Origin of the sequence: Mycobacterium sp., from assembly GCF_044223235.1 — a bacterium.
GTDB lineage: Bacteria > Actinomycetota > Actinomycetes > Mycobacteriales > Mycobacteriaceae > Mycobacterium.
The window spans coordinates 1-57476 of the sequence record NZ_JBGAME010000004.1 but is presented as its reverse complement, the minus strand read 5'-3'; the positions used below and the strand labels follow the sequence as shown (position 1 = coordinate 57476).

47 protein-coding genes, 1 tRNA gene and 9 pseudogenes (1 of these 57 running past the window's edge) are annotated in these 57476 nt (G+C 67.6%); 22 read left to right on the top strand and 35 right to left on the bottom strand.

What is annotated here, in order from left to right:
• A protein-coding gene (locus tag ADBZ6K_RS07960; RefSeq protein WP_526345339.1) for a DUF1254 domain-containing protein crosses the window boundary here: on the top strand, positions 1–545 show its end. The gene continues 874 nt to the left of window position 1, outside the view; only the last 545 of its 1419 coding nucleotides appear in the window; its start codon lies beyond the left edge, outside the window; its stop codon occupies positions 543–545.
• 82 nt (positions 546–627) lie between these two features.
• On the opposite strand, the gene ADBZ6K_RS07955 is transcribed toward ADBZ6K_RS07960, so the two are convergent.
• The 6 genes from ADBZ6K_RS07955 to ADBZ6K_RS07930 all read right to left on the bottom strand — a co-directional run bounded on the left by ADBZ6K_RS07955 (position 628) and on the right by ADBZ6K_RS07930 (position 8506).
• Entirely contained in the window at positions 628–1782 is a 1155-nt protein-coding gene (locus ADBZ6K_RS07955) for an MFS transporter (protein WP_526345338.1), read from the bottom strand.
• A gap of 363 nt (positions 1783–2145) precedes the next feature.
• Positions 2146–2865 carry an FAD/NAD(P)-binding protein gene (locus tag ADBZ6K_RS07950; RefSeq protein ID WP_526345337.1) on the bottom strand — a complete coding sequence of 240 codons (720 nt, stop codon included), beginning with the start codon at positions 2863–2865 and terminating at the stop codon, positions 2146–2148.
• 243 nt (positions 2866–3108) lie between these two features.
• Positions 3109–4944 (bottom strand): serine/threonine-protein kinase, encoded by a 1836-nt coding sequence (locus ADBZ6K_RS07945; RefSeq protein WP_526345336.1) that lies wholly within the window; start codon positions 4942–4944, stop codon positions 3109–3111.
• A 61-nt stretch (positions 4945–5005) separates the two neighbouring features.
• On the bottom strand, positions 5006–5320 hold the full coding sequence (locus tag ADBZ6K_RS07940; RefSeq protein ID WP_526345335.1) for an antibiotic biosynthesis monooxygenase family protein: 315 nt from the start codon (positions 5318–5320) through the stop codon (positions 5006–5008).
• Positions 5321–5377: 57 nt separating this feature from the next.
• Complete coding sequence (locus tag ADBZ6K_RS07935) at positions 5378–6853, bottom strand: glutamate-cysteine ligase family protein (RefSeq protein ID WP_526345334.1); 1476 nt, start codon at positions 6851–6853, stop codon at positions 5378–5380.
• 306 nt (positions 6854–7159) lie between these two features.
• Complete coding sequence (locus ADBZ6K_RS07930; RefSeq protein ID WP_526345333.1) at positions 7160–8506, bottom strand: amino acid permease; 1347 nt, start codon at positions 8504–8506, stop codon at positions 7160–7162.
• Between the two features lie 35 nt (positions 8507–8541).
• Here ADBZ6K_RS07930 and ADBZ6K_RS07925 point away from each other — a divergent pair, with 35 nt between their 5' ends.
• Positions 8542–8949 (top strand): hypothetical protein, encoded by a 408-nt coding sequence (locus ADBZ6K_RS07925; RefSeq protein WP_526345332.1) that lies wholly within the window; start codon positions 8542–8544, stop codon positions 8947–8949.
• Between the two features lie 626 nt (positions 8950–9575).
• On the opposite strand, the gene ADBZ6K_RS07920 is transcribed toward ADBZ6K_RS07925, so the two are convergent.
• Positions 9576–11231 carry an FAD-dependent oxidoreductase gene (locus ADBZ6K_RS07920; RefSeq protein WP_526345331.1) on the bottom strand — a complete coding sequence of 552 codons (1656 nt, stop codon included), beginning with the start codon at positions 11229–11231 and terminating at the stop codon, positions 9576–9578.
• A 216-nt stretch (positions 11232–11447) separates the two neighbouring features.
• Here ADBZ6K_RS07920 and ADBZ6K_RS07915 point away from each other — a divergent pair, with 216 nt between their 5' ends.
• Together ADBZ6K_RS07915 and ADBZ6K_RS07910 are read left to right on the top strand one after the other, a co-directional pair.
• The gene (locus ADBZ6K_RS07915) at positions 11448–13496 is read left to right on the top strand and encodes a TRAP transporter permease (protein WP_526345330.1); all 2049 of its coding nucleotides are present in this window, start codon (positions 11448–11450) and stop codon (positions 13494–13496) included.
• The gene (locus tag ADBZ6K_RS07910) at positions 13493–14512 is read left to right on the top strand and encodes a TAXI family TRAP transporter solute-binding subunit (RefSeq protein WP_526345329.1); all 1020 of its coding nucleotides are present in this window, start codon (positions 13493–13495) and stop codon (positions 14510–14512) included. The genes ADBZ6K_RS07915 and ADBZ6K_RS07910 overlap by 4 nt, the downstream gene beginning before the upstream one ends.
• Here the strand turns inward: ADBZ6K_RS07910 and ADBZ6K_RS07905 are convergent.
• Positions 14496–15425, bottom strand: coding sequence for a methyltransferase domain-containing protein (locus ADBZ6K_RS07905; RefSeq protein ID WP_526345328.1), 930 nt, complete (start codon positions 15423–15425; stop codon positions 14496–14498). The two genes, ADBZ6K_RS07910 and ADBZ6K_RS07905, sit on opposite strands and share 17 nt — an antisense overlap.
• 119 nt (positions 15426–15544) lie before the next feature.
• Positions 15545–18172, bottom strand: a complete 2628-nt coding sequence (locus ADBZ6K_RS07900; RefSeq protein WP_526345327.1) for an ATP-binding protein — start codon at positions 18170–18172, stop codon at positions 15545–15547.
• Between the two features lie 198 nt (positions 18173–18370).
• Between ADBZ6K_RS07900 and ADBZ6K_RS07895 the strand changes: the two genes are divergently transcribed.
• Complete coding sequence (locus ADBZ6K_RS07895) at positions 18371–18688, top strand: nickel-binding protein (RefSeq protein ID WP_526345326.1); 318 nt, start codon at positions 18371–18373, stop codon at positions 18686–18688.
• A gap of 167 nt (positions 18689–18855) precedes the next feature.
• On the opposite strand, the gene ADBZ6K_RS07890 is transcribed toward ADBZ6K_RS07895, so the two are convergent.
• From ADBZ6K_RS07890 to ADBZ6K_RS07875, 4 genes are read right to left on the bottom strand one after another with little or no spacing between them, the layout of a single operon-like run.
• Positions 18856–20157 carry an acyltransferase family protein gene (locus ADBZ6K_RS07890; protein WP_526345325.1) on the bottom strand — a complete coding sequence of 434 codons (1302 nt, stop codon included), beginning with the start codon at positions 20155–20157 and terminating at the stop codon, positions 18856–18858.
• 56 nt (positions 20158–20213) lie between these two features.
• Positions 20214–21068, bottom strand: a complete 855-nt coding sequence (locus ADBZ6K_RS07885; RefSeq protein ID WP_526345324.1) for an ATP-binding cassette domain-containing protein — start codon at positions 21066–21068, stop codon at positions 20214–20216.
• Positions 21065–22105, bottom strand: a complete 1041-nt coding sequence (locus ADBZ6K_RS07880; protein WP_526345323.1) for an ABC transporter permease — start codon at positions 22103–22105, stop codon at positions 21065–21067. Before ADBZ6K_RS07880 ends, ADBZ6K_RS07885 begins: the two co-directional genes overlap by 4 nt.
• Positions 22102–23190, bottom strand: coding sequence for a substrate-binding domain-containing protein (locus ADBZ6K_RS07875; RefSeq protein ID WP_526345322.1), 1089 nt, complete (start codon positions 23188–23190; stop codon positions 22102–22104). The genes ADBZ6K_RS07880 and ADBZ6K_RS07875 overlap by 4 nt, the downstream gene beginning before the upstream one ends.
• 190 nt (positions 23191–23380) lie before the next feature.
• Between ADBZ6K_RS07875 and ADBZ6K_RS07870 the strand changes: the two genes are divergently transcribed.
• Positions 23381–24418, top strand: coding sequence for a LacI family DNA-binding transcriptional regulator (locus tag ADBZ6K_RS07870; protein ID WP_526345321.1), 1038 nt, complete (start codon positions 23381–23383; stop codon positions 24416–24418).
• Here the strand turns inward: ADBZ6K_RS07870 and ADBZ6K_RS07865 are convergent.
• From ADBZ6K_RS07865 to ADBZ6K_RS07845, 5 genes and pseudogenes are all read right to left on the bottom strand, one after another.
• Positions 24417–24590 (bottom strand): annotated as a pseudogene (locus ADBZ6K_RS07865) (aromatic amino acid lyase); the annotation flags it as partial. The gene ADBZ6K_RS07870 and the pseudogene ADBZ6K_RS07865 sit on opposite strands and share 2 nt — an antisense overlap.
• A 213-nt stretch (positions 24591–24803) precedes the next feature.
• Positions 24804–27263 (bottom strand): phosphoenolpyruvate--protein phosphotransferase, encoded by a 2460-nt coding sequence (gene ptsP / locus ADBZ6K_RS07860; protein WP_526345320.1) that lies wholly within the window; start codon positions 27261–27263, stop codon positions 24804–24806.
• On the bottom strand, positions 27256–27948 hold the full coding sequence (gene dhaL / locus ADBZ6K_RS07855) for a dihydroxyacetone kinase subunit DhaL (RefSeq protein WP_526345831.1): 693 nt from the start codon (positions 27946–27948) through the stop codon (positions 27256–27258). The genes ptsP and dhaL overlap by 8 nt, the downstream gene beginning before the upstream one ends.
• 2 nt (positions 27949–27950) lie before the next feature.
• Positions 27951–28949, bottom strand: a complete 999-nt coding sequence (gene dhaK, locus ADBZ6K_RS07850) for a dihydroxyacetone kinase subunit DhaK (RefSeq protein WP_526345319.1) — start codon at positions 28947–28949, stop codon at positions 27951–27953.
• Between the two features lie 12 nt (positions 28950–28961).
• Positions 28962–29729, bottom strand: a complete 768-nt coding sequence (locus ADBZ6K_RS07845) for an MIP/aquaporin family protein (protein ID WP_526345318.1) — start codon at positions 29727–29729, stop codon at positions 28962–28964.
• A gap of 170 nt (positions 29730–29899) precedes the next feature.
• Here ADBZ6K_RS07845 and ADBZ6K_RS07840 point away from each other — a divergent pair, with 170 nt between their 5' ends.
• On the top strand, positions 29900–30661 hold the full coding sequence (locus ADBZ6K_RS07840; RefSeq protein WP_526345317.1) for an IclR family transcriptional regulator: 762 nt from the start codon (positions 29900–29902) through the stop codon (positions 30659–30661).
• A gap of 67 nt (positions 30662–30728) precedes the next feature.
• Here ADBZ6K_RS07840 and ADBZ6K_RS07835 read toward each other — a convergent pair whose 3' ends face one another.
• The gene (locus ADBZ6K_RS07835; RefSeq protein ID WP_526345316.1) at positions 30729–30923 is read right to left on the bottom strand and encodes a hypothetical protein; all 195 of its coding nucleotides are present in this window, start codon (positions 30921–30923) and stop codon (positions 30729–30731) included.
• Positions 30924–30946: 23 nt separating this feature from the next.
• Between ADBZ6K_RS07835 and ADBZ6K_RS07830 the strand changes: the two genes are divergently transcribed.
• From ADBZ6K_RS07830 to ADBZ6K_RS07820, 3 genes and pseudogenes are all read left to right on the top strand, one after another.
• Positions 30947–31288, top strand: a complete 342-nt coding sequence (locus tag ADBZ6K_RS07830) for a DUF488 domain-containing protein (RefSeq protein ID WP_526345829.1) — start codon at positions 30947–30949, stop codon at positions 31286–31288.
• 40 nt (positions 31289–31328) lie between these two features.
• A complete protein-coding gene (locus ADBZ6K_RS07825) occupies positions 31329–32204 on the top strand; it encodes an LLM class F420-dependent oxidoreductase (protein WP_526345315.1) in 876 nt (291 codons plus the stop codon).
• A 36-nt stretch (positions 32205–32240) separates the two neighbouring features.
• A pseudogene (locus ADBZ6K_RS07820) lies at positions 32241–32847 on the top strand (GNAT family N-acetyltransferase).
• Here ADBZ6K_RS07820 and ADBZ6K_RS07815 read toward each other — a convergent pair.
• From ADBZ6K_RS07815 to crcB (ADBZ6K_RS07790), 6 genes and pseudogenes are all read right to left on the bottom strand, one after another.
• Positions 32816–33163, bottom strand: a pseudogene (locus ADBZ6K_RS07815) (acyl-CoA dehydrogenase family protein); the annotation flags it as partial. The pseudogenes ADBZ6K_RS07820 and ADBZ6K_RS07815 overlap by 32 nt on opposite strands.
• Positions 33160–34608: pseudogene (gene mbtM / locus ADBZ6K_RS07810) on the bottom strand (long-chain-fatty acid--ACP ligase MbtM); the annotation flags it as partial. The pseudogenes mbtM and ADBZ6K_RS07815, both read right to left, overlap by 4 nt.
• 45 nt (positions 34609–34653) lie before the next feature.
• A pseudogene (locus ADBZ6K_RS07805) lies at positions 34654–34824 on the bottom strand (acyl carrier protein); the annotation flags it as partial.
• On the bottom strand, positions 34821–35885 hold the full coding sequence (locus ADBZ6K_RS07800; protein WP_526345314.1) for a DUF190 domain-containing protein: 1065 nt from the start codon (positions 35883–35885) through the stop codon (positions 34821–34823). The gene ADBZ6K_RS07800 and the pseudogene ADBZ6K_RS07805, both read right to left, overlap by 4 nt.
• A complete protein-coding gene (gene crcB / locus ADBZ6K_RS07795) occupies positions 35882–36247 on the bottom strand; it encodes a fluoride efflux transporter CrcB (protein ID WP_526345313.1) in 366 nt (121 codons plus the stop codon). Before crcB (ADBZ6K_RS07795) ends, ADBZ6K_RS07800 begins: the two co-directional genes overlap by 4 nt.
• Positions 36244–36642 carry a fluoride efflux transporter CrcB gene (gene crcB / locus ADBZ6K_RS07790; protein ID WP_526345312.1) on the bottom strand — a complete coding sequence of 133 codons (399 nt, stop codon included), beginning with the start codon at positions 36640–36642 and terminating at the stop codon, positions 36244–36246. Before crcB (ADBZ6K_RS07790) ends, crcB (ADBZ6K_RS07795) begins: the two co-directional genes overlap by 4 nt.
• Before the next feature lie 72 nt (positions 36643–36714).
• On the opposite strand from crcB (ADBZ6K_RS07790), the gene pgm reads away from it, so the two are divergent.
• The 3 genes from pgm (at position 36715) to ADBZ6K_RS07775 (ending at position 39753) form a co-directional block, all read left to right on the top strand.
• Positions 36715–38349: a phosphoglucomutase (alpha-D-glucose-1,6-bisphosphate-dependent) gene (pgm, locus tag ADBZ6K_RS07785; RefSeq protein ID WP_526345311.1), complete on the top strand. Its 1635-nt coding sequence runs from the start codon at positions 36715–36717 to the stop codon at positions 38347–38349.
• Positions 38346–39626, top strand: coding sequence for an MFS transporter (locus tag ADBZ6K_RS07780; protein WP_526345310.1), 1281 nt, complete (start codon positions 38346–38348; stop codon positions 39624–39626). The genes pgm and ADBZ6K_RS07780 overlap by 4 nt, the downstream gene beginning before the upstream one ends.
• Positions 39627–39680: 54 nt before the next feature.
• Positions 39681–39753, top strand: a tRNA-Ala gene (locus ADBZ6K_RS07775).
• Between the two features lie 97 nt (positions 39754–39850).
• Here ADBZ6K_RS07775 and ADBZ6K_RS07770 read toward each other — a convergent pair.
• Positions 39851–40147: a type II toxin-antitoxin system RelE/ParE family toxin gene (locus ADBZ6K_RS07770; RefSeq protein ID WP_526345309.1), complete on the bottom strand. Its 297-nt coding sequence runs from the start codon at positions 40145–40147 to the stop codon at positions 39851–39853.
• On the bottom strand, positions 40144–40395 hold the full coding sequence (locus ADBZ6K_RS07765; RefSeq protein ID WP_526345308.1) for a type II toxin-antitoxin system ParD family antitoxin: 252 nt from the start codon (positions 40393–40395) through the stop codon (positions 40144–40146). Before ADBZ6K_RS07765 ends, ADBZ6K_RS07770 begins: the two co-directional genes overlap by 4 nt.
• A 487-nt stretch (positions 40396–40882) precedes the next feature.
• Between ADBZ6K_RS07765 and ADBZ6K_RS07760 the strand changes: the two genes are divergently transcribed.
• Positions 40883–42748, top strand: coding sequence for a PE-PPE domain-containing protein (locus ADBZ6K_RS07760; protein WP_526345307.1), 1866 nt, complete (start codon positions 40883–40885; stop codon positions 42746–42748).
• Between the two features lie 146 nt (positions 42749–42894).
• Here the strand turns inward: ADBZ6K_RS07760 and ADBZ6K_RS07755 are convergent.
• Positions 42895–43834 (bottom strand): annotated as a pseudogene (locus ADBZ6K_RS07755) (NAD(P)H-quinone oxidoreductase).
• A gap of 323 nt (positions 43835–44157) precedes the next feature.
• On the opposite strand from ADBZ6K_RS07755, the gene ADBZ6K_RS07750 reads away from it, so the two are divergent.
• Positions 44158–44958, top strand: a complete 801-nt coding sequence (locus ADBZ6K_RS07750) for a lipase family protein (protein ID WP_526345306.1) — start codon at positions 44158–44160, stop codon at positions 44956–44958.
• 220 nt (positions 44959–45178) lie between these two features.
• On the opposite strand, the pseudogene ADBZ6K_RS07745 reads toward ADBZ6K_RS07750, so the two are convergent.
• Positions 45179–45397, bottom strand: a pseudogene (locus tag ADBZ6K_RS07745) (hypothetical protein); the annotation flags it as partial.
• Between the two features lie 131 nt (positions 45398–45528).
• Between ADBZ6K_RS07745 and ADBZ6K_RS07740 the strand changes: the two are divergent.
• From ADBZ6K_RS07740 to ADBZ6K_RS07720, 5 genes are all read left to right on the top strand, one after another.
• Complete coding sequence (locus ADBZ6K_RS07740; RefSeq protein ID WP_526345305.1) at positions 45529–46281, top strand: phosphatase PAP2 family protein; 753 nt, start codon at positions 45529–45531, stop codon at positions 46279–46281.
• A gap of 140 nt (positions 46282–46421) precedes the next feature.
• A complete protein-coding gene (locus tag ADBZ6K_RS07735; RefSeq protein WP_526345304.1) occupies positions 46422–47060 on the top strand; it encodes a phosphatase PAP2 family protein in 639 nt (212 codons plus the stop codon).
• 91 nt (positions 47061–47151) lie between these two features.
• The gene (locus ADBZ6K_RS07730) at positions 47152–48201 is read left to right on the top strand and encodes a YhjD/YihY/BrkB family envelope integrity protein (RefSeq protein ID WP_526345303.1); all 1050 of its coding nucleotides are present in this window, start codon (positions 47152–47154) and stop codon (positions 48199–48201) included.
• Between the two features lie 476 nt (positions 48202–48677).
• Positions 48678–48962: a hypothetical protein gene (locus ADBZ6K_RS07725; protein WP_526345302.1), complete on the top strand. Its 285-nt coding sequence runs from the start codon at positions 48678–48680 to the stop codon at positions 48960–48962.
• Positions 48963–49071: 109 nt separating this feature from the next.
• A complete protein-coding gene (locus ADBZ6K_RS07720; RefSeq protein WP_526345301.1) occupies positions 49072–50265 on the top strand; it encodes an NAD(P)/FAD-dependent oxidoreductase in 1194 nt (397 codons plus the stop codon).
• Between the two features lie 330 nt (positions 50266–50595).
• On the opposite strand, the pseudogene ADBZ6K_RS07715 reads toward ADBZ6K_RS07720, so the two are convergent.
• From ADBZ6K_RS07715 to ADBZ6K_RS07700, 4 genes and pseudogenes are all read right to left on the bottom strand, one after another.
• Positions 50596–51222 (bottom strand): annotated as a pseudogene (locus ADBZ6K_RS07715) (alpha/beta fold hydrolase); the annotation flags it as partial.
• A 212-nt stretch (positions 51223–51434) separates the two neighbouring features.
• A complete protein-coding gene (locus ADBZ6K_RS07710; RefSeq protein WP_526345300.1) occupies positions 51435–51668 on the bottom strand; it encodes a DUF6480 family protein in 234 nt (77 codons plus the stop codon).
• Positions 51669–51738: 70 nt separating this feature from the next.
• Entirely contained in the window at positions 51739–53172 is a 1434-nt protein-coding gene (locus tag ADBZ6K_RS07705) for an amidase (RefSeq protein ID WP_526345299.1), read from the bottom strand.
• A 24-nt stretch (positions 53173–53196) separates the two neighbouring features.
• Positions 53197–54378 carry a zinc-dependent alcohol dehydrogenase gene (locus tag ADBZ6K_RS07700; protein WP_526345298.1) on the bottom strand — a complete coding sequence of 394 codons (1182 nt, stop codon included), beginning with the start codon at positions 54376–54378 and terminating at the stop codon, positions 53197–53199.
• 101 nt (positions 54379–54479) lie between these two features.
• Here ADBZ6K_RS07700 and ADBZ6K_RS07695 point away from each other — a divergent pair, with 101 nt between their 5' ends.
• Entirely contained in the window at positions 54480–54713 is a 234-nt protein-coding gene (locus tag ADBZ6K_RS07695) for a hypothetical protein (protein ID WP_526345297.1), read from the top strand.
• A 4-nt stretch (positions 54714–54717) separates the two neighbouring features.
• Here ADBZ6K_RS07695 and ADBZ6K_RS07690 read toward each other — a convergent pair whose 3' ends face one another.
• Positions 54718–55515 (bottom strand): SDR family oxidoreductase, encoded by a 798-nt coding sequence (locus ADBZ6K_RS07690; RefSeq protein WP_526345296.1) that lies wholly within the window; start codon positions 55513–55515, stop codon positions 54718–54720.
• Between the two features lie 232 nt (positions 55516–55747).
• Here ADBZ6K_RS07690 and ADBZ6K_RS07685 point away from each other — a divergent pair, with 232 nt between their 5' ends.
• Positions 55748–56851, top strand: a complete 1104-nt coding sequence (locus ADBZ6K_RS07685) for an Rv2629 family ribosome hibernation factor (RefSeq protein WP_526345295.1) — start codon at positions 55748–55750, stop codon at positions 56849–56851.
• A gap of 76 nt (positions 56852–56927) precedes the next feature.
• Here the strand turns inward: ADBZ6K_RS07685 and ADBZ6K_RS07680 are convergent.
• Positions 56928–57130: pseudogene (locus ADBZ6K_RS07680) on the bottom strand (DJ-1/PfpI family protein); the annotation flags it as partial.
• Between the last annotated feature and the right edge of the window lie 346 nt (positions 57131–57476).

Genomic DNA, 57476 nt, shown 5'->3' with positions numbered 1-57476 from the left:
TGGCCGACGCGTGGGCGGAGCTGCACACGTTCCAGACGGAGCAGTTGCAGACCGGGAAGGTGACGTCCGGTCAGCTGTTCGGGTCGGCCGAGCAGCTCAAGGGCAACTACCTCTACCGCATGGCCGGTGCCGTCATGGGCATCCTGGGCCTGCCGGGTGCGGAGGCCATGTACATCCCGTTCACGAACGATTCGTCGGGTGCCAAGCTCAGCGGCACGAACAACTACACGCTGACCTTCCCGGCCGGGCAGCTGCCGCCGGTGAAGGCGTTCTGGTCGGTGACCATGTACAAGTTGCCGGAGATCCTGCTGGTGGAGAACCCGATCAACCGATACCTGATCAACTCGCCGATGCTGCCGAACCTGGTGCGCAACCCCGACGGCGGGATCACGCTGTACCTGCAGCACACCTCGCCGGGACCCGAGAAGGAGGCCAACTGGCTCCCGACCCCCGCCGGTGACTTCCAGATGATACTACGAACGTACTGGCCCGAGCCGGCGATCACCGATGGCAGCTGGACGCCGCCGACAGTGACGAAAGGCTGACCACCGGCCTCGCGTAACCCCAACGGACACTGGGGCGGTCACCGATCGGGCGGCCGCCCCAGCTCACCCCGCTCCGACCCCGTCAGGCCGCGGCGGCCGTCTCGCGACCGGCGGTTTCCCGTTGGGCCACAACGATGTTCACTACCGCCGCCAGCGCGAGCACGACGACGACGCCGCCACAGGCCGCTACGAGATCCTTGTCGACCAGGTACCCTACGATCGGCAGGGTCGTCGCGGTCGTGAGACCGATCACCGCCTGCCGCAAGGCACCGATTCTGCCCAAGGTGGACGCCCTCGCCCCGGACTGCAGGATGCTGACCTGCTGGCTCGACGACACTGCCACGCCGAGTCCGAGCACGGCGGCGCCGAGCGGCACAGCTGATTGTCCCGGCGCGCCAGCCCATTCCAGCCCGAACCCAATCGTCGCGAACCCCACGATCTGGATCGCGAAACCGGATGTGACGGCCCCTCTGCTCGACACGCGTGACGAGTACCGCGCCCACAACGCGGGCGCCGCGATCGCGCCGACCGCGAAGCACACGTCCAAAATGCCCAGCCAGCTTTCACTTCCGTAGAGCTGGTGGACGAGCGGTGTCAGCGCCACGTTGAATGCGGCGATCGTCAGGAAGTCGACGCCGAGAAGGAGCAACGACAGGACCGACCAGCGACTCTCGAGAGCGTCCCGACGTACCGAAATCCACCCGTCTCTCGTGGTGCGGTCCCCGTCGCGCGTCGTCGACGACACCTTCGAACGTGCGGCGGCGAAGAACGCCCACTTCGAACCCGCGGCCCATAGGAAAGCCCCGGCAATCGCACCTCCGAGGATCTGACCCGCCTGAACGGAGACGGTCCACCGCATGTTGTACCGCGGCAGGTCGGCCGGAGGCAGTGATCGCGGCCCAACCGCGAAGATCCCGGCTCGATAGAACGGACGGATGAGGTTGACGATCAGACCGATTGCTATTCCCACGACGACAAGGCCCGCCGGCGCCACCAGGTACCCCATCAACGCCCGGGCTGGGTCGATCGACGCGACGGTACATACCACCGCAGGGTTGACTCGGTCCGCCAGGCTTCCCGCGACCGCCCCCAGAAGGATCGGCACCAGATACTCGATCACCACAACGCCGGTGAAAGCCGACACCGATCCCGATCTCTCAAAGAGCGCCTGCCCGAGCGTGATGGTGAAGCAACCGGACGCCACGTTGAACAGCATGGAGCCGACCAGCGGACGCAAGCCGGGCCACCGAGGAGCCAGAGAAACCATTGCGCAGGCGCCAGAATGGGCATCGGCGTGAGTGCGGCAACGCGTGCCCGGTTGCACGCCTCGTGCGGGTCGGCGGCGTCGGCCATCGCGCCCACCGACCTCCCGTAGCTGTAGTCGACCGCAGGCAGCAGTCGCTCTCCCGCGTTCAGGAGGGTGGTCACGACATCCACACCGGGCATCGATCGCGCCTCTTCGACACCGACCCATCCGGAAAGGACACCGAATTCGACCGGGAACACGAATTGGCCACTGGCGAAACCATTCTCGGTCGCCGCCGCCCCGCAGGTGGGTCTCGACGATGTGCGCAGCTCCGGTGTCCTCGAGGTCTGACGACTAGCCGATGGCGGGGATCAGACGGTCAGCTCCCAGGTCGGCGACGATGTCGCCGAGGTCTCCGTCGTGGGCGTCCACACCGCCGTGTACGACAAGTCGTCCGTCGGCTTGCATGGCGCGCCGCTGACGCCAGCGGCTCAGCGGGACCCGGACCCGGTAGCGGAACCACTTCGGGCCGAGGGCGGCGCGAAGCGCGGTCCGTTCGTGGTCCGACAGCAGGGTGAACGCGGTGTTGAGCGCATGGTTGGCTCCGCTCAGCGAGTGGTGGCAGGCCAGATCGGCATGGTCGGCCAGCGGGTCCGACCAGTGCTCGGCGTGTGCGGCGTCGCAGAGCACATCCGATCGGGTGAAACCGAACCGCGCGAGTTCACGGTCGATCGGAGCCAGCATCGACTCGGCGGTGGGCTCGGTCCACACCGCGAGTCGGATGACGGCATCCTCCGTGAGGTGTTGTGGCGCCTCGCCGTTCGCGGCCGAGACCTGAACGCGCGGCAGGGTGCCGTTCCGGGACAGCAAGTGAACACGCTTCTCGCCGTCGTCGAGTGCACACGCCACATCGATGGAGCTCAGCCCGCTGCCGAGAACCGCCACGTTGCGCCAAACGCCGACACGGGCCTGCAGACCGCCCAGCGGGTAGGCGTCGACGACGGCGGGCGCGATCGCGGGCAGACGCGGCGACCACACGCCGGGAGCGACGACCGCGATATCGCTTGGCGGCACGTCGGCGGTGTCTCCGAATACCGCTATGCCGTCGAGTCGCTCCAGGAGCTGTCGGCCTGCTCTGCGAGTCGGCTCAGCGTGAGCGTGCCGCGGACGCCGATTCCGACGAGCGCGATGCGTGCGCCGCGCGCTGTCGTGGTCGGCTGCCGACACGGTTCATACCCATGCGAGAAATACTCGCGCAGCCAGATCTCCCTCCTGAAAGGAAGGGTTTGCTGTCCGTTTGGTAAGGAACCGCGCCGGCTACGCGGCCGCCTGCAGCGTGATTTCGGAGATTTCCGTCCGGTTCTGACCGTCGGTCGTCCCCAACGTGGAGATCCACACCAGCACATTGGAGGTCTTGGTCCGGTCGTTCACGGCGATGCGGTTGCGCCCCGGCTGCAGTGTCGTGATTGGGGTCAGCTCGACGGTGTCGGCCAACCTGGCCGGGGTTTCCGTTGGCGACGAACGGATCTGCACCTGGGTTCCCGTGCTGGGCACGTCGATTGTGACCGCGCTCAGCGCGGTCGGCTCGGACAGATGCAGCAACAGACCCATGCCTTCGATGAACTTCGGGAACGGGACGGCGTCCCGGTAGGTAACCGTGGGCCACGCCGTGGCCGGGTTGCCGTCGATCGCCAAGTCGGCCTTCTGCGGATTGTCGGGGGCGCCGTCGGGTGAAAACACCACTGCGCTCGCTGGCTTGACGATCGGTCCGGGGCGAGTCCACATGCCGAATCCATCGGTGAAGTACCCAACCGCAGCCGCGGTCAACGCGATAACACCGACGATGGCGACAAGCGCAAGGATCGGGATCCTTCGGCGTTGCGGTGCCCTGTCTCGCGGCGGTTTGCCCTCGGCCGGCGATCGGTGTCGTTTCGGATAGGCCCTGGCTGAAAGGTTGACGACTTTGTCGGCGTCGAGGATGCCGCCGTCCCAGACGCCACTGACCTCGACCTCGTCGCCTTCGGCGAGCTGGCCTGCCACGAGATCGGTTTGTATCTCGACGGGGACGGGAGAACGGAAGTTGCCCGTTGGGTCAAACGGGACCACTTGGAACGACAGGATCCCGACCTGATTTTGAGCACCGACCGCGCTTTGCCGCACGCCACGTGCCGATCCGTGGACGACGACACGCTGCAGACGCTGCGTGGCGGGGCGTTCGCCTGAGCGAAAGTCCTGGGTCGGCTCCGACCGTTCCGACCCGTCCGACCGGGATGCATGCGCACCGGAATTCGCCTGCGGTGCACCGGCGTCGCGGTGTGCATCATGCTGTGCGAGGGAGCGGGCAAAGTCGAGGCAGGTCGGATATCGATCGTTGGGTTCCTTGGCCAGCGCCCTGGACAGGACGGCGTCGAGATGCGCGAGTTCGGGTCGGCGCTCCGAGAGCCGCGGTGGTGGCGTGGCCAGGTGGTGGCTGATGACGACACCGGGATTCGAGTCTTGGAACGGTGGGGCGCCGGACAGGAGGTGAAAGGTCGTGGCAGCCAGCGCATATTGATCGGCTCTGCCGTCGAGCGGCTTGCCCAGGAGTTGCTCGGGGGCCACGTAATTCACCGTTCCGATGGCGACATTGGCGTCGGTGAGGTTGCTGACGTCGTCGATTCTGCGAGCGATGCCGAAGTCGGTCAGCAGCACCCTGCGCCGGTGGTCATCCGACATGGTCACGAGGATGTTCTCAGGCTTGACGTCGCGATGGAGCAGACGGCGATCATGGCCGAAGTCGAGCGCATCAGCCACCGCTGTCACGATTTCGGAGACGTCGTGTTCTGGCATGCCGCCCGGGTAGTGCTCCCGAACCAGTCGACCTGCGTCGGTTCCGTCCACGTAGTCCATCGAGATCCAGAGCTGGCCGTTGAACTCGCCACGATCGAGTACGCGGACGATATGTGGGTGCCACAGCGTCGCTGCCAATTCGGCTTCGCGACTGAACCTGGCCCGGAACTCCTCGTCCGCTGTTGGGCCCAAGGACAAGATCTTCAGCGCATCGTGACGAGGCAGACGAGGATGCTGGACGAGGTAAACCTCACCCATACCACCAGTACCGAGCAGGCGCTCAATGACATAGCCTGCGAAGACGGCACCGTTGTTCAACGGCATGTCCCAAAGCGTACAAACCGGCTCGGTCGACGCGTGGCGGAGGTCCACGCTCCGGCGGGCATCAACCCGCCTGGTACGCGGCAACCTCGAAGTGGGAAACCGTGGTCTCGCGGTCGATGAGGTACTCGTCATCCTCCGGGTAGAACACCGCCGCGTCGATGTCGCGTCCCGCAAACCCGGTGATGGCGGTCAGCGACTCCCACCAACTGACCGTGACAACTTCGGTTCGGCCATCGCCCAGGTCTTTCGTCCACATCTGACAGCCACGGTTGCCCGGCGTCGCCGCATACTCACGCAAGCCGGTAGCGGTGATGTACGCGACGTAGGCGGTCGCCTGATCGGTCCGAACCCAGCCCCGCCACATCCGAGCGATCATGTTTGTCTCCTCGGCGACGCCGGTGCATGCCCTCGATCAACCCGGAACCGGGGTGTCTCATGGTAGAGGCCACTCATGGACCGGGGTGTCGGTGCGTGCGCACTCGACGTAGCGCCGAGTCATCTCGCGCAGCGCCGCAATGCGTCCGAGTCCACTCTCTTCGAGGCGAAATACCGTTCGGGTTTGCCACGACGCGCCGGTGCGGCCGCTTTGCACTCGATGTTCGATGACACTGAGGTACCGGTCACGGTCCGTCCCATCCACGCCCCAGGCGTCGAGACCGGTCGCGGCGGCCGGCAGCAGCGTGTCAAGGGTGAGCTGCTCGACCGAGTGGTCCCCGCCCTGCCAGTGCAGCCGTGCCGCCAGCCCGTCGCGCGCCCCGCAATGCAGATCCCGCTCGGCGACCGCAAACGGCACATCCCGCCATGGGGCACGGTCGCTGTCGACGATGGCGCGAACCAGTCCGTAGTAGAACGCGGCGTTGGCGACCATGTCGATCGCTGTCGGTCCGCTCGGCAGCACGCGGTTCTCGATGCGCAGGTGCGGGCGGCCCGCCTGGACGTCGTATACCGGTCGATTCCACCGCCACACCGTGCCGTTGTGCAGCCTGAGCTCGCGCAGCGTTGGAGCGCGCCCCGCCGCCAGGGCGGCATCGGGATCCTCCTCTTCCAGCGTCGGAAGCAGTGGCGGGTACAGCCGAACCAGGTCGTCGAAGAGTTCCAGCGGGCTGTCGATCCAGCGGTCCCCGAGCCGCACACGCGCCGGTGCGCTAGCTCTGACTTCTTTGGGGCGACGCGTGTCGAGCAGCTGTTCCAGCAACGTGATTCGGGTTTCTTCCCAAGCCCGGCGAGCAAGCAGGAACGGCGCATTGGCGGCCACCGCGACTTGCGCACCCGCGATCATCTGCGCCGCGTTGTAGTAGTCGGCGAACCGGTCCGGCGGTACTTGCATGTGTAGCTGCAGGCTGGTGGCGGCGGCCTCGGGGGCGACCGAGTCCGTCGTGAACTGCAACGGCTCGAACGAGTCGACAATGCGCACCAGAAAAGGCCTGTGCCGAGCGGCGCGCATGCGGCCGTTCATGAGCGCGTAGCGCGGGTTGGTGGAGATCCGCTCGACGGTCAGGTGCTCGGCGCCTAGGGTCGGCAGCATGCCGACGGCGACGATCCGGGCGCCCAGACTTTCGATCCGGGCCCTACCCGTGTCGAGCACGTCGATGAGATCGCTTTCGGTGTCCCGCAGAGCAGAGCCGCTCAGCCGGCGTGGGGCGACGTTCAGCTCGACATTGAACTGGCCGAGCTCCTGCTGCATGTCCGCCCGCTCCAGCCGTGCCAGCACAGCATCGTTGACCAGCCGCGGTCTGCCCAACGGGTCAACGAGATCGAGTTCCACCTCCATGCCCATGGTGTGCTCGTCGCAGACGAACCAACCCGCCTCGAGCATGCGCTTGAGCGCGGCAACGCACCGCTCGAGCCTGTGCTGCACTGCGTCGCCCTGCCCGAGAGCCAGTGCGGACGCCTCGATACGATCACCCACGGCGCACCTCCTCTCATCGCGAGGGACTTCCCGGCATAAGGGTGTTTGCGCCCTGTATTGGGCTGGACTTTAGACCTCGTTTCCGAGAAGGATTTCCCGGGGCTGCTGTGCGGGTTCAGCGGGTCGAACTCTGGTTCTGGGGTGGGCCTTCACGATCCGATCGCGCCGCAAATCGGGGATGCGGGGCAATGTCGGGTTGCCCGGCGCGCTCGAACGGACGTTTTTCTCGTCTGCCTCTGCGATTGAGCATTGTTTGGCTGCAAGTCTTCTCGTGCATGGTCGACGAAGCGTCGAGTCTGCGCCCCCCTATTGGGCGCCCGCCGCCGCGACCCCCCGAGGTCGGCCGCGCAGCACCCACATCCTCCACAGATAGGTGGCCACGGCGGCAGCGGCGAGCAATGCGATCAACCCGTCGACGCGAGTCGCGTTGACGACGAGGATTATTGCCACCAGGACCGCACCGATGATGTTGAGTATCAGGGCTGCAGGCCGGCGGTCGCGATAAGAAAGACGCGCGCAGGCGATGGTCGCGGCCAGAAAGCTCGCGAAGACGGCCACCGCGTAGAACCCGACGAGGCGCTGCTCGCGCCCGCCGGCGGCGACGAGCATCGCCGCGGCAATCAGCACCAGTGCCACGCCCCACTCTGGTATCAGAAAGCGATTGATGCGCCCGAAACGGCTTGGCACCAAACCTTCTCCGTCCCTGCCGATCGTCGCCAAGGCCTTCAGGACGCCCGAACCCGCCAGATAGGACGAGGCCGCGGCAGACAGCAGAAGCAGGGCACTGCTGGCCTGGAAGGCGACGAACAACGGTCCACCCCCGGTGGCGGACCGAGCCACTTCGGCGATCAGAGTGGAGGTTTCGGATGGGAGATCCATGCCGAGGTAAACGGCGAGCACCGCGAAGGCAATCGTCAACGTGCCGACGATCCCGACCATCAACCAGAGCGTCAGGCGCCCGAGCCGTCGCCTCCCGTGGTCGCTCAGTTGCGGCAGTTGGGCAATCGCATTCGACGGGGCCTCGACGCCAGTGGCCAACGCCATGCCAAGGGGGACAGCAAGCAGTGCCGGGCCCAGTCCGGCACCGTCCAGCAGCGGTGTCCCGGCACGGGTTGCATGGCTCCCGGCCACGGTCGCACCGGGCCAATGGATGAGCCCGGCGACGATCACGCAGACCGACAACACAATGAACGCGACAGTGGCGACGGCAAAGACAACCCGGCCGGCCTGGCCGAGCAGAACACCGGCCGCGACCAGCACAACAAGGGCCAGTCCAAGCGGAGTCCGCCACGGCTCCAACTGCGGCCTGTACGCGATCAACGCCGATGCCCCGGCCGCGCAGCTGACCGCCACCGTGAGCGTGAAGTCAACCAGCAGCGCGCCCAGGGGGATGAACGCCCACCCCTCGCCAAAGGCATGGGCAATCCCCTCCGGTCCGCCGCCCCCACTCGGGAATCGTCCGATCAGCTCGTGATAGGTCGCCGAGATGACGGCGATGATCGCGATGACCGCCACCATGGCAGGGGCGAGGCTGCTGAGGTGGCCGTGAAGCGACCGCAAAGCGGCTTCGATCGCGTAAGCGACCGAAGAGACCGGATCGGCCATGACGGTGAAAGCGAAGGCGAAGGTCACCGTCGTGCGACTCAGCCCCACGGGCACGATCCTAGGTCAGGGCCACGATCCAGGGCGTGAATCTGCACGGCCCTTCCCGCGCCTCGACAGCAACGGTCCGGGAGGGCACTGCCCTCAAGATCGTCATGGGCGTCATGCAGATGGAGGAGTCGAACGCTGCGACGTCTGCATCGTCGGAGCGGGCATCGCCGGAACTCAACGCCCCGTTCGCGGCCAGCCAATACCTATGGCGCGATCAGAAGTTCATCCTGGTCGACCGTCGGGAGTGCGTCGGCGGCACGTGGGTCGACACGTACGACTACGTCCGATTGCACCTGCCGAATGGCCTTTTCACCGTGGGGAACATCGGGTGGACTCTCGGCCAGGATCCGTCGTACTCGGCAACCCAAAGGCGAAGTGCTCGAGCACACCGACCACTGCCCATGGTGGTCGAGACGAAGCGACTGACAATGCAGACGGCCTGAGACGTGCACCCAACGACCCGCTCGAGATTTCCAGCACGCGGGTGCTGTCGGTGTCTCCGGACCACTGCGAAATTCGAAGTGGTGACATGCCGGAGAGCGACACGCCGATGGGGATCATCGGCAGCGGCACGACCGCGATGGATACCGCGCACGCACTCATCACGCAATGCCCGGCCGCGAAGTGAACCTGGTGGCTGGATAGTGAACGGCCTGGATACCTCGCTGGCGGCGACCACCTGTGCGTGCCCTACGTCCCGACGGTGGTTCGGTCACTTCCGTCCAGACGCGTTTTGCCACAATGTATTTGACGTCATTCTCGGCATCTTTCCTGACGCATCTGCTGTTCCTGGGCGCGATAAGGGACGTTCTGCTGTGCGAACTGGACATGCCAGCTCGACTTGGATCGCTGGTACCCGCTTCCACGCCGCATGGCGGCTACGGCCCCTGTACTCGGTTCTCTTGGCGCGGGCGGGTTCATCGGCCGGCAGTGACGACGGTCGGCGCGCAAGAACGCGCCGCATGATCGCCGAAGTCCGCGTGTCGGTCGAGTGTGCATCCCGGCCGTGTTGCGCTGAGCCCGCTGGCGGACAGTGCTTCGGCGAGGTTGGTTGCGAGCGGCGGATCGATCATGGCCGGGCGGCGAGCTGGAAGTAGCGATGTATGAGGGCGATCGCCACACCGCCCTCACCGACGGATGCCGCGACACGCTTCACCGAGCCGGAGCGGATATCCCCGACGGCGAAGACGCCGGGGGCGCTCGTTTCCAGAGCCAACGGCTCGCGGTCCGCCTCCCATCCGCCCGTCTTCATCGCGTCGGGTCCGGTCAGCACGAATCCGTGTCTGTCGCGCGCGATCTCCGGCGGAAGCCAGTCCGTCGTCGCTTCGGCCCCGATGAGGACGAACAACGCACGAGCATCCCGTCGGGATGTCGTGCCGGTCGTTTGATCGATGACCTCGATCGACTCGAGGTGGTCGGCTCCGTACACGCCGACCACCTCGGATCGCGTCTCCACCCGGATGTTCGCCTTCGTCGCGATCCGCTCGATGAGATACGCCGACATGCTCTCGGCCAGTGACTCGCCCCGCGCGAGAACGGTGACCGATCGGGCGTGGTTGGAGAAGAACAGGGCGGCCTGTCCGGCGGAGTTGCCTGCCCCGACGAGAAACACATCGTTTCCCTGCGCCAGGCCGGCGTCGCTGCGGGCCGCTCCGTAGTAGACGCCGGAGCCGACGAACCGATCGATCGAATCGATGTCGAGACGCCGCCACTGGACTCCCATCGCGAGAACGATCGACCTCGTCCGCAGAACGTCGCCGCCGTCCAGCGTGACGGTCATTTCGCCGGGGTCGACGTGTTCGACCCTGCGCGTCACGACGATCTCAGCGCCCAGCCGCCGCGCCTGTTGGAGGGCCCGGCTCGCCAGCTCGTCCCCGGACACGCCGTATGGGAAGCCGGTGTAGTTCTCGATCCGGGTCGAAGTGCCTGCCTGGCCGCCGGGCGCGAAGGACTCGATGAGAGCGGTCCTCAGGCCCTCGGACGCAGCATTGACCGCCGCCGTCAGGCCTGCCGGCCCGCCGCCCACGATCACCACGTCATAGTGTGCGCGGCCCGGCGTGACCGTCAGTCCGGCAACGGTGGCGACGACGCGCATCGACGGATTGGTCAGCGCAGTGCCGTCGGGCAGCCGCACCATCGGGTAGTGGCCGGCCGTCACCGGTTCGCCCCCGGTGTGCGCAAGGGCGCGGGGGTCGTCGGGGTCAAGGCGTTCGTAGGGGATCTGGTTGCGGTAGAGGAAGTTGCCGCACCGATGAACGCCCGGGTCGATGCGCGGGCCGATGACGGCCATCGCTGGCTCGAGCGGCCGCGCGGTTGCGGTTCTGAGCATGTCGATGCGCTCCAACGTGGCTGCGCCGACCGCCGCGGAGACCTCGGGGGCCATGGCGGCGAGCGTGTGGAACACCTCGGCGCTCAGCTTCAGCACCCGGGACGGCTCGACCGCCCGCATGCTGGCGGGCAGGGGCGTACCCAGCGTCATCGGGACCTCCCCTCCGATTTCCCCGGGAAGCCGGACGCCGATCACGCGTTCCACGCCGTTCACGAGTTTCGTCAGCTCGGTCTTGCCCTCGACCACCACGGCCAACGCCCGCACATCGCTCTCGTGGGCCACGTACTCCCCGGGTGTGAGGCGGATGTCCTCCACCTCGCCGGCGAGGTACTCCAGCGCTTTGTCCTCGAGCTCAGCGAAGAGCGGAATCCTTACCAGTTCGTCGACCGTGATCATGGCTGTCTCCCAACGTTTTCCATCACCGAATCGCCGGAGCTGCCCGGCGTGCGGTGCCGACAATGCGTATAGGGAATGGTGGACCGGACGACCGTCCCGCGCATGAGGCATCCGCCTCACGTTGCGCCCGCAACACGTCGACGGGCACCGCCGACCTCGGTGGAAGTCCGCAATCCGCCGCGAGCGATTCCGCTGCGGCTTAACGTGGGAACACCTATGACTCGCACCTCGTCGACGGATCCCGGCGACTCGCCGACCGAGGTCGTCACGCGCGCGACCGGCGGTGAGCCTTCGGCGGCCGCGCCGGTACCGCAGGTCGACGATCAAGAGCGACCTGGTCGTGAGCTGCGCGGTTGGCCCGGACGTCTGGTCGCCGTCGTCGCCTTCGCCGTCGGGGTGCTGGCGATCTGGCAGGTCTTCCGCCCGCTGTCGCAGGGCAGCCAGTACTACCTCATCGTGTTCCTGGCCGGCTCGCTGCCGCTGGTGTTCCTGGTCTACCGGTCCGGACTGAGCCGCCTCGATCCCGTCGACCGGCCGGGAATCCTCGACTGGCCGTTGGCGGCGATCACCCTGCTGGTCTGCCTCTACCCGATTCTGCCGGTGCACATCGGGTCCGGCGGCGGCGGGTACAACGCCTTCCTCGACCGGCAGGGCCTGCTCGACCCCGTCGACGTGGCGATGGGGGCGCTGCTGCTGTTGCTCATCCTCGAGGCGTGCCGGCGCACGACGGGGTGGGCCCTGCCCATCGTGTGCGGATTCTTCCTCGCCTACGGCTACTATGGCGGGCTGCTGCCCCAGAGTTGGGCCATCGCGCATTCCGGGCTGGACTTCGGTCAGATCGTCGATGCGCTGTACAACTCGGGCAGTGGCTTCTTCGGGACCCCGCTCGACGTCGCGGCCACCTACATCGTGCTGTTCACCATCTACGGTGCCGTCCTCGAATTATCGGGCGGCGCACGTTTCTTCGTCGACTTGTCGGTGTCGGCCTTCCGCCGCTCGCGCAGCGCCGCAGGCCGGACGGCGGTCGCATCGGGATTCCTGCTCGGCACGGTGTCGGGCTCGGGGACGGCCACCGCCGTCAGCGTCGGCGCGGTCACCTGGCCGATCATGCGGCAGGCCGGCTACACGCCCGAGCGTGCCGGCGGCGTCCTCGCGGCGGCCGGTGTCGGAGCGCTGCTGTCGCCGCCCACCCTCGGCGCGGCCGCGTTCATCGTCGCCGAATACCTCGAGGTCTCCTACCTCACCGTGCTCGGCTGGGCGATGATCCCGACCGTCCTGTACTACCTCGGGATCCTGCTCGCCGTCGAGATCGACGCCCGCAAGCACGGGATGAGACCGGCGGCCCTCGACACGGGTTCACCCTGGAAGCTGCTGGGCCGCTTCGGCTATCACTTCTCGTCGCTGATCGCGATTGTCGTGCTGCTGGCCATCGGAATGTCCGCGACACGCGCCGTCGTCTACGCCACCGCGCTGGCGTTTGTGTTGTCGTTCCTGGACAGCCGGTACCGGCTGACGCCGCGGCGGGTGTTCGATGCGCTCAGTGCCGGCGTCCGTGGTGTGCTGCCCGTGGTGGCGGTCTGCGCGGCGGCGGGGGTGATCACCGCCATGACCACCAAGACCGGTCTGGGCGCGCAGTTCTCGTCGGTCCTCGTCGGCGGGGTCGACGCACTCACCGACAACCGCACGGCCATGCTCGCGTTGACCGCGGTGTTCGCCGCGGTGGCGCTGGCCCTGCTGGGACTCGCGATCCCGGTGACAGCATCATTCGTCATCGGCTGGGTCATCATCGGTCCCGCGCTGCTGGCGTTGGGTGTGCCCGCACCTGCCGCCGCCATGTTCGTCTTCTACTACTCGGTGCTCTCGGAGGTGACGCCGCCCACCGCGTTGGCCGCCGTCGGTGCGTCGGCAGTCACCGGGGGACGGGCGATCTCGACGATGTGGCAGGCGCTGCGGTACGCCGCACCGGCGTTTCTGGTGCCCATCGCGTTCGTGCTGACCACCCCCGGCGAGTACCTGCTCGCGCGGGGACCCGCCGTCGGCGTGCTCTGGGCCGCCGCGGCCGCCTGCGCAGGCATCGCGGCACTGTCCTTCGCGCTGGGCGGCTGGGTGCTGGGTGCCGGTGCGGCCCCGGTCATTCCGCGGCTGCTCGCCGCTGCTGCCGCCCTGCTGCTGTTGTTCCTGGACCCCGCCACCATCGTGGCGGGATCCGCGTGCCTGCTCATCGCGGTCGCGCTGACCATCATCGACAAGAGGAGACAAGCATGAGGACTGTGGCCACGGCTCTCGCGGGGCTTGCCGCGGTTGTCCTCACCGGGGCGACCGCCACCGGTTGCGGCGGCAGGCAGGACGCGCCGACGGCGGATTCAGGCGGCGAGGTCACCTGTGAGGTGGGCGCAGACACCCGGGTGAGTATTGCGACAGGCAACGCCACCGGGGTGTACTTCTCGCTCGGAAACGCGTTCGCGGAACAGATCTCGACAGCGACCGACGGAAGGGTCAAGGCCACGGCCGCCGAGACCGGGGCATCGGTGCAGAACATCCAGCAACTCGTGGCGGGCACGTATCAGGTCGCCTTCTCCCTGGCCGACAGCGCGGCCGACGCTGTCGAGGGCAAGGCGAGTTTCGACGGGAACAAGCAACCCGTGCAGGCCCTTTCGCGGATCTACCCCAACTACACCCAGGTGATCGCCCGAACCGGCAGTGGTATCACCTCGATCGAGGATATGCGCGGCAAGCGAATCTCCACAGGGTCACCCGGCTCCGGCACCGAGGTCATCGCCAACCGCCTTCTGGAGTCCGCCGGCCTGGACCCAAACTCCGACGTCGCCGCGCAGCGGCTCGACCTCACCAAGACCGTGGACGGAATGAAGGACGGAGGCATCGACGCACTGTTCTGGTCCGGCGGCCTGCCGACGCCGGGGATCACCGATCTGATCACCACCGCGCGTGACGATGTCGTGTTCATCGACATCACGCCGCAACTGGCAAAGATGCAGGAGGTCAGCCCGGCGTATGAGGAGGGTGTCATCCCAGCCGCCACCTACGGGTTGCCTGCCGACGTGAAGACCATCGTGGTGCCGAATGTGTTGTTGGTCCGCGACGATCTCGACGCCAACCTCGCGTGCGTGCTCACCAAGACGCTTTTCGAGCGCAAGGCCGAGCTCGAACAGGTGGTGGGAGCGGCGAAGGGGATCAGCCTCGACAACGCGCGTGACACCGACCCCGTCCCGCTGAACCGCGGCGCCGAGCACGCACTCGACGGCCTCAACGCCGCGAAGTAGTCGCGAAGGAGTAGAGCCTCGTCCCGACGTTGGTCAGATCTGCGACGCTCGGCCGCAGGAGCTTGGTGGCAGTGACCAGAAGGTATTCGGCGGGGTATGCGGTGCGGCCCGGTTCGGTCGCCCGATTCCAGCTTTCCAGCAGTTCCAAGAAGTCGCGGTCCAGCGCCGCCAGCCGCTCGGGTCGGTCCGCGTTGAACCGGTATGTGGCGATGACGGGACCGTAGGTGCGCTTCCAGTACTCGCGGAATTCGAGCGGACTTGCGCAATGGTCGATCAGCACGGTCTCGCGCCGGGTCCGAAGTCCGGCGACCGTGTCTCCGAACAGGTTCCGCACATGGTTCTCGTCGCCCCACAGCGGGGGAGGGCTCGCGCCGACCGGGGGTGTGGGTGCGTAGGGCTTCAGTGTGGCGAAGAGCCGGCCGATGAATCCGCCTGGCGTCCAGTTGATCATCCCGATCGTTCCGCCGGGACGAGTCACCCGGATGAGCTCGTCGGCGGCCGCCTGATGGTGCGGGGCGAACATCGCTCCCACGCATGAGACAACCACGTCGAAGCTGCCGTCGCCGAAGGGCAGTGCTTCCGCATCGCCTTCGACCCACTCCAGGTCCACGCCGCGTTGCGCCGCAATCGCGCGTCCGGGCTCGAACAACTCGGGGGTGAGGTCACTGGCGGTGACGGTGGCGCCGGCGGCGGCGGCCGGGATGGCCGCGTTACCCGAGCCGGCCGCGACGTCGAGGACCCGTTGTCCGGGGCCGATGTCACAGGCCTGAACGAGGCGCGGGCCGAGCGCGGGGATCAGCTCCGCGGCCACGGCAGGGTAGTCCCCCGACGCCCACAGGGCCCGGTGTTTGGCCTTGAGCTGTCGGTCGGCATCCTGCCCGATCGAAGACGGCGCGGGGGCGGTCACGGTCATGGTGATGTGCTCCTCGATTCGACTGATGCGTACTGAGGCAACGATCCGCGATCGGGGGATCGTCAACATCGGGAAGTGATCCCCATATTGCCGACGCACACGTCACCCATGGGGAACCGTCAGGCGAGCAGGCCGACTTCCCTGGCGCGACGGACCGCGTCACGACGCCTTGTCACGTCGAGTTTGGTCAGGATCGCCGAAACGTGGTGGTCCACGGTTTTGACCGAGATGAACAGCCGTTCGGCCAGTTCCGCGTTGGTCAGGCCGTCTTCGAGCAGACGCAGCACTTCGACCTGGCGCGTCGTCAGACCCGCCGGATTCGCAAGCGTCGTGCCGCGGCGCGGGGCGGGCACCGTCCGCACTCCACGCGAGCGTAGGTCGAGGCGTACCTTGGCGGCCACGGCGTCGGCGCCGAGACGGTCGAGCACATCGAGTGCGCGGCGAGCCAGATTAGGGTCGCCCGAATCGACCAGGGCGAGGGCGGCGTCGTACGGGGTCGACAGGCAGTGGAACGCATCGGCGGCCGCCTCGAACCGTCCGTCGAAAAGCAGTCGGTAAGGCTCCGCGAGCGTGTCCGGCTCGATGCTCTTGCCGATGACTACAGTCTCCGCCGGGCCGGATCGGCGCAACCACATCGCCAACTCTCCGCGTGCCCACTCCAGCCCGGTCACTGGTGGGCTGTCGAGCAGCGTCCGGCACTGGTCGATGCGCGGGTCGGCAATGCCGGTCAGCCAGGCTCGTTCGATGATTGCTGCCGCCACCGGCAGCATCCTCACGCGCTCGCCGAAACGGCAGGCGAGTCGCCACGCATCGTCGATGACGCCTGCGTCGTCGCCGTTTCGGCGCAGAGACACCACACCGCGAATCAGCAGCGGCCAGGTGCGGGCCAGCGGCGCGCTGGGGCTGTCGAGCACCAAATCGGCGTCGGTGAGCGCATCGTCCCAGTCACCGACGAGCATCTTCAGGCGGCTGCGCGAACCCAGTTGGACCATCTTGCAGATCGGAAGGTCGTGCTCGATCATCAGCGGAATGCTGGTGTCCAGGAAGTCGGACGCCAAACCGAGTCGACGCTGTTCCACGTCCAGGTAGCTCAGGTTGGTATAGCCGGTCGAGTACACCTCGTCGATGTGTTTGGGACCCGTCGCCAGCACCGCCAGTATCCGGTCGCGCGCCGCGTCATCGCCGGCGAGGATGTCGCAGAAATACCCGATCAGTCGCACGTGCACCGACAGATCCGGATCGCCTGCCTCGCGGGCGATTTCGCGGGCGCGGACAAGCATCCGCGTTGCCGCCTCCACGTGCGTCGACTGCACGGCGAGGAAGGCTTGCATCGCGAAGGCGTGCCCCAGCTGCGTGAGTCGTGACGGATCATGCTGCGCGGCAACGTCTTCGAGCGTTGCGATGGCGTCGGCAACATGTCTGTCGGCGATGGCGCGGTTGCCGTTGTACCACTCGTACACGGCGAGCGAATGCTGGTTGGCGCCGACGGCGACGGGTGTGTTCGTATCCTGACGGATCCGCATGGCGCGGCGGCACGCGCCGATCGCATCGTCGAGGCGGTCGGTGAGGTAGTACTGGCTGGCCAGCGACTCCAACAGTTCGGCTTCGGCCGCCCCGGTCAGCGCCCCGCCCCGCCCCAGCGCGATCTCGAAGAACTCGGTGGCCTGGGTATGGGCGCCGGATCGCGCCGCCGCCTCGCCCGCTGCGATGCTCGCGGCGGTGATGAGCGCCTTGTCACCCGCGCCGAGCGCATGGTGACAGAGCACCGCGGGATCCTCGTGAGACGCCGAGCGGTGGGCGTCGATGAACCGGCGGTGCAGACCTGGCTCGGCGCCTGGCGGGATGACGCTGCTGATGGCCAGCCGGCACAGGTCGTGGCGGAAAGCGACCCCGCGGGCGTCGCGCTTGATCAGCTTGGCCTCGTCGAGGGCCCGCAATGCGGGCAGGGTGACGCCGAGTTCGGTCAGTAGGTGATCGGGGATGGCTCCCGGCGCGCAGGTGAGCAGGTTGAGCAGATCCCATGCCGCGACTTCGAGGTCGGCGGTGCGGGCCAGGATGGCGTCGCGCACGGTGCTGGGCAGGTCCGCGCCGCCGTGGTCGAGCATCTCGCAGACGAAGAACGCGTTGCCCCCGGTCACCCGATGCAGCCAGGCCGGATCGACATCGCGGTCACCGACCATCGTCGCGATCGCGTCGATGCTCAACGGGCGCAGAACCAGGCTCTGCGCATGCGGGGACCGGGCGACGTCTCCGAGCAGACTCCGTAGCGGATGCAGGACGCTCACCTCGTCGTCGCGCGCGATACCGATGGCCAGCAGATGCGTCTGCGGTACGCGGCGCAGCAGGAACCGGAACAGGTCGATGGTGCCCTGGTCGGCCCAATGCAGATCGTCGAGGACCAGAATCGACGGTTGCCGCCGGAGCTCGTCGAACACTTCGGCGAAGATGTCGTACGGCTGGTCGCTGTCGCCCAGTAGCCGCTGTGTTGTCGGGCCGAACTCGTGCGCCAGGTCGTGCAGCGGCCCCAGCGGTCTCGGTGTCGACAGCGGGTCGCATGCGCCCCACAGCACCCGCACTTCGTCCGAGCTGGCGTGAGCGCCCACCCGCTCCACGAATGCCTCGACGAACGCCGTCTTGCCCGCACCGGATTCGCCGCACACCAACACCGCGCGGCCACGCCCCCCGCGAGCCTGCGCCGCCCGCAGCATCAGCTGCTCGAACTCGTATTCGCGCTCGGTGAGCGTCACGGACGGATGCTATCGGCAAAACGCCGTTCTCACCAGGCAATACGGCTGCCACGGGTATCCGGCCGCAGTGGTGTCACCGAAATGGGGAAGTTCTACCGATGACTGCGCTCCTCGGGAAATCGAAGCTGGATTGCGCCCGGTGCTTCTGCGGCGGGCCACCCTGAATAACCCCGAACCAACCCGAACCAAGGAGAGGCCATGCCACGATTCATCATCGAACGGAACATTCCGGGCGCGTCCGAGCTGACGGAGACACAGCTGGCGGAGATCTCGAAGAAGTCGAACGCCACAGTGGAGTCGCTCGGCGTGCCGTACCGGTGGATCACCAGCTACGTCGCCGGCGACAAGATCTACTGCATCCACGAGACCGACAGCGCCGACACCATCCGCGAGCACGCCCGGCGCGGGGGCTTCCCCGCCAACGTCGTCACCGAGATCGCCGACGAGTTCGGGCCGCACACCGCCGAACTCGTCGCGTCATCGAACGGTCACGGAACGGCCGAGACCCGCCGCTGAAACAACGCGATGCCCAGAGGTCAGCGCGGTGCGCGCCGGACCGGAGATGATCGCGCCCCCGGGCGGCGCCGCCACGAAATCAAAAGCGCGGCGCCGCCCGAGATCCCGAGCGCAATGTCGGCCGCGCAGCACCTTTGACAGTTGTTTCGGCGGGTGCCCAAAGCCCGTCAGCGCACCCGGGGCCGCGTCGGCTGCACCGCGATCAGGGCCAGCCCGGCGGCGAACAACAGCGCAGTCCATAGGGGAAAGCGTCCACCTGGCGCGAATCCCGTTACGGCGAATAGCCCGAGGGAGAGCGCCGTGGCCGCCACCCCGCACAGCATCAGCGGTTCGGCCAGCCGGGTCGGCAGCGGCACGCCGACCGTGCCGAGGGCGGGCGCGAACCATGCCCTGCGCCACCAGAGGAACAGCAATTCGACGGCGGTGACGACCGCCAGGACGGTCAGCCACTGCAGGCGGGCCAGCCACCAGGTCCCCGACCCCAGCGGCGGTTGCGGCAACAGGCCGGTCGGATACCCGACCAGTGTCACGACGATGACCGGCACCATGTGCCACAGGTACAGCGACATGACGTTCTGGTTCGCCAGCGCAAGCCAGCGCTGCCTACGCCCGGAATCGAGAAGGCGATTCAGAGGTGCCGCGCAGGTGAACACCAGTCCGGCCTGCGCCGCGCCGAATGCCAACAACGCCACCGACGGTGGGGTGGTGTTCTGCACCGGGTCGCCGGGCACACCGATCATGCTCACCGGGTACGGGCCCCACGTCACCAGCAGGACCAGGGCTACAGCGGAGCACACACCGAGCACCACCGGCCGCCAGCCCCGCAACAGCCCGCCGTGCCAGGCGATCCCGAGCTGGTAGATCGCCGACCAGGCCAGGACGTAGTTCAGCCAGCCGATATGGGATAGTCCGAGCCCGATGTTGAGCCCGTCGACAGCGATCACACCGACGGCGAGCGCGGCGGGGACGGCCAGACCCCAGCGCCGGTGGGCGGCTACCAGGACCGGCGTCAGCCACACCACGATGAGGTAGACCGCCAGAAACCACAGGTGCATGGCCACCGCCCACCCGCCGAACGCCACCGCCGACGAGTCGACCCCGCACAGCAGCAGCACCGCGATTACCGTCAGCACCACCGCCACATACACCGCAGTCGGTCCGGCAATGCGCGTCAGCCGGTGCCGAAACCAGCTGTCGCGGGCGGCGGTGGGGCTGCTGCGCCAGCGGTTCCAGGAGACCGCGCTGGCGTATCCCGCCACCACGAAGAACACCGGCACCACCTGGAAGATCCAGGTCAACCACTGCGTCCACGGGATCTCGAGCAGCGCGTTGTCCCTGCCGAAGTACCCGTTGCGATATGTCAGCGCGGCGGCCAGCCAGTGCCCGAATACGACGAGCACAACGGCGACGACCCGGTAGAAGTCCAGCGCGAGATCGCGGGCGGCCGTCGTCGCCTTCGCCTGATCCACGTCGTCCCCTGTCGGATGCCGGTCGCTCCCACGAGGCTAGCGCCGACGGCAACAGGTCAGACGTCGGTCCTGGGTGGCGGTTTGGCGGCACCCGTCATGATCGCGACGGTCTCGGACGCGGTGTGCGACGAGGGCGTGACGATCGTGGCGCGCCTGCCCAGCCGGGCGATGTGGATCCGGTCGGCCACCTCGAACACGTCCGCCATGTTGTGGCTGATGAGGACCACCGGCATGCCGCTCGAGCGCAACTCCTTGATGAGCCGCAGAACCTGACCGGTCTCCTTGACCCCGAGCGCCGCGGTCGGCTCGTCGAGTACCACGAGTTTGGTCGCAAACGCCGCGGCCCTGGCCACCGCGACGGCCTGCCGCTGCCCGCCCGAGAGGGTTTCGACCGCCTGCGACATGTTCTGGACGGTGGCGATGCCCAGCGCGCTGATCTTCTGTTTGGCCTTGTCCTTCATGCCGCTCTTGTCCAGCATGCGGAACACCGATCCCAACGGCCCGGCCCGGCGTTCCTCGCGGCCCAGGAACATGTTGCTGGCGATGTCAAGGGCAGGTGCCACCGCCAGGGTCTGGTAAACGGTCTCGATCCCGGCGTCGCGGGCGTCCTGCGGCCGGCGGAAGTGCACCGGCTCGCCGTCGAGGTAGATCTCGCCGGCATCGGGGATGAGCGCCCCGGTGAGCGCCTTGATGAGGGTGGACTTGCCTGCCCCGTTGTCGCCGATCACCGCCAGCACCTCGCCCGGGTAAAGCTCGAAGTCGACGCCGTCCAGGCCGACCACCCGGCCGAACGTCTTGACCAGGCCGCGGGCCTGCAGGACGGGCGACCGCCCGTCGGCGGACTTCCGGCCGAGTTCGGTGGGTTCGCGGGTCTCCGGGGTGCCTCCGGCCGCCCGGGTGTCCGGGGTCATGCTCCCGCTCCCCGGATCCAGCGGTCGACCGCCACCGCGACGATCACCAGCACGCCCACTGTCAGGGTCTGGTACTGGACGTTCACCCCGGCCAGAGCCAGGCCGCTGCGGAACACACCGACGATCAGCGCGCCGAGCAGGGTGCCGATCACCGCCCCACGGCCGCCGAACAGGCTCGTGCCGCCGATGACGACGGCGGTGATGCTGTCGAGGTTGGCGTCGACAGCGGCGTTGGGACTGGCCGAGCCGGTGCGTCCGATGAGGATCCATGCGCTGAGGGCGAAGATGACACCCGCGGTCGCGTACACGCTGAACAGCACGCGCGGGGTGCGGATACCGGCGAGCGTGGCAGCCTGCGGATCGTCGCCGACGGCGTAGACGTGCCGGCCCCACGCGGTTTGGCTCAGCGCGAACCCGACCAGCAAGTACATCAGCAGCATCACCAGAACGCCTGTGGTTACCCGGAACTCACCCAACGTGAGGGTCTTGCCCGTCCAGGTGAGCAGATCGCCCAGTTTCGCCCCGTCGATCGACTGGCCGCCCGAGAGCAGCAGCGACAACGCGGTGAAGATACTCAGCGTCCCGAGGGTCACGATGAACGGCGGCAGCTTGATCGTGGTCACCAGCAGACCGTTGAGCACGCCGCACGCCAGGCCGAGGCCCAGGCCGGCGACCAACGCCGCCGGCCCGGGCACTCCGTGGTCGGCGGCGAGGGAACCGACGACCATGGTCACAAGGATCATCGCAGCGCCCACCGACAGGTCGATACCGGCGGTGAGGATGATCAGGGTTTGCCCCAGCCCGAGGGCCGCGATGACGGCCACCTGCTGCACTACCAGCGAAAGATTAGTCGGGGCAACGAAATTCGGATTGATCACGCCGAAGGCGATGATCGCGACGAGCAGCACCGCGGCTGGACCGATCCAGGCGTGAGCCAGTAGCAGGTGCTGTAGGCGGTGCACCGGCGAATGCCGGCGCTGTTCGAACTCCTCCGCCGCGGTACCGGGCGAATGGGAGTGTTCTACGGTGTCGGTCAACTCTTCTTACCCCAGCACTGGTCCAGGCCCTCGGCCGAGGTGATGCTCGCGACGCCCGGTTGCGGCTGATCGGTGACCAGTGACACCCCGGTGTCGAAGAAGTCCAGGCCCTCGGTCGTGGTCGGCTTGGTGCCGTCCTTGATGTACTGGGCGATAGCGTCGACGCCCAGGGACGCCATCTTCAGCGGGTACTGCTGGGAGGTGGCACCGATGACGCCCTGCTGCACCAGAGTCAGACCGGGATCGCAGCCGCCGTCGACGGACACGATGGTGGCCTTCTTGCCCGCCGCCTCCAGCGCCTTGTTGGCGCCGCTGGCCGCCGGCTCGTTGATCGTGTAGACGAGGTTGATGTCGGGGTTCTTGGCCAGGCAGTTCTCCATCGCGGTGCGCCCGCCGTCCTCGGCGCCCTCGGTCGGAAGGTTGCACGCGATGGTGTACTGCCCGCCGCTGTAGGTGCCGGTGGGCGCCTCGTCGCCATTCTTCTTCGGATCCGCGGTCCCGATGCCCATGCCGGTGAGGAAGCCCTGGTCGCGGTTGTAGTCGACGGAGACGACCTTGTCGTCGAACAGGTCCAGCATGGCGATGACGACGGGCTGTCCTGCCATCTTCGCGGCCGACCACTGACCGATCAGCTTGCCCGCCTGGAAGTTGTCGGTGGCGAACGTGATGTCCACGGTGTCGGCGGGATCGGGCGGGGTGTCCAGCGCGATGACGTAGATGCCGGCGTCGCGCGCCTTCTTGATCGCGCTGTTGACACCCGGGCCATTCGGGGTGATCAGGATGCCCTTGTCGCCCCGGCCGATCGCGTTCTCGATCGCGGTGATCTGCGAGGCTTCGTCACCGTCGGTCTTTCCCGAGGCCACGGTGAGCGCGAGGCCGTTCTTGTCGGCAGCCTGCTGCGCACCCTCCTGCATCGCGACGAAGAACGGGTTGGTCGACGTCTTGGTGATGAGGGCGACGCCCGGCTGGCCGCTGTTGCCGCCACCGCAGCCCACGGCCGCGAAGCCGACGGCGCCGGCGGCGGCGAGCACCGCGGCCCTCCGGATGGCACGCCGCCCGCGGCGCAGACCTGAGGAGTCGTTCATGGGCAAGCCTTCCGTACTGGGTCAGGGGGAGTCGCGTGAAAACTGTGACGTTGATAACGTTGTCAGTGGTTTATAGCGAGGAACACACCGCAGGGTCAATGGAACTGCGAATTTTTCTTCGGAAGGGGAGGACAACGTTGTCAGAACGCGGGGGGAGAGCCTGGGCGGCGACGAAATCGCCGATGGCCGCATGCCCGCTTCGGGACCGATGACCGACGGCCCGCGGCGGCCCACGATGCGGGATGTGGCCGCGATGTCCGGGGCCAGCCTCAAGACCGTTTCTCGGGTCGTCAACGGTGAGCCCGGGGTGTCGGCGCAGCTCGCGGAGCGGGTGCAGTGGGCGATCGACCAGCTCGACTTCCATCCCGATCGCGGAGCGAGCAGCCTGCGGTCGGGTGGGCGCACGGCGACGGTCGGGCTGCTGCTCGAGGATGTGTCGAACCCGTGGTCGTCGGCCGTGCAGCGCGCCGTGGAGGACGTCGCGCTGCCCCGTGGGGTGATGGTGTTCTCCGTCAGCCTCGACGAGGATCCCGCCCGCGAGGACGAATTCGTCAAGGCCTTCATCGCACGCCGTGCCGACGGGCTGATCCTGGCCCCTGCCAGCGCGAACCAGGCCTACCTGGGCAGGCAGGTCCGCGCGGGAACGGCGGTGGTCTGCATCGACAGGGAGGCGCGCGAACTGGCTGTCGACTCCGTCATCACCACCAACGTCTCGGGCTCGGCGGAGGGCGTCCGCCACCTGATCGCGACGGGGCACCGGAGGATCGCATTCCTGGGCGACCGGCGCTCGATCATGACGGAGCGGCAGCGTTACGAGGGTTACCGGCAGGCGATGGCCGGCGCGGGACTGGTGCCCGAACCGTCCGATGTCATCGAGGACCTCTACGACGAGAAGATCGCCGACGGTGCGGTGATGCGGTTGCTGACGGCGGCCGACCCGCCGACCGCCCTGTTCACCGCCCAGAACCTGATCACCATCGGCGCGGTGAGGGCCCTGCGCAGGCTCGGCCGGAGCGATACGGTCGCGGTGGTGGGGTTCGACGACTTCCCGCTTGCCGAGCTCGTCGTGCCCGGTGTCACGGTGGTGGCGCAGGACCCGATGGCGATGGGCCGCCTCGCCGCCAACGTGTTGTTCGAGCGAATCGCCGGTGCCGACCATCGGCCGCACACCCACGTCGTGCCGACGACACTGATCCGCCGCGGCTCGGGGGAGATCCGGCCGGTGTGACCCTTGCGGCGGTGAGGATTTCGATGGCAAGTACCCCGGTCAGTCCGTCTATGCAGCGCCGCAGCTTGCGCGCCGCCGACCAGCCCATCGACACGTGGTCCTCTTGCATGGCCGAGGACGGAATCGAGTCGACGCTGTGGGCGAGGTTTTTGTAGCTGGTGACGATGCCAGCGGCGTCGAGTTCGGCGGGTCCCACGGTGGTGCGTAGGACGTAAATGCCGTCGCGGTCAGCTTCGGTGGTGATCTGGTCCTGGCGGCGGCCGGGGCTCTCGCGATTCAGAACACCGCATCGGCGACGAGCACGCCAGGGCCGATACCCTGTACTCCTCGGATCCGAGACAACTCTTACGCCGTGTGGGGACGGTAGCGCGCCGACCGCCGCCGGTCAGGACGGCAGATCGGCGATAAGCTCTCGGACCGCCGCGGCGGAGTCGGCGGCGAGCACGTCCCGCGCCAGCCGTGCGGCGCCGGCGTGGTCGACAGCACGCACCGATTCCTTGGTGGCGGGCACTGCCGGCGGCGCGACACTCAGCGCATCGACGCCCATCCCGAGCAACACCCCGGTGGCGCGCTCGTCGGCGGCGAACTCGCCGCACACCGACACGCTTGCCCGCCCCGCCGCCCCCACGCAGGTGGCGTGGATGAGTGCGAGCAGTCCGGGATCGAACGTGTCGCCGATGGCGGCGACCGCGTCGTTGTTGCGGTCGGCGGCCAGCGCGTACTGGGTGAGGTCATTGGTGCCGATCGACAGGAAGTCGACGTGCCTAGCGAACGCCGCCGCCTTCAGCGCGGCGGCGGGCACCTCGATCATCATGCCGACCTGGAGTCCGTCCGGCGTGCGTTTTCCGGTACGGGCCATCGCTTCATCGAGAAGCTTACGCGCGGCGAATAATTCGTCCAGCGTGCTGACCATCGGGAACATGACGCTGATCGGCGTCTGCTGGGCCAGCTGGGCGATCGCCAACAGTTGCTCGGTCAGCAACTCCGGGTGCGCCAGCGACAGCCGGATACCGCGGACCCCCAGGTAGGGGTTCACCTCGGCCGGCGTCGGCAGGAAATCCAGCGGCTTGTCGCCGCCGACGTCGAGGGTGCGCAGCGTGATCCGGCGCCCGTCGAGCGACTCCGCGATCTTGCGGTAGACCGCGAGCTGCTCCTCGGCGTCCGGAGGCTCGTGGCGTCCGAGGAAGAGGAACTCGGTGCGGATCAGGCCGGCAAGGTCGGCACCGTTCAGTGCCGCCGCGCGCGCGTCCTCGACGGTACCGATGTTGGCGCCGACCGGAACCGGGACGCCGTCACGTGTCATTGCGGTCTCATGCGCATGTGCGCGTGCCTCGGTGCGCCGGGCGGCCAGTGCAGCGACGCGCTCCTGATAGCCCGCGATGACGTCGCCGGGCGGATCGACGACGTATTCGCCACGCGTGCCGTCGACCACCACCGTTGTCCCCACCGGGATGGACAGCACCGCGGGTCCGGCGCCGACGATCGCGGGAATTCCCTTGGCCCGCAACAAGATGACACTATGCGCATGGGGGCTGCCGTAGGCGAGCAGCACCCCCGTCGCCTTGGCGGCGTCCAATTCGGCTGCTTCGGCAGGTGTCAGGTCGGCGGCGACCAACACGCCCGCGGGGACCGACTCCGACGCCGCGTCGCCGAGCATCGCGCGCAATACCTGATCGCCGACGGCGCCGACATCGTCGGCGCGTGCCCTCAGGTATGGATCGGTCACGGCGCCGAATTCCGCGACGACGGCGTTCACCGCCGCCGACCACGCCGACGGCGCCGACGCACCCGCGTCGATGCGCCCGCGGGCGTCGTCCAGCATCGAGCCGTCGTCCAGCATCAGCAGGTGGGCGTCGAAGATCGCCGCTTCGGTTTCGCCGAGTTCTCGTGCGGTCCTGGTGCGAAGCTGGCTGATGGTGCGCCGGACGGTGGCGATCGCCTTACCGAGCCGACGCCATTCGGCCGCGGGCTCCTCGGCCGGCGTATCCGGAAGCGTCACCGGTCCAGGCTGCGCCGTGCGGGCGGGACCGATACCCAATCCCGGGCTCGCGCCGACCGGTGCCTGCTGAACGGCGGGCGCGGCGGCGGGCGCGACCGCGGCGGGCGACTCATCGAAGTCCCGGGCTGCCAGGTCGAGGATGTGGTACAGGGTCTCGGCGGCCTGGGTGCCCGACACCGCCAACTCGACCTCGTCGCCGGAGCGCACCCCCAGCGTCGCGATCTTCGAGAGGCTTTGTGCATCAACCCATCCCGAACCCGAACTACGGTTGCGGATGCGCACGTGGGCATCGCGGCGGCGCACCTCCTGCACCAGCCGCGCGGCGGGGCGGGCATGCAGCCCATGCGGGTTGGCGACGATGAAATGCCCACTGAGCGCTTCGGCTTCGGCGACGGCGGCCGCATCTGCCCGGGCTGGCTCGGATGGCGTGCCGAGATGTCCGATCTTGCCGGCCAACGCACCCGCAGCCTCCGAGGCGACCTCATCGGGTGACGCGCCGCCCGCGGCGGCCACGGCGGCCACGACCAACCCTTCGACCAGCGGTGCGGGGCACAGCACGACCCTGGCGCGGGCGTCGTCGTCGAGCAGTTCGAGCGCCAGCTCCGCCGAGAGCACAGCGCTGCCGAGGTCCATCAGCACCACCACGCCGGAGCCGTTGTCGGCCGCGATGACGGCGTCCACGATCGCGGCGGCATCGGTACCGAATGTGGTTTCGTCCAGTCCAGCGGCGACGCCGATACGGATGTGTTTGCCGTGCAGCATTTCCTGGGCCAGCGCCACCGCCGCGCGGGCCAGCGCCCGGCTGTGCGACACGACGACGAGTCCGACGGTCACGGTGTCACGCACCCGCGGTCGCGAACGCGGTGGCCGCCGCGCCCACGAGCATCGCCGCCGAGGTGGCGCCCGGATCCCGGTGCCCGACGCTGCGCGGCCCCAGATAGCTGGCGCGGCCTTTGCGGGCCAACATGGCTTCGGTGGCCTGCATACCCTTGTCGGCGGCCACGGCCGCGTCGGCCAGAGCCGTCTCGAGCCCGGCGCCGGATGCTAGCGCGGCGTCGAGCGCATCGAGGGCAGGCGCCAGCGCATCGAACATGGTCTTGTCACCGGATTCGGCGCGCCCGCGCTGAACGACCCCCTCGACACCGGCCCGCAGCGCCTTGGCGAACCCGCCGGCATCCACGTCGGCCTGTGCCCCCAGGGGGCCCGCCATCCGCAGGAAGAAGGTGCCGTAGAGCGGACCGCTCGCTCCGCCGACGGATTTGACCAGCGTCATGCCCACCTGCTTGCACAGCCCGGCGATGTCGCGCGGCGGGGCCTCGTCGATCGCCGCGACGACGGCCGTCATCCCGCGGTCCATGTTGATGCCGTGGTCGGCGTCGCCGATCGCCGCGTCGAGGTCGGTGAGCAGTTGCGCGTTTTCGCCGATCACGCGGGCGAATTCGCGTATCCATCGGGTCAGCAGGTCAAGGTCGACCGTCTCCTGCCCGCTGATCTGCTTCCCCGGGTCGCTTCGCTCCTGCCCGCCGTGCATACTCAGCATCCCCTCCGCAGCGCGGGTGTGTTGACCGGGTGGTCCCACAGCCGCAGCAGCTCGTCGTCGGCCCGTAACAGCGTCACCGAGCAGCCCGCCATGTCCAGGCTGGTGATGTACGGTCCCACCAGTGAGCGGGCGATCCGTACCCCCGCCTTGTCGAGGATCGCGGCGAATTCGGAGTACATGACGTACAGCTCGATCAGCGGTGTGGCGCCCATGCTGTTGACGAACAGGATCACCCCGTCGTCGCCGGCGAAGTCGAGGTCGGCGAGCACCGGATCGAGCATGAGTTCGGCCACCGCACTCGCGGGTTGCACGCCCATCCGCTGACGACCCGGTTCACCGTGGATACCGATGCCGACTTCGATCTCGCCGTCCGACAGGTCGAAGGTCGGATGCCCGACGGCGGGGACGGTACAGGAGGTGAGCGCGACGCCCATGCTTCTGGTTGCGGCGTTGACGCGGCGTGCGACGTCGGCGACTTCCGACAGAGAGCGGCCCTGGTCGGCGGCGGCACCGGCGATCTTCTCCACCAACACGGTGGCCCCGACCCCGCGCCGCCCGGCGGTGTAGGTGCTGTCCTGCACGGCGACGTCGTCGTCGACGATCACCGACGCTACCGAGATACCCTCCGCGTCGGCGAGTTCGGCGGCCATCTCGAAGTTCATCACGTCGCCGGTGTAGTTCTTCACGATGTGCAGGACGCCCGCCCCGCCGTCGACGTTCTTGGTTGCCTCGAGCATCTGGTCGGGTACCGGCGAGGTGAAAATCTCACCCGCACAGGCGGCGTCGAGCATGCCCGGCCCGACGAACCCGCCGTGCAACGGCTCGTGGCCGGAGCCACCGCCGGAGATCAGACCGACCTTACCCTGCACCGGCGCGTCGCCGCGGTAGACGATGCGGTTGGTGGCGTCGATCCGCAACTCGGGGTGGGCCACGGCCATGCCGTGCAGCGCCTCGCTGACGACGTCGGCAGGATCGTTGATGAGCTTCTTCACGGTCGGGTCTCCTCAGGCTGCGGTGGTGGTCTTGGGGCTGTCGGGAACAGTGACCGACGCGGCAGCCGCATCGGCGCGGGTCCGCGATATCGCGACGTAGGTGAGGGCGGCCATGGCGCCTCCCAGGAACTCGGCGGCGAGATAGACCGGCAACTGGGTCCACTGCACCTCGCCACCGGCGAACTGCTGGATGAGCATCGGGCCGAAGGTGCGGGCCGGGTTGATCGCGGCGCCCGTGGTGGGTGCCACCGGGATGATCGCCGCGAACACCACCAGACCGATGGCCATCCCGGCGAATCCCGCCGACGCCTTGCGGTGGATCACGCCGAAGACGGTGAACACAAGGATGAACGTACCGATGAACTCGGCGAAGAAGGCGCGTCCCGCGCTGACGTCGGCGGAGTAGGTGGCGACGCCGAGCCCTGCCTCGCTGGCCGCCATACCGAGCACGCCGATGATGGCCGCGGCACCGGCGATCGCGCCGACGGTCTGCGCGGCGATGTAGGCCGGCACCCGCGACCAGGGAAACTTGCCGGTGAGCGCCAAGCCAAGAGTTACCGCGGGATTGATGTGGTTGCCCGAGATATGGCCCAGCGCATAGATAGTCGCGACCACGATGGTCGCGAAGGCGAACGAGATCATACCGAGGTCGGCCATCGTGAACGGGGCGTCCCCGTTGACGATGATCGTCGCGGGTACCGAACCCACACCTATGAACACCAGGAACGCGGTGCCGAGCGCTTCGGCAGCGAGTTTCTGGGCCATCGAAGGCTCATCCATGACGGTCTCCTGGGAGTTTGAGCAAGCCGGCCGCCGTCTGGTGGTCGACTATTTCGGATATCATTCGATATAGTCGAATGTGATCTGGACCATACGCTTACGCTTCGGTGAGCACAAGGGTCGAGTCGGGAGGAAGGTGGGAGCATGTTCCAGACCGTCGAGGGGCCCCGATGATCCAGGCCGTCGACCGTGCGCTGCGTATCCTCACGGTGCTTCAGGGCGGTCGGCGGATGAGCCTCGGCGAGATCGCCTCGGCGATCGATCTGGCGCCGTCGACGGTCCACGGGTTAGTGCGCACGCTGCTCGCGCACGGCATGGTCCAGCAGGAGGTCGACTCCGGGCGCTATCGGTTGGGGCCGGCCACCTTGCGACTGGGCAACGTCTATCTCGACACCCTCGAACTGCGTTCCAGGGTCGCGATCTGGGCCGAGGGCCTGGCCAGGCGCACCGGTTGTGCGGTGCGCACGGGGGTCCTGCTGTTCGACGAGGTCGTCGTCGTCGCCCACGAACCCCGCCCGGACGGGACCCGCCAGATGCCCGAGGTCGGAATCGTCATCCCGGCACACGCCAGCGCGCTGGGCAAGGCGCTGCTGGCATTTCAGCCCGATTACAAGGCCGAGGGCGAGTTGCGCAGCATGACCGGCGAGACCATCAGCGACCCCGCCGCCCTGAACGATCAACTCGGCGAGATCAGAACGACCGGGATCGCGACCGAGACCGAGGAAGCGGTGATCGGTGAATGCGCTGCAGCCGCACCGGTTTTCGAGGCGACCGGGGAGGCCGCGGGGGCCATCGGCCTGGTGGTGCCCGCCGGTCGGTGGCCCCTGAGTCCCGATGCCGTGGATGCGCTGCGCGACACCGCGCGCACCGTATCCCGCGAGCTGGGCGCGCCGGTGTGGCCGCCGCGCCGCGGCTCGAACGCCGCGAGATAGCGTTCCTGGTCGCGAAATCGATGATTACACGACCACAGGCGCTATCTCGCGGGGGAAGGCGAGGGGTTCACTCCGGATTGCCCGACCGGTCGTCGATGAACTCCAGCAGGCGGGGATCGTCGGACGTGAACCGGTCGACCTCCTCGCCGCCGTCGCAGCGCAGCAACGCGACGGTGACGCCGCGCTCCGTGCGCGCGAGCACCCGCCAGACGGCGCCGGTGTCTTCCCAGCGTTGCAGTTCGGCGACGCGATCGATGTGCACGCTTCTAGCATGCCCTCGTGAGCATCGGGGTGGCCCGGGTCTACGAGGATCCCGGAACCGGCGAGGGGCAGCGGGTTCTGGTCGACCGGCTCTGGCCGAGGGGCATTCGCAAGGACGACCCGCGCGTCGGCCGCTGGTTGCCCCGGGTGGCTCCGTCGAACGCTCTGCGGAAGTGGTACGGCCATCAGGCGGAGCGGTTCGGCGAGTTCGCCGCACGCTACGCCGCGGAGCTGACCACCCCGGAGGGTGCCGAGGCGCTTGCCGAGCTGACGGCACTGGCCGCCGCCGGGCCGGTCACGCTGGTGACGGCGACCCGCGACCTCGACCTCAGCCACGTCGCGGTGCTCGCGCGGCTGCTGTCCTGAGGCCACGTTGGCCGGACGGCGTGTGTGAGACGATCGCCCGATGCGAATCGGATTGCACGCCCTGGGAATCGGGGCCGGGGCCCAGCGCGCGGTGATCGACGCCGTCGCGCCCGCGGCCGAGCGATGCGGTTTCGCCACGCTGTGGTCGGGGGAGCATGTCGTGATGGTCGACGAGTCGCGGTCACACTATCCCTACTCCGCTGACGGCAGGATCGCGGTGCCGGCCACCGCGGATTGGATCGACCCGATGATCGGTCTGAGCTTCGTGGCCGCGGCCACCTCCACCATCGGCATCGCCACGGGTGTCCTCTTGTTGCCCGAGCACAACCCGGTGCTGGTCGCCAAACAGGCGGCGACGCTGGACACGTTGAGCGGCGGCCGGTTCAGCCTGGGCGTCGGCATCGGGTGGTCGCGCGAAGAGTTCGACGCGCTGGGAGTGGCTTTCGGCGGGCGCGCGGCACGCACCGCCGAGTACGTCGCCGCGATCCGTACCTTGTGGCGGGATGACGTCGCGTCGTTCGACGGCGAGTTCGTGAGTTTCGACGCCGTGCGGGTCAATCCCAAACCGCTGCGTGACAGGAGAATTCCGGTCATCGTCGGCGGCGACAGCGACGCGGCGCTGCAGCGCGTCGCGCAGTGGGGCGACGGGTGGTACGGATTCAATCTGGGCGACGCGCACGCCGTGGCCGAACGGCTTGGGTACCTGCGCGGGGCCTGTCGCCAGTACGGCCGGGACCCGGACGGGCTGCGCATCGCCGTGGCCATGCGCGACCCGCGGATCGATGATCTCGCGGCGCTCGCGGACCTGGGCGTGGACGAGTTCGTCCTGGTCGATGGGCCGCCCGATGACCCCGGCGCTGCCGCCGACCGGGTCGCCGCGCTGGCGGATCGATGGCTACCGATGCTAGATAGGTAAACCTATCCTCACTGGCTGCGCTAGGCTCGACCGTCGATGACCGACATCGACCAGGCGACGGCGCTCGTCCTCCCGCGCGAACTCACCTCGCCTCTCCGAGGCGGTCCGCGCGGTCGGCGCCCCCCCGGCGCCGACGCTGGCCGCGCCCTACGCGCTTCGCCCGGCCGACCCCGACAGTGACGCCGCCATGGTGTCGGGATGGATGAACCGCCCGCATCTGGTGGCCGCGTGGGAGTACGACTGGCCCCCCGCGCGCTGGCGGCGTTATCTGCGTGCTCAACTCGACGGCGAGTACTCCCGCCCGTTCATCGGCAGCCTGCGCGGCCAGGAGCTCGGATACGTCGAAATATACCGTGCTGCAAGGGATTCCATCGCGACGCGCTATGATGCCGATCCGCACGACGTCGGGATGCACGCCGTGATCGCCGAGCCGAGGTACGTCGATCGCGGCTTCGGCCCGATCCTGTTGCCCCGCATCGTCGCGAGCGTGTTCGCTGCCGAACCGCAGTGCCTGCGCATCATGTTCGATCCCGATCACCGCAACAGCGGCGCACGCCGGGTGTGTGAGTACGCCGGGTGTGCCTTCCTCGGTGAGCATGACATGGCCAATCGGCCCCGATGCACAGGACCGCGTCACCGTTGATGGCCGCCTCGCAGATGGTGCGCAGATACTCCGACTTGCCGAACCGGCGCAGGATGGCGATCGCCGAATCGTGCAGACTCACGCCCACCCCGATGCCCGCCGAGCCGAGCCGTCCCAGCGCGAAGGCCAGCGCCACCAGCTTGGCGACATCCGGCTGGGTTTGGTCGCCCCACTTCTGGGAGAACACACCCGACCGGCCGAGATACTCGATGAGCTGCCGTGGAAAGCTTTGCGCCTCTTCGGCTTCAGCGGTCCACCGGGCCACCTCGTGGTCGAACACCCGGTCGAGGAGTGCATCGTAGTCGGCCGTCGTCACCTCGCCACGCCGTCCAGCACGCGCTTGACCTCCAGTCGGCGCAACTTGCCCGACGAGGTCCTCGGCAGCGAACCGGGTGCCACGAACACCACATCCGAGGGCACCACGCCGCATTCGGACGCCACCCGTCGAACCAGCTCGCTGCGTGCTCCCGGTTCGTCCGCGCCGCGGAACTCGGCGGTGATCACCAGCCCAGGGCGCACCGCGCGCTGGTTGGTGCCGACAGCGACGACCGCACCCTCGCGCACGCCCTTCACGAGGGCGGCGACCCGCTCGATCTCGGCGGGGAAGACGTTGCGCCCAGCCACCGAGATCACCTCCTTGGCGCGCCCGCACACCACCAGTCCGCCGTCCACGAAGTAGCCGAGATCACCCGTCGGGAACCAGGATTGGCCGTCCAGTGCCGGGCCGCCCAGATAGCCGGACATCATCGACGTGCCGCGGATCTCGATGTTCCCGACAGCGCGGTTGGCCACGCCGTGGTCCTCGTCATCGGCGGGCACGATGCGCACCTGCATACCCGGGATCGCCTCGCCGAGCAGCGCGCGGCGGCGCGCCGTCGTCTGGTCGCCGGAGGTGGTCACGACCTCGTCGACGCGCAGCCCGGAGCCCGGAAGGGGAATGGTCACCGCGCAGGTCGATTCGGCCAGTCCGTACGACGGCGCCAGCGCGCCGGGTTGCAGGCCGAACCGGGCCAGCTCGGTCACGAACCGCTGGGTGCCGCCGCAGTCGATCGGCTCACCTCCGTTGAGGGCGAAGCGCAGACTACCCAGGTCGACGTCGCAGACACGCCGTGAGTACTTGCCGATCAGGTGGTAGGCCATATTCGGCGCGGCGGTGAAGGTGGCGCGGGTCTGGTCGAGCCACTGCAGCCAGGAGAACGGCGACGCGGCGAATGCGGCGGTCGGGGCCTGCCAGGTGTCGGCGCCCAGCAGCATGCTCGACATCAGGAAGCTCATCCCCATGTCGTGGTACAGCGGCAGCCACGAACAACCGACGTCGCCTGGCGTGACCCCGACGCGGGTGATCAGGCCGCGCAGATTGGCCAGCACCGCGTCGGGTGAGAGTTGCGCTGTTTTCGGCGTTCCCGTCGAACCCGCGGTGCCCTGCAGCACCGCCACCGTGCCGGTGGCGGGCGGTGTGAATGTCGTCGAGCGCCGATCGTGTGCGACGGTCGTGACGTCGTGCACGCGCAGGCTGGCGTCGGCCGCACGCAGCCGCTCGAGGTGGGCGCCGTGGGTGAACACACTGCGCACACCGATGGCCGCGAACCGGTTCAGTGTCGTCCTGGCCCACACATCCGCGTCGGCACCCCGCACCGGCCCGGGCAGAATCGAGACCGCCGCACCGGCCAGCAGCGCGCCGGGAATCGCCGCGATGAGTTCCACCGTTGGTTCCCCGACGAGGCCGACGGCGGGGGCGTGGTCGTCCAGCAGCCAGGTGGCCCGCCGCCGTCGTCATCGCGTCGGCGGGCGCGGAGGTCAGCGAGTTCACCGGCCGCTTGGCGTCGACGGAATCTTCGCCGCGATCGCCGCCTCCAAGTCTGCGACGGTGTCGCAGCCCAGGAGATCCTCCTCGGTAAGCGCGACGCCGAGCCGGTCCTCGATGGCCACCATGCCGACCGCGAATGCGACGGAGTCCAGGCCGACGTCGTCGACTAGTAGTGGTGACGCGCCAGCTGCGTGCTGCCGCGACGCACGTCGGCGTCGATCGATACCAGCGCAGGCACCAGCTCGCAGGTGACCAGCCCGTGGCGGTCGGTGAGTTCGTCCACGATGGGGAAGCTGGCGGCGATGCGCTCGGGGGTGTCGATGATTATGGTGTTGACCGGAACCTGTCGGCCCAACTGAATGAGCTTGTCCCCCTCGGGCTCTCGATCACCCCGGAAACCCCACACTCCGCGCAGCACGGTGACCCCGCTGGCGGATTGTGAGTCGCGCAGACGGTGCACCAGCGCGCGGTGAATCGGCTGGCCGTCGTGCAGATCGGCTTCGGAGGTCTGGACCATCAGCTTCTGCCAGAGGCCGCGCCCCTTGACGTCCTGGGCCGGCACCGGTGCGGGCGCGGCGATGAGTTCGCCGCCGCGTTTGCACAGCTGGGCGCGTTCCACGGTCAGCAGGGCGTTGGGCAGCAACGCCTTGAGGTCGGGTAGCGCACTGATCACCCGGTCACCGGTTCCGACGGCGATCACGATGACGGGGACGTCGGCGTTGCTGCTGAAGAAGCGGGCGCGGCGGCGCTGGCCGTGTGCCGTGCCGTCGACGCCGAGGAAAACTGTGGCCCCGAAGAATCCGTGGCGATGCAGGACATCGCACACGGCGTAGTGCGCGGGCCGGCCTGCCACCCGGTGCCTGCGGCCGACATAGACCGTTAGCCGGGTGGTGTCGTGCGGCACGGGCTCAGTCGACGGGGTGACAAGCTGCGCGCGTTCCAGCGTGAACAGTCCGCGGCTGGCCATCGACAACGCCTTTTCGGCGAGGCCGGCGATCTTGTCGGTCGTGTCGACCGCGATGATGGTGACCGGCGGGTCTTCGGACATGCTCAGTGTCTCGTCGCTGCGCAGCACTTGATGAAGGCCGAAGCCGGAGATACCGCGCAGCATGACGCTGGCCGCCACCGCCGCATCGCCGTAGAGATCGAGCAGCGCGTCGGCGGTGAAGCGGTCGGCCGTCCGCTGCCGTTCATCGAAATATGCGGTGAGCTTGAGGAACTCGTCGTTCACAGGTGCGCTCCGAGCCATAGGCCCAGCCACACGGCGGGCAATCCGAAGCCGATGCTGACCACTATGTTGGCTGCCGCCGGCCACACCCGGCGCTCTTCGCTCAGCCGTTGGGTCTCCAGCATCCAGGTCGAGAACGTGGTGTAGGCGCCGACGAATGCGGTACCCGCCAGCAGCGCGGTGTGCGGGTTCAAGGCCAGGCCGCCGAGGAAGCCGAGGGCCACCGCCCCACTGATGTTCACCGCCAGCGTCCCGAATGGGAACGGCCTGCCGACGCGGGCTGTCACGGCCCGATCGACCATGAAGCGGGCCACGGAGCCGACGCCGCCGAGGAGCAGGACACCGGCCCACAGCAGGGCGGTCACCGTCGCACTCGCACCCTGCGCACCATGGCGGTGGCGATGTACACCGCGATCAGGCCGGCGACGACGCTGGCGGCGGTGTAGCCGATGGCCAGGCCGTAATGGCCGTGCTCGAGCATGGTGACCGTTTCGACGTGCATCGTCGAGAACGTCGTGAGGCCTCCGCAGAACCCCGTCCCGAGCAGGGGACGCCGATAACTCGACACCGGAAGACGCTCGAGCAGTCGGGTGGTGAAGTATCCGAGGAGAAACGCACCCACGATGTTCACCGTGAACGTCGGCCAGGGCCAGCGGCCCGGGTCGGGCGCTGCCAGCGATTCCAGGCCGGCGCGGGCCAGGGTTCCCAGAGCGCCGCCGACGAACACCGCCGCCAGTTCGCGGCCGTCGTGACCGAACATGGGCCAAAGTATGACGGCAATTCCGCCATCCGAGAGGACCGCACCCCGGCAGCAGGAGCAGAATCGGTAACCATGGCTGCCAACCCACGCGCCGGCAAGCCGGCGCAACCCGAAGATCTGATCGACGTGGCCCATGTGGTGACGGCGTACTACACCAAACAGCCCGATCCGGAGAATATCGACCAACAGGTGGCGTTTGGCACGTCGGGACACCGGGGGTCGAGCCTGGACACCGCGTTCAACGAGGCGCACATCCTGGCCACCACGCAGGCGATCGTCGAGTACCGGGCGGCTCAGGGCACCACCGGCCCGCTGTTCATCGGGCGGGACACGCATGCGCTCTCCGAGCCGGCCTGGGCGTCGGCGCTGGAGGTGCTGGCGGCCAATGATGTTGTGGCGATGATCGATTCGGCCGACCGCTACACACCGACGCCTGCGGTGAGTCACGCGATCCTGACGTTCAACCGCGGTCGGGATACCGATCTGGCGGATGGCATCGTGGTGACGCCGTCGCACAATCCGCCGCGTGACGGCGGCTTCAAGTACAACCCGCCCAACGGCGGGCCCGCCGACACCGACGCGACCAGCGTGATCGCCAAGCGCGCCAACGACATCCTGCGTGACCGCCTCCGGGCGGTCAAGCGCATCCCGCTGGCCCGCGCGCTGGGGACCGCGCAGCGCCATGACTACCTCGAGGCCTACGTCGCGGATCTGCCGAACGTGGTCGACGTGCATGCGATCCGGGCCGAGGGCATCCGGATCGGTGCCGACCCGCTCGGCGGGGCCAGTGTGGACTACTGGGGCGCGATCGCCGAGCACTACAACCTGGACTTGACGGTGGTCAACCCGCTGGTCGATGCGACGTGGCGGTTCATGACGCTGGACACCGACGGCAAGATCCGGATGGACTGCAGCTCGCCGAACGCGATGGCCTCGCTGATCGCCAATCGCGACACGTACCAGATCGCCACGGGTAACGACGCCGACTCCGACCGGCACGGCGTCGTCACCCCCGACGGCGGGCTGCTCAATCCGAATCACTATCTCGCGGTCGCAATCGACTACCTGTACACCCACCGGCCGTCGTGGCCCGGGTCGACCGCCGTGGGCAAGACGGCGGTCAGCTCGTCGATCATCGACCGGGTGGTCGCGGGCATCGGGCGCGACCTGGTGGAGGTGCCCGTCGGATTCAAGTGGTTCGTCAGCGGGTTGATCAGCGGCGCAATCGGTTTCGGAGGTGAGGAGAGCGCGGGCGCGTCGTTCCTGCGGCAGGACGGGTCGACCTGGACCACCGACAAGGACGGCATCATCCTGGCGTTGCTGGCCTCGGAGATCCTCGCCGTCACCGGTGTGACGCCGTCGCAGCGCTACGCCGAGCTCGCCGCGAAGTACGGTGCGCCGACGTACGCGCGCATCGACGCACCGGCCGACCGCGAGCAGAAGGCGCGGCTGGCCAAACTGTCACCCGAACAGGTCACCGACACCGAGCTCGCGGGTGAGCCGATCACCGCCAAGCTGACCACCGCACCCGGAAACGGCGCGGCGCTGGGCGGGTTGAAGGTCACCACCGAGAACGCCTGGTTCGCCGCCCGCCCGTCGGGCACCGAAGACGTCTACAAGATCTACGCCGAGTCGTTCCTGGGTCCCGAGCATCTGGCAGAGGTGCAGCAAGCCGCCCGCGAGGTGGTCAATAAAGTCATTGCGTGAGTTCCGTCGCGGAAGGTGACTGCCCGGCCGACGGGCAGGCTGCGCCGCCCAAGCCGAGGCTGCCGCGCGAAGTCTGGGTGTTGATCGCCGCCAATGCGGTGATCGCCCTCGGCTATGGCGTGGTCGCCCCGGTGCTGCCGCAGTATGCGCGCGACTTCGGGGTGACGATCAGCGCCGCCACCTTCGTGATCACGGCGTTCTCGCTGATGCGGCTGTGCTTCGCACCGCCGACCGGAATGCTTGTGCAGCGGCTGGGGGAGCGGAGCGTCTACCTGAGCGGGCTGCTCATCGTGGCGCTGTCCACCGGGGCGTGTGCGTTCGCGCAGACCTACTGGCAGCTGCTGCTGTTCCGCTCGCTGGGCGGCATCGGCTCGGCCATGTTCACCGTGTCCTCGCTGGGGCTGATGATCAGAATCTCGCCGCCGGACGCACGCGGTCGGGTGGCGGGCATGTTCTCCAGCGCGTTCCTGGTGGGCTCGGTCGGCGGGCCCGTGCTGGGCAGCCTCACCGCCGGGCTCGGGTTGTCAGCGCCGTTTCTCATCTACGGGGTGGCGCTGTTGGTGGCCGTGGCGGTGGTGTTCGTCAGCCTTCGCCGTTCGGCGCTGGCGGCACCCGCCGACCACACCGCCCCGGCGGTCACGCTGAAGACGGCATTGCGCAACCGCGCGTTCCGTGCGGCGTTGTTTTCCAACTTCGCCACGGGGTGGTCGGTGTTCGGGTTGCGCATCGCCCTGGTGCCGCTGTTCGTCAGCGAGGTGCTCGACCGCGGGCCCCGGATGGCCGGCGTCGCGCTGGCGACCTTCGCGATCGGCAATGTCGCCGCGGTCATTCCCAGCGGGTACCTCTCCGACCGGATCGGCAGGAAGGTGCCGCTGATCACCGGCTTGGCGGTGTCGGGGGTGGCGACCCTGCTGGTGGGGCTGGCGTCGTCGCTGACCCTGTTCCTGGCCGCGGCGTTCGTCGCGGGGGCGGCGGCGGGGATCTTCAGTTCACCGCAGCAGGCCGCCGTCGCCGACATCATCGGCAGCAAGGCGCGCGGCGGCACGGCGGTGGCGACCTACCAGATGATGGCCGACGTGGGAGCCATCGTCGGGTCGCTTGCCGTCGGTCAGATCGCCCAGTACCTCAGCTTCGGGACGGCGTTCGTGATCAGCGGGGTAATCCTGCTGGTGGCCGCACTGGCCTGGGTGTTCTCACCCGAGACCCGTACGCGGGCGTCCACCCAGCACACCCCGGCCCGACCGCTCGGGCCAGAGGCCGGTGGGGAACTGCCCTGACCAGCGACTTTGAACCGCAGGTGTCCGTGGTGTAACTTCGATGAGCACGTTCACGGGGCTATGGCGCAGTTGGTAGCGCACCACACTGGCAGTGTGGGGGTCAGGGGTTCGAATCCCCTTAGCTCCACTTTTTCGACACCTAACGTTTCGACACCTAACGTTTCTAGATCGAACCCCATCGGCCATCGCGGACCCCGGTAGCTTCGATCGTCTCGCTGCGTGAGTCAGTCGAAGTGCCGGTCGACATCCATCCATTGGTGGAGGGTACGTACCACATCAATCCCATCCACGTCGGCAATCCGGTAGTGCAACGTGTGCGATCCGACGGCGTGCTTGCGGTAGCCGGGGCGGACGTCGTCGCAGGCGCGTCCGATCATCGGGTCATCTACGACGCGTGCGATCGCACGCTGGATTTCACGCGTGTACTCCTCGGCGTGAGCCTCACCCCAGCGCTCACAGTTGTAGTCCCAGATCTGTTCCAGGTCGGCGACTGCTACCGGCGACGGTACATACCGGCTCACCGATGACGAGGTTGCGCCGCTCGCTTGCGCGCGGCGAACGCCTCGAAGTCGAACGGTGTCGACTCGCCACTTTGCTCGCCAGCAATCAGAGCCCGGCGCAACGTCCGGATGCGTGTCTCACGATCCTCCAGCAACCGCAACGCAGTGTGCACGACGTCGCTGGCCGAGGCATAACGGCCCGACGCGACCTGCTGCTCGACGAACGCGCTGAAATGCTCGTCAAGGCTAAACGACGTGTTCTTACCCACGCGCCCCGACGATACCCATTATTGGTATCGGTGCCTTTGGTCCACGCTGGCGGCGGTCAATCATCCCCTGACCTCGGCAGACGATGTCGCCGGTCGGCCGTTTGCGGGTTCGAGAGTTGTCTCCTTGCCTAATGCCAACAGCAGGGCCTGTGAGTTTGCTGTCAGGAGCGTGACGGCAAAAGTGTGAATCGATAGACGACCAAGATGGTCCCGCCGACCGACGGACAGCCGAGGGACCACTGGATGTGGTGAGTACTTCTCTTACCGCTATCAGAGCAGGTCAAGATGAAAGGTTGCTGTACGTCTGGTGTCAAGGTCCTTTGGGTAGCAGCCGATGGTAGGTTTCTTTGCGACGCCACTCTTACGATGATTCCACCGCATCAATGCTTTGCTGTGGGAGGTCCCGATGGTAAGTCATGGGTGTCGTGGGCTGGGTCTTGGTGTCTCGGCTGTCGCCGGTGCGAGCCTGCTGGGACTGACGACATTGATGACGGGTCCTCCGGCGTTCGCCGCGGACACGGCGCTGATCGTGGGTGGCACGGGAATCCCGACCCCACCGCAAAGCTATGTGGACGCCATCCAGAACCTCTATCTCGACCCGCTCGGCTACGGCTCATACACCCCGGTGTCGGTGACCACTCCCGAGCAGTATTACCCGCTCACCGGACCGAACAGCGTGACCGTCGACACCTCGGTCGCCGAGGGTGTGACCGCTCTCGACGCCGCGATCCGCTCACAGCTCGCCGCCGGGAACAATCCCGTCGGGAACAAGGTGGTGGTGGTCGGCTACTCCCAAGGCGCGTCCGTCACCTCGCAGGAAGCCGCGGATCTCGCGGCATCGCCGAATCCACCCAGCCCGGACCAGGTGAGCTTCATACTGCTCGGCGATCCCAGCACCCCCAACGGCGGTTTCACCACCCGCTACCAGATTCCCGGGACGCCTCCGCTGTCGCTGCCTGCCCTAGGCCTCACGTTCAACACCGCGCCGACGGGGGGCACTCCGTATCCCACCACCGTCTACAACCAGGAATACGACCTGGCTGGCGATGCCCCACAGTACCCGCTCAACTTCTTGTCCGACCTTAACGCCACCCTGGGCTTTGTCACCCAGCACGGCGGGTATTTGAACCTCACCCCGGACCAGATCAGCTCGGCGGTCCAGCTGCAGACCACGGGCGGCAACACTACGTACTACATGATCCCGACGCCCAACCTGCCGCTGCTGGCCCCCGTACGGCTGCTGCCGCTGGTCGGTGACCCGCTAGCCGACCTGGTACAGCCGGATTTGAGGGTGCTGGTGAACCTGGGCTACGGCAACCTCGACAACGGCTGGAGTGCCGGCCCGGCCAACGTGGCGACCCCCATTGGGCTGTGGCCGACCAACACCAACCCCGCCGACGTGGTCACCGCGCTGGCCAACGGAATCCCGCAGGGCATCACCAATGCCGTCAACGACCTGAAAACGCCTCAGCTGATTGATCTTTCGCCGCTGTCGTTGTTCCTGGAGGGAGCGAACACCGTCGGGTGGACCCCCAGCGCCACTCCGTCGCTGCTGCAACTGGTGGATGCTTTCGCCATCCTCGACAACACCGGCACCCCGGTCACCCCGGTCAATCTCGGCAGCTCGCTGCTCTCGTTGCCCAAGGTGCTCGCCGACACCGGCACGGCCCTTGCGGTCAACCTTCCCCAGTACGACGCCAGGCTGTTCACCAGCCAGCTTGCCAGCGGGAACGTACTCAACGCGGTCGGCTTGCCTATCGCCGCAGATCTCGGGGTGGCTCCGTTCGTGCTCGTGGCCGGTGGGGTCTTTCCCATCGCGGAGGCGGTTGCCACCCCGGTGGCCCAGGTGGCCCAGCTCGCCGGGCTGGTGCCTAACCCGCTGGCTGCGCCCGTCACGGCTGCCTCCACCACCCCGGTCGGCGCCGCCAGCACCAAGCCCGTTGCCGCCGCCAGTATCGTCAGCACCGACACCGAGGCCGCCACCACCAACGCTAAGTCAGCCGTTTCCACCAATGCGGGCGCTAACGCCGCCAACGCCCCCAAAACTGTGCAGTCGGTGGTCAGCATGGCGGTCTCATCGGTTACTACCCCGGTCCGCACGGCCATCTCATCGGTCGCCACCCGGGTCCGCACGGCGTTGACTGGCGGTAGCAAACCCCTCACTCCGGCAGTCGGGAAGCCCACCACCCCGGCGGCGGTCACCAGCACCCCGACGGGTCAAATCCGCCGCGGGACAAGACAAGAAGCACGAGCCGCTCGGGCGGCGGAAGTGCGCGCCAGTGCACCTCAGAGTTCACGAATGCGTCAGCGCGCGACGCGCTCGTCGGTGGTCCACGACGACAGGGTGAGGTGACCAGCTGAGGTCCCCTGCGGGGGCCACCTACTGATTACTCCGGGCATGTGTGCGACCTCAGAGTTCTCGGTCCATATCACCTCACCGAACGCTATCTCGGCGTACTACGCGAATACACGTCGGTGCATGACACCAGGGTCGACATGTCAGTGCTCGCGCACGGCGAGCAGCACCTTGACGACCGTCCGGTCGGAGTCCAGCAGCCTGTGAGCCTCGGCGGCGTCGGTGATCGGGACCTCCGCCGCGACGACGGGTTCCACCGCACCCTCGGCGATCAGCGGCCACAGCTGCTTCCGCAGTTCGGTGATGATTTCGGCCTTGGAACCGGGACCATGCTCGGGTGGGCGGCGCAGGTGGTTCGCGTGTACGGATCCGCGTTTGAACAGCAGGGCGCCGAGGTTGAGTTCCGCCGTCGGTCCGCCCTGCAATCCGATGATCGTCACGTGCCCGTTCTCGGCCAGCGCTTCGATGTTCTTGGCCAGATAGCTGCCGCCCATGATGTCGAGAATGAGGTTGGCGCCGCCGAACTCGGTGTTGATCACTGCGGGGAAATCCTGCTCCCGGTAATTGATCAGGGTCTGCGCGCCGAGTTCCCGGCAGCGGTCGAGTTTGTACTGGCCACCGGCGGTCGCAGCCACGTTCGCACCCAGCGCCCGGCCCACTTGTATTGCGTGCGTGCCGATTCCGCTCCCGCCGCCGTGAATCAGCAACGTCTGACCCTCGCCCAGGCCGCCGGTCATCACCACGTTCGACCACACAGTCGCGACGGTCTCTGGCAGTGCCGCCGCAGCGGTGACGCTGACGCCTGTCGGCACTGGCGAGCGGCCACGTTCACCCGCTCGGCGTAACCACCGCCGGCCAGCAGCGCACACACCTCATCGCCGGGCTCCCAATCCTGCACTCCGCCACCGACTCCGACAATCACACCGGACACCTCGAGACCGGGTACCTCGCTGACGCCCGGTGGCGGCGGGTAGAAGCCCATCGTTGCATCACGTCGGCCCGGTTCACGCCCGCGGCCACCACATCGATGGCGACCTGACCGGGACGCGGCGCGGGTAGGTCGTCCACTTCGGCCCATTCCATCACCTCATCCCGTGCGACCGCGACGACATGACTGAGGGTCTTCGTCCGCTCAGCTGCATCGGGTCCTCCGCTGCCGCTGGCCGTGCGGGCGCTCAGTCGTAGCCGAACGCAACCCGCATCACGCCCGTTCGTGCCCGGTAAAGGCGCCCGTCCGGCGATCGTGCTCCCTCGGGATAGATCGCCCATACCCCACCCCGATTCAAGACGTCGATGGCGGCGACCAGTGCCGCGTGCGTAGTGCCATCACCGTATGAAACCTTAAGCATTGTGGGGCGTTGACAGTAAAGCTGTGGCGCGGCGCGGAAAAGAGTAGACCGTGCGGTATGAGTTTTGACCCTCAATTCGCCCGTGACACAGTCCTGCCCCTGTTGCAGGCCGCCTATCAGGTCTTCCACCACCCCGATGTGGACCCGATCCTGCCGGCTGGCTATCAGAAGACCGCCCTGCTCGAAGCAGACCCGACGCTGCTCGACGAGATTACAGAACTATCGGACAGCGCCCGCTCGTTCGTTCAATCGGTCGCCCGCGTGACCCCGGTGTTCGGCTTGGTCGGCAAGAACACTGCGACCAAGACAGCATTCGTCGCAATCCGCGGTACCCAAACCCGGACAGAGTGGTTACAGAACCTCGACATCGACACGACAGGCTATCGCCCGGTCCCCGATTTCGGCGACGTCCACATGGGGTGGATGGGACTCTACGAGACGATGCGGGCCAATCTGGCGGCGAATCTCCCGGCCGCCTGCGCGGGCTGCGACCAATTGATTGTCGCAGGACATAGCCTGGGCGCCGCCCTCGCGGTGCTCGCCGCGCCGGATATCGCCAAGAACACATCGGGTGTTCCGGAACCGAAACTGACGACCTTCGGTGGCCCACGTGCCGGACTGCACGACTTCGTGTTGCCGTTCAACCTGCTGATCGACGCCTGCTTCCGGGTGGTTAACCTCTTCGATATCGTGCCGCACCTGCCGTTGGCGTTTCCCGGCCTGCCCTACGAGCATGTGGGCGTGCAGATCGCCGTGGATTCGGGTGGTTCCATTGACCAGACTCACCGCCACAGCCTGGAGGCCTACCGCGCTGGTCTGACCAGTCTCATCAGCGCGCAACCTGCCTGGGCCGCATGACGATCGCCCGGTACCCCGAGGAGGCTCGGATCAGGTGGCTCAAACGTACAGTGACCGCTGACCACCTTATCCGGACTACCAGAAGTTGAATAGCGTTGAGCGCCTAAATCATTGGTAATGCGGTGCTCGGACCAGGTTGGGGATGAGCGCGGAGGCGGGTAGGTCTGCAGCCGGGCGGGGGTCAAGGGTTCGAATCCCCTTAGCTCCAATTGTCGTACACCTAAAGGGTTTTGATCGAACTCCGACGGCCGTCAGGGCCTCGAAATCGCTCATGCGCCACGCGGAGTAGTCGACCATTAACTTCGAGCGCCGCGCAGATGGCGCGCATCCGCGTGCCGGCGAGCCGGCCACGCCGATTCACCAACACCCGGACCGAAACACTTTCGACTGAGTCCAGATTCACCGCGGACCGATGCGGGATCGCGTCGGAATCCGGTTTTGCGGCGCTGGCAGAGCGGAAGGCTCAAGCTGACGTCGGCAAGAAACCGTCGCATTCGTGCAACGCGAACTCGTGGTCGAGTGCATGGGTCCCGCGTGTATTGAGCCGCCATCCAGGGAATAAGAAACGACGTGTTGAAGGGGATCGGGCAGGCTGTCCATCGCCATCTGTCCGCCGCCGACAAGCGCTTCGGGCTGCGGCTCGGCGCGGGTTTGATTGGCACGTTCGTCGCGGCGGTGACGTTCGCACTGCTGCTGTTGCTCGTCCGCGCGGGCTGGGCGCCGCTGCGCAGTCTCGACACCGGCACCGCGGAAACATTCAACCGGATCGACGCCGCTCATCGGGAGCTGGTGAGGGCGGCCGAGGTGGTCAGCGATGTCTTCGACCCGAACTTTTTCCGATCTGTGCTCACGGTGATCGCGCTGCTGTACCTGATCCACGGCGAATGGCACCACGCGACGTGGCTCGTCGTCACAGTCTTCGGCGGTGCGGGGCTCGGTTTCGCGCTGAAGGCGATCGTCGGCCGAGCCCGTCCGGTTCTACCTGATCCGGTCTCGACGGCGCCCGGGTTGTCCTTTCCGTCCGGCCATGCACTTGGGGCGTCGATCGGCTGTTGTCTGCTTCTGCTGATCACTCTGCGCTTCCTGTCGCGCGGGGGCCGTGCCGCCGCCGTCGCCGCGGCCGTGTTGATCGTCGGCATCGTCGCGCTCGCGCGGGTTGTGCTCGGGGTCCATTTCGTCAGCGATGTCCTGGCCGGCATCACGCTGGGCATTGGCTGGGTGGCAGTGACGACCTGGGCGTACGTCGCATGGCGGCGTGAGATCGGGCGGCCGGTCGAGCGGCCGGCCGAAGTCGGCACCGCCGAGCCGTCGGCGGCCGGGTGACATGGAGGTTCAGCGGTCCGATCGCCCTTACGAGTAACCGCGCTCGCCGGTGGGTATTCGTCAACGTGCGCTCACAACGTTTCGGTGGCATCGTCCGGGATGTCCGGTGGCTCGTCGTTCCGGCCGTTTGCCTCGTCGCGTTGACCGTTGCGTTGGGGTTTCTCGTCACCGAGGTGCTCCCTTCCACCGCGATCGGGAGGTGGGACGCCGAGGTACCGAGTCGGCTCGTGGAGTACCGCCGACAACATGGCGTCTCGGAGAGCAAGATCGTCACGATGCTGTCGGCGACGCCGACGATCATCGCCCTCACGGCGCTGGCCGCGGCGGTGTTCCGCTGGAAGTTCGGCCGCTGGCGCGAGTCTCTCCTCGTCATCTACGCGGTGGTCGGCGAGACGTCCATATTCGTAGCGACGACGTTGTTCATCGATCGTCCGCGGCCGAGCGTGCCGCACCTCGACGCGGCGCCGCCGACTTCGTCGTTCCCCTCGGGCCACACTGCTGCCGCCGTGTGCTTTTACGGCTCGCTTGCCGCGGTCATCCTCTGGCGCAGCCGGCAGCGGTGGATCAAAGTCGTCGCGGTTGTGGTGTGCGCCGCGGTGCCGTTGATGGTCGGCGGCAGTCGGCTATACCGCGGAATGCACTACCCGACCGACGTGATCGCCGGCGTGCTCCTCGGCGCGATCTGGCTGACTGTCGTCACCTTCTACATACGCACCCATGACGCCGGCGGACGGCCCAGCGCTGCCGCCGGCGCCGACAGGCGGGTGGTGAGTGGGTAATGCGCGCCGCAATCATCGTCAACCCGGCGAAGGGGACAAGACGCTGGCCGCAGCGGGGGCGACGGCCGCCCACTGAGTGAGGAGCCCCAAAATGAGCACCGCGACGCGCGTGCCGGAGACCATCACCATCGCCGGCGACGACCTTTCCGCCGACGACGCTGTCACGACCTTGCGGCGTTACGGGCGCTGGAACCTGGTCAAGAACTCGTTCGTTCGTTTCCGGTACGCCGACGGCTTCACCAACGCGCGCGCCCTCGCGCTGCAGTTCTGCCTGTCGTTCATCCCGCTCATCATCGCGATCGTCGGCCTGTCGAGCGCGTTGCATCAGCAGAAGATCGCGCAGGTCATCACGCAGACCCTGGCCGCGGTGTTGCCGGGCAGCGGCAACGGCGACATGATGCAGCAGGCCGCGCAGCGCAGTCAAGACCAGGGAGCGACCGGCGGCCTGCTCGCGTTGTGGCTCGGCTTGCTCGCCGCGATCGTCGCGTTGACCACGGCGATGGGTCAGATCGAGCGAGGCGCCAACCGCATCTACGGTATCGAACGCGACCGACCGACGATGCTGAAGTATGGTGTGGCGCTGCTGATGGCGTTGACCGCCGGCCTGCTGTTGCTGCTGGGGTTTCTCGTCATCATCGCCGGCGACGCGCTCGGCCGCTCGCTGTCCGCGACGTATGGCTGGGGCGACACGTTCGAGACGTTGTGGACCATCGGCCGCTGGCCAGTGGGGCTCATCCTCGCTTGGGGGTCCTTCACAGTCGTTCTGCAACGCGCGCCGCGCCGGCGCCAGCCTGGCTACTCCTGGTTGGCATTCGGGGCGGGTGTGTCGCTTGCGCTTTGGCTGCTGTTGACCGGCTTGCTCGCGCTCTACGTCGCTCGGAGTGCGTCGTTCGGCACCACCTACGGCCCGTTGACCGGGATCTTCGCCCTGCTGCTCTGGGCGAACCTCTCCTCGGTGGCGCTGTTCCTCGGTGTCGCGTTCGCCGCCCAACTCGAGGCCGTCCGCGCGGGCACGCCGGCCCCGGCATCGGCTGATCCGCTGATGGCGGCGGTGCGGTCAGACGTGTCATCGGCTCCCGGCATATTGTCACCGAACCTCAAGCCGGGCCAGGTCCGCGGCCGGGCGCCGCATGGTCTGTAGCTGGAGCTGAGCTGTGCGCCGCCACTGTAAGTGGCGCCATGTTTGAAGATCAGCTCGATCAGTTCCGGGCGGCCGATGTCGAGGTTGTCGGTGACCAGGGCCCCGAAGAACCCGCGGGCGCGGTGCCGCGCGCCGAACACCAGGGTCATACACCTTCACGAACCCCGGCCCGAAATCGTCCTCGCAGATGCAAAAGTAATAACAGGTGACCCGCCGGTGCAGCAGATTCATGGCTACCCCCCGGACAGCTGCCCCGTCGACCACACAGGTGTTGTCCCACACGCATCCGGATGGTAACCGGCATGTCGCGGGCGCGCTGGAGGACGCCCCCGACGCACATTGATGTGCGATGCCGAGGGAGCGGTCCTTTCCTGAGAGGTCGTTTTTGCCCTTCATCTCCTTGTCTGGGCGGAGCTCGGCGGGGCTGGTTCGGGCCTTCTCGACGGTGCGCAAGCCAAACCAACGCTGGCTTGGGGATGTCGTTTCGGCGCGACGGCAATGCAACGGGTCATCCGACCTGGTTTGGCGGCAGCGCCGAGGCCATCACCAATTCCGCACGCTTCCTGCAGCAACGTGACGAGTTTGATATCGCCGCCTGCGGCGGTACCCGCAGCCACCACCACCGCGTCGAACTCGATGGAACGTGCGGTCAGCAATGTGCGTTCGACGATCTCGCTGCGTCGCCCCGATTTGAGCACGCCACCGACCGGCGCGGTCAGCAATGGGGTGGCGCCACGCGCGGTCACCGCTTCATCTCCTGAGTTGAGCTTCGCGTTGGCGCCCCGCCGGTATACCCTTCGCGGCGCCGCCAAACCGCCGAGCTGATTCCGGTTTCGGAGTGAGCCGCTCGCCAATGGGTATGCCAACGCCATGGACGAACCGGGTCTGGTCGTGGTCGGCAGTGGTCCGGCGGGCGTGGCCGCCGCTGAGGCGTTCCGCAAGCACGACGGCGGCGCGACGGTCACCATCCTGACCGCCGACCCGCAGCCGCCCTATGCCCGCCCGCCGCTCAGCAAGGAGTACCTGCGGGGACAGACCGACGACGTTGCCCTGCACCCGCCGGACTGGTTCGCCGACCGGGAGATCGACGTGCTGACGGGCCGGGCGGTCGAGCGCATCCACGTCGCGGGTCACCGGGTCATCATCGGTGGTGGACAGCACTATCCCTACCGTGCGCTGGTACTGGCCTGCGGCGCCGGCCCCGACCCACTGCCGGTGCCCGGAGCTCACCGTGCGCTGCAACTGCGGTCACTGGCCGATGCGGCCGCATTGCGGGCGGCCGCCGAACGGGCTGAATCGGCCGTGGTGATCGGAGCCGGCTTCATCGGCTGTGAAGCCGCGGCGTCCCTCGCACTGCAGGGGGTTTCGGTGACGCTCATCGCTCCCGAGTCACTGCCCCAGATCGCCAGGTTGGGTGAGGAGGCCGGGCGTCGGCTCGTGGTGTCGCTGGAGGCTGCCGGTGTGCACTACAGCGGTGGCGTCGAGGTCACCGAGGTGAATGAGGGTGCCGTTCAACTCGACAATGGTGACACTCTTGATGCCGACCTGGTGCTGGCCGCCACCGGGGTAACCCCGCGCACCGACCTCGCCGCGGCCGCGGGACTGACCCTACGCGACGGGCGGATCGCCGTGGACGCCGATATGGCGACCTCGGCGCCGGACATCTACGCCGCCGGTGACGGGGCCTCGGCGTGGAATCGAACCGCGGAACGCGTTGTTGCCGTGGAACACTGGCAGGACGCCACCGATCAGGGCGCGCTCGCCGGGGCGGCGGCCGCGGGGCACCCAGGCCAATGGGATCAGGTGCCCGGATTCTGGACCTCGATTGGGGATACGACGCTCAAGTACCACGCATGGGGTGACGGCTACGACCGAAGCCACCTCGTCGAGTACAGCGACGGCTTCACGATCTGGTACGAGTCAGATGGCGCGGTGGTCGGCGTGCTGACGTGCAATGCCGACAACGACTACGAGTTGGGCGAGGGGCTGATCCGGCGGCGCGCACCCATTCCCTGCGAGGTCGGCGACGACAACGGGCATCAGGCTGTTTCCCAACGCAATTGACACGTCCCCGCCCACGAAGACTTCGCACGACGGATCACACGAAGACTTCGCACGACGGATCAACTGCAACTCGACTCGCTGCCCCACATCGAGGCCGATCTCCCTTACGCGCCGGTTGAGTTCCCGTATCTGCGCGCCGCGTTCGATCAAGGCCTCATCCCATCCGCTGGGATCTCGCCAGTCATGCAAGCCCAATGTGATTGCAGTACAGCGCAATGCATCGCCGATCTCGGCGCCGAGGAGCTGTCGCAAAGAATCTGCGCCGTGTCGGGGATTGGCAATCATCCACGAGTGAATCGCATTTGGAACCCGATAAAGGGTCGCGTCGGCATCCTGGGCGACCTCGAGCGCGCTTGCGAACGGCACGATGAGATCGCGTTCCCCATGCAGTGCAACGGTCGGGATCCGTAACTCCCGCATGGTGTGCAGTAGCGGCGTGTAGTCGCCGGACTCCATGATTGCGCGTGCCGCGCCGGTCACGCCGGCCGGTCGCCGGGCATTCCCCATCGCCACCGTGGCGAGCAACCGTAGATAGCGGTTGGCGTCTGCGAACTTCATTCTGAATGGGTCCCCGCGGATGTCGTTGGCGGCCCCCACAAACGTGCGCAACATTTCGCGCGGTGAGCGCAAAACCGTCGACACCGCGGTATCGAACGATATGCCTGCCGCCGCGTCGAACAGCACGACGGCGAGCACCCGATCGGGTGCCGCGGCCGAGAGTTGGATCGCCATCCGGCCGCCCATCGAGTGTCCGACGAACACCGCACGGTGAATGCCGAGAGCATCGAGGGCGCGGATGGTCAGGTCGACCCGGTCGTTGAACGTGCAGGCGCCCCGCGGAAGGTCGTGGGTGTCGCCATGACCCGCGGCGTCGACGGCCACGACAAGAAAGCCGAGCGCCGCAATCCGGCTGAGGAACCGGAGATACGCCCTGCGGCTGAGTGCCAACCCGTGCATGAACACCAGCGGCACACCGTGGCCGCCCACCGAAACACCGACCGTCTGACCGCCATCCAGTTCCACGAGATGGTGCGTTAGCCGGATCTTGCCGCCGGCCTGGCCGAGTCTGCGCGACGTGGAAGTCATTGCTCCTACCCACTGTAGGGAGGACGTTTACCCAGTTCCCTTCGGCGCAAACATCTTTCCGGGATTTGCTAACAGCATCCGACTCACATATTGGCGAGTAGGAGGATGCCGGTCGCCACGAAGAGCAGAACGAAAATTGCGAGGGCGGTGAGGCTGATGATCGCCGTAGGCGTGAACCGTCGCCTGGGAGTTGGCTCCGGTTCGGACAGGCCGGAGGTCTGCGCGGATTCGGGTGGAGTCGTTCCCGGCGCGACGCCACCTCCCGGTTGGAGTCCAGGGGTTCGCGCGGGATCGGGATCTGGTGGTAGGGCGGTCATAGCGGTAGGGCCCTCTCTTCTCGACGTGCCAGGTTCAGTTCTCCTGGGCGCATACCCCGTCGAACCGGGCTCACACCTGCGGTGGCCGGCGGTCGCACCACGGTGCGGCCCGCTCGAGTTGCGCCGCTACGCGTAGCAGCAGATCCTCGCGACCGAGCGCGGCGACCAGCTGCACGCCGACCGGCAGTCCCTGCGCCGTCTGACCGATCGGCACGCTGATGGCGGGCTGGCCGGTCACGCTGAATGGTGCCGCGAAGCACCAAATGCGCTCAAACCGCGGGAGAATCGACAACGGTTCGGTGGGCGGCGGCAGGAGTTCGTCGAGCGGCGCGGGTGGCTCGCCGGCGGCGGGAGTGAGGAGCAGATCGAAATCCTGAGCCCACCACGCGGTTACCGCGGCAGTGTAGGCGCGTTGCCAGGTTTGACTGGCGGAGTAGGCGGCATCCGTCAGCGTCGCACCGACACCGGCGAGTGCCCAGGAATATGGCTCGACATCGGCTGCCGTCAGGGGCCGTCCGATTGCGGTAGCGAGACCGTCGAGCATGTGCTGGAATTCCCAGGCGGCGGAGCGCAGGTGATGCGTGGCGAAGTCCTCGTCGAAAAGGCGGTCCGGCCCGCCCGGTTCGACGTGGTGGCCGAGCGAGTCGAGCAGCTCAGCCGCCTCCGTGACCGCGGCGACACAGTTCTCGTCGACGGTGACGCCGATGTGGTCGACGGATTCGATGTAGCCGATGCGCAGCCCGTCCGGTTCAACTGCCGTCGTCTCGGCGTATGGCGACGCGGGAGCGGGCAGTTGATAGATGTCGCGCGGATCGGGGCCGCCGATCGCGTCGAGGAACTCGGCGGTGTCGCGCACGGTCCGGGTGATGACGTGTTCGACCAGATTTGGATCGGTGATCGGCAGGCTCGACGTGCGTCCGCGGGACGGCTTCAGTCCGACGACGCCGCACCAGGCGGCCGGCAGCCGGATCGAGCCACCGATGTCGCTGGCATGCGCCACCGGCACCACCCCGGCCGCGACGGCGGCAGCGGCGCCGCCGCTGGATCCCGCGGTGGAGCGCGCGGGATCCCACGGATTTCGGCAGGCGCCGAACGAGATTGGCTGGGTCGTCGGTTGGCAGCCGAACTCGGGCATCGCCGTCTTTCCGATGACGACCAGACCGGCGGCACGGAACCGCGCGCCGAGCACCGTGTCGGCGGCAGGTCGCCAGTCCAGCGTCCGCAGTAGCCCGTTTCCCATGTACATCGGCAGGCCGGCCATGGCGGCTCCGGCGTCTTTGAGCAGGAAGGGCACACCATGAAACGGCCCGGGCGGTAACGCGGGATCGGCGGCGAGTGCACGGCCGACATCAGGCAGCGGGACGACGACCGCGTTCAGCGTCGCGTTCGCCGCGGTCATTCGGGCAATGGCGCTGTCCGTAACCTCCGCCGGGGTGATCTGCCCGTCAGCGAGCAGATCGCGCAGCGCGACGGCGTCGAGCCAGGCCAGTTCATCTCCAGTCACGGTATGAGCCTCACATGGGCGGGTTCAGGGTTTGAGGACCACCTTCACGGCACCGTCCTGCTTCTTCTGGAAGATGTCGTAGGCGTGCGGCGCCTCTTCGAGCGGCAGCACGTGGCTGGCGAAGGTGTCCACCCCCAGCGGATCGCTATCGTCGAGCAGCGGCATGATGTCGTCGACGTATTTCTTGACGTTGGCCTGTCCCATCCGCAGTTGCACCTGCTTGTCGAACAGGGTGAGCATCGGCAGTGGGTCGGCCATCCCGCCGTAGACGCCGATGACCGAAATGGTCCCGCCCCGGCGGACGATGTCGATCGCCGAATACAGGGCGGCCAGCCGATCGACGCCGACCTTCTGCATCATCGGTTTGGCGATGGCGTCCGGCAGAAACGAACTCGCCTGCTGAATGGCCTTGGCCACGGGCGAACCGTGAGCTTCCATGCCGACCGCATCGATCACCGAATCGGTACCCCGACCGTCAGTGAGCGCGCGGATCACCTCACCGATGGGAGCGGCCGACTCAGCCGCGTTGACGACCTCCACGCCTCTGCTCTCGGCGCGGGCGAGCCGTTCCAGCACACGATCGACCGCGATCACTCGATAGCCCCGGTGAGCGGCGATCCGCGCGGCCATGTCGCCGATCGGTCCCAGGCCGAGGATCGTCACCGAACCGCCGTCGGGTACATCCGCGTAGGCGACCGCCTGCCAGGCGGTGGGCAGTACATCGGATAGGTAGACGAACCGTGAGTCCGGTGGGCCGTCGGGCACTTTGATATGCGTGAACTGCGCCTGCGGTACGCGCAGGTATTCCGCCTGCCCGCCCGGTACGGCGCCGTACAGCTCGGAGTAGCCGAACAGTGCCGCGCCCATGCCGTGATCACGCACCTGCGTGGTCTCACATTGCGTGTAGAGCTGCCGGTCGCACATGAAGCAGTTGCCACACGAGATTTGAAACGGGATCATCACCCGGTCGCCGATCGTTAGATTCGGGACGGCGGTGCCCACCTCACGCACAATGCCCATGGGTTCATGCCCGAGGATGTCGCCAGGCGTCATGAACGCGCCGAGGACTTCGTACAGGTGCAGGTCCGACCCGCAGATGTTGGTGGACGTGACCTCGATGACGGCGTCGGTCGGCTTCTCGATCTTGGGGTCGGGCACCGTCTCGACCCGGACGTCGCGTTTCCCTTGCCAGGTGACTGCTCGCATGCGCGGCTCCTTTCGATGACGTGGCGGGCCAGCGTCTACCCACCGGAGGCGCGCCGAAACGCGTTCGCTTGATTCCACCCAGGTGGGGGTATCCGAGCACCATGTCGGTAACGCAGGGGGCCAATGGACGCGCCGAGTATGTGGCCGAGGCGGTGGACCCGGCCCGCATCGTCCGTGGCGACGTGATTTACGACCCGGCCGGCGGGCGTTGGATGACCGTCGGCGCGGTGCGGGTGGTCACGGCGGCAGACGGGGGAGTGTTCAGCTTCTACGGCGACGGGCCCCATGACCGGATCACGTTCGAGGGAAGCGAGCGGGTGCGCCGGCGGAGTTGACCTTTCAGCCGGGCAGCGTCTCGCCTCCGATGGGGGCAAGGACCTCTCCGCTGTAGTAGGACGAGAGCCGGCCGGCGGCGAAGAACACGTAGGACGGCGCGATCTCGTCTGGTTGGGCGGCTCGGCCCATCGGGGTCTGTTCACCGAACGACGCGGTCTTCTCCTCATCCATGGTCGCCGGTATCAAAGGCGTCCAGACCGGCCCGGGTGCAACGCAATTCACCCGGATGCCGTGGTCTGCCAGCGCTTGGGCCAGCGAGTACGTCAACGCGATGACCGCGCCCTTGGTCGCCGAGTAGTCGATCAGGCTCTTGTTGCCGCGCAACCCGTTGATGGAGGCGGTGTTGATGATCGCGCCGCCGTATGTCAGGTGGTCCAGAGCGGCCTTGGTGACGTAGAAGTAGCTGTCGACGTTGACCGCGAACGTGCGCCGCCACTGCGCTTCGCTGAGTTCGGCGAGGTCGTCGACCGGCGACTGGTAAGCCACGTTGTTGACCAACACATCCACACCGCCGAGCGCGTCCGCCGTGTCGGCCACCACCTTCCGACAGTGGCCCGCGTCGGCGAGATCGCCGGGAATGTGCAGCCCGCGCTGTCCCGCGGCCTCGATGAGCGACACCGTGTGACGCGCGTCGTCCGACTCCTCGAGGTAGGCGATGGCGACGTCGGCGCCTTCCTTGGCGAACGCCACCGCAACCGCCCGGCCGATGCCGGAGTCGCCGCCGGTGATCAGGGCGCGCTTGCCCGTCAGCAGACCTCGTCCCTCGTAGTCGGCCATCTCATCGCGGGGACGAGGGCTCATGTCGGCGGTGCGTCCAGGGTAGGGGACAGTACCTGAGGGCGTGGGGTCATTCCGGGGGCCAGACCTGGGGCGAGCGCCTTGTTGCGCCATGGGTGCTCCTCGTGTGCATCGATAAACGGCGGACGTGCTGCTGCGATACCCAGGCGGTCAGACACCAAACGTGCCCGCCGGTTTGAACGCCGGGGACCGGGGGACACCACCGCCCAGACTTCGAATCGTCGAGGAGCCGATCATGCGATCAGACCGCTTCAAACCCCTGTTGTTCTCCACGGGTCCCTTCGCGTCGATCTACTTCGACGACTCGCATGACACCCCTTACGCGGCGACGCAGCTTTCGTTGCGCTGGCGCGAGATTCGCGACGGCGTCGATGGCCGGATCGAGCAGCGTGTCGTCGACGATCTGGAGCAAGCCGTGATGACGGCTCAGCCCGCGGTTGGACGAAGCGGCCGCGCACTCATCGCCGGGCGCGACGGCGTCGTACTCGACGACCGCCTCCTGCGTGGCGAAAGTACAACGGTGGTGCGGGTTTCCGCGCTTCCTTACATCCTCCCGATCGTGACCCACGGCATGGAGAGTCCCACCTACGCCGTCGTGGCCGTGGACCATCACGGTGCGGACATCACCATGTATCGGGCTGGCCGCGAGGCGGCGCGGCACAGCATCGACGGAGGCGGATATCCGGTGCACAAGGCGGTGGGAGCCGAAACCCCGGACTACGGCGATCCGCAACCGCGTGCCGAGGAGGGCGCACGCAAGAACGTCCGAGCGGTCGCCCGCCGATTGGCCGATGTTGTCGAGGCCGAGGGGGCCGACATCGTGTTCGTGACCGGTGAGGTTCGGTACCGCAGCGATCTGATCGCCGCCGTCCGCGACCGGGTCACCGCGAATGTGATCGAGTTGACGGCAGGCGCCCGCAACAGCACGGACGACGAACAGCTGGCGCACCAGGTCGACACCCACCTCCAGTCGCGCGGGGTTGCGGTGATTGATGGGGTAGCGCAGCAATTCCGCATGGGTGTGGGTCGTGATGACGGCCTCGCTGTCGAGGGGCTCGCCGCCGTGTGCGCCGCCCTGCGAGACGGTGCTGTGGACACTCTGATCGGTGGCGAGATGGGCGATGCAACCGTAACCGTCGGCGAGAGCAAGACAGCCGTCGCGCCCAATGCCGACGTGCTTTCCGAGTGGGGTTGGGCTCCGTCAGGAGTGGCCCGCGCCGACGAAGCGCTGCCGCTGGCGGCGGTGGCCGTTGACGCGTCGCTCGTGCGCATGGACGAGCGGCTCGAACCGGCGGATGGTATCGGCGCGACGCTGCGATACCCTCTGCGCTCTCATTGATGGCAGCACCCAATCCGTTGTCGGCAGGGATATTTGGTGTTCGGTCCGTTGAGTCGAGAGTTGGCTGGCCCGGGAATCAGGTGTGTGAGTGCGCGAAGCGGTCGGTGATCGCCTGCCAGAACGCGGGCAGATCCTGAGGTGATCGGCTGGTGGTCAAGTTCCCGTCAACGCAGACTTGCTGGTCAACGACGGCGGCCGCCGGCATTGCAGCAGATCGGTGCGCAGACTGGGGTACGACGTCAGCGTCCGGTCTCTGATCACGTCGGCGGCAAGGACAGCGATCTTTCGGCCCTGACGCTCTTGCGGCATGTCTGTGGACGGTTCGTACGTGGGTATCCCGCCCGCGCCGTGTTCAGCCGGGCGGCCGATGGCTATGGCGCAAAGCACCGGCGGCTCCCCATGAGAAGGAGATGAGCGTGATTACTGCGACTTCGGCGGCACCGCCGCTAACGGCACGGGGGGCGACGATGACACGTTGAGGCCCATGGACGCCACTGACGCCGACGAACGGCGGAACGCCGACGGTGACGAAGTGGTCGATCCGCCCGAGCATTGGAGCGGCGTCGAGAAGTTCGGTAGATCCGCCGACGAAGAGCGTCAGGGTGCCCCGCTGGACCAACGGCTC

What these genes read in the sequence shown, in the direction of transcription:
- ADBZ6K_RS07945 (WP_526345336.1), bottom strand. Translation starts at nt 4,944, where the DNA reads ATGCCGTTGAACAACGGTGCCGTCTTCGCAGGCTATGTCATTGAGCGC.
- ADBZ6K_RS07940 (WP_526345335.1), bottom strand. Translation starts at nt 5,320, where the DNA reads ATGATCGCTCGGATGTGGCGGGGCTGGGTTCGGACCGATCAGGCGACC.
- ADBZ6K_RS07920 (WP_526345331.1), bottom strand. Translation starts at nt 11,231, where the DNA reads ATGATCACGGTCGACGAACTGGTAAGGATTCCGCTCTTCGCTGAGCTC.
- ADBZ6K_RS07915 (WP_526345330.1), top strand. Translation starts at nt 11,448, where the DNA reads ATGACTCGCACCTCGTCGACGGATCCCGGCGACTCGCCGACCGAGGTC.
- ADBZ6K_RS07910 (WP_526345329.1), top strand. Translation starts at nt 13,493, where the DNA reads ATGAGGACTGTGGCCACGGCTCTCGCGGGGCTTGCCGCGGTTGTCCTC.
- ADBZ6K_RS07905 (WP_526345328.1), bottom strand. Translation starts at nt 15,425, where the DNA reads ATGACCGTGACCGCCCCCGCGCCGTCTTCGATCGGGCAGGATGCCGAC.
- ADBZ6K_RS07895 (WP_526345326.1), top strand. Translation starts at nt 18,371, where the DNA reads ATGCCACGATTCATCATCGAACGGAACATTCCGGGCGCGTCCGAGCTG.
- ADBZ6K_RS07885 (WP_526345324.1), bottom strand. Translation starts at nt 21,068, where the DNA reads ATGACCCCGGACACCCGGGCGGCCGGAGGCACCCCGGAGACCCGCGAA.
- ADBZ6K_RS07875 (WP_526345322.1), bottom strand. Translation starts at nt 23,190, where the DNA reads ATGAACGACTCCTCAGGTCTGCGCCGCGGGCGGCGTGCCATCCGGAGG.
- ADBZ6K_RS07870 (WP_526345321.1), top strand. Translation starts at nt 23,381, where the DNA reads ATGCCCGCTTCGGGACCGATGACCGACGGCCCGCGGCGGCCCACGATG.
- dhaL (WP_526345831.1), bottom strand. Translation starts at nt 27,948, where the DNA reads ATGCACGGCGGGCAGGAGCGAAGCGACCCGGGGAAGCAGATCAGCGGG.
- ADBZ6K_RS07845 (WP_526345318.1), bottom strand. Translation starts at nt 29,729, where the DNA reads ATGGATGAGCCTTCGATGGCCCAGAAACTCGCTGCCGAAGCGCTCGGC.
- ADBZ6K_RS07840 (WP_526345317.1), top strand. Translation starts at nt 29,900, where the DNA reads ATGATCCAGGCCGTCGACCGTGCGCTGCGTATCCTCACGGTGCTTCAG.
- ADBZ6K_RS07825 (WP_526345315.1), top strand. Translation starts at nt 31,329, where the DNA reads ATGCGAATCGGATTGCACGCCCTGGGAATCGGGGCCGGGGCCCAGCGC.
- crcB (WP_526345312.1), bottom strand. Translation starts at nt 36,642, where the DNA reads ATGTTCGGTCACGACGGCCGCGAACTGGCGGCGGTGTTCGTCGGCGGC.
- pgm (WP_526345311.1), top strand. Translation starts at nt 36,715, where the DNA reads ATGGCTGCCAACCCACGCGCCGGCAAGCCGGCGCAACCCGAAGATCTG.
- ADBZ6K_RS07760 (WP_526345307.1), top strand. Translation starts at nt 40,883, where the DNA reads ATGACGGGTCCTCCGGCGTTCGCCGCGGACACGGCGCTGATCGTGGGT.
- ADBZ6K_RS07750 (WP_526345306.1), top strand. Translation starts at nt 44,158, where the DNA reads ATGAGTTTTGACCCTCAATTCGCCCGTGACACAGTCCTGCCCCTGTTG.
- ADBZ6K_RS07730 (WP_526345303.1), top strand. Translation starts at nt 47,152, where the DNA reads ATGAGCACCGCGACGCGCGTGCCGGAGACCATCACCATCGCCGGCGAC.
- ADBZ6K_RS07725 (WP_526345302.1), top strand. Translation starts at nt 48,678, where the DNA reads ATGTCGTTTCGGCGCGACGGCAATGCAACGGGTCATCCGACCTGGTTT.
- ADBZ6K_RS07720 (WP_526345301.1), top strand. Translation starts at nt 49,072, where the DNA reads ATGGACGAACCGGGTCTGGTCGTGGTCGGCAGTGGTCCGGCGGGCGTG.
- ADBZ6K_RS07710 (WP_526345300.1), bottom strand. Translation starts at nt 51,668, where the DNA reads ATGACCGCCCTACCACCAGATCCCGATCCCGCGCGAACCCCTGGACTC.
- ADBZ6K_RS07700 (WP_526345298.1), bottom strand. Translation starts at nt 54,378, where the DNA reads ATGCGAGCAGTCACCTGGCAAGGGAAACGCGACGTCCGGGTCGAGACG.
- ADBZ6K_RS07695 (WP_526345297.1), top strand. Translation starts at nt 54,480, where the DNA reads ATGTCGGTAACGCAGGGGGCCAATGGACGCGCCGAGTATGTGGCCGAG.
- ADBZ6K_RS07690 (WP_526345296.1), bottom strand. Translation starts at nt 55,515, where the DNA reads ATGAGCCCTCGTCCCCGCGATGAGATGGCCGACTACGAGGGACGAGGT.
- ADBZ6K_RS07685 (WP_526345295.1), top strand. Translation starts at nt 55,748, where the DNA reads ATGCGATCAGACCGCTTCAAACCCCTGTTGTTCTCCACGGGTCCCTTC.